Below are 56,120 nucleotides of genomic sequence, written 5' to 3'. Positions count from 1 at the left end.
TCACGGCATAACGGTTGGCGGTGCAGTTGCGCAGCATCTGCGCCATCCACAGGTATTGGTCGATATCGGCGGTGGCCTTGATCGCCAGCGGGGCGTGGCGTTGCAACAGCCATTTGATGGCCTTGAGCGGCACGCCCGGCGCAGCCCATGGGGACGCGTAGCCTGGGGACACCTGGCCGGCGTTGGCGAAACTGGTTTCCATGGCAGCGGCGGGCTGACGGTCGACGACCACCACTTCAAAGCCGGCCCGCGCCAAATAGTAGGCACTGGTCACACCAATGACGCCGCTACCCAAGACCAGAACGCGCATTTTTATATCCTCATCGCGGGCATGGCCGCTGACGTGTGTTATTCGAGCAATGATGAGCGCAGTTTAAAAAACAATTGCCAGTGCATTTCACTATATAACTGCCTATATTTGGCGACAATTCTCGGCAAAAACCCTTTTCACAGAGGCGTATCCCCTATGCGTACCAACACCCAGACCAAGCGGGAGCTGGACAAGATCGACCGCAACATCCTGCGCATCCTGCAAACCGATGGGCGTATTTCGTTCACGGAGCTGGGGGAAAAAGTCGGGCTGTCGACCACGCCCTGTACCGAACGTGTGCGCCGGCTGGAGCGCGAAGGGATCATCATGGGTTACAACGCGCGGCTCAACCCGCAGCATTTGAAGGGCAGTTTGCTGGTATTTGTCGAGATCAGCCTCGATTACAAGTCCGGCGACACCTTTGAGGAGTTTCGCCGCGCGGTGCTGAAACTGCCCCATGTGCTGGAGTGCCACCTGGTATCAGGTGACTTCGATTACCTGGTAAAGGCACGGATTTCCGAGATGGCGTCGTACCGCAAACTGCTGGGCGATATCCTGCTCAAACTGCCCCATGTACGGGAGTCCAAGAGCTATATCGTGATGGAAGAGGTGAAGGAGAGCCTTAACCTGCCGATTCCGGACTGAAGAGCGGGCTAAACCAAAACCTGCCGCGTGCTCGCCATGTACTCATGGATCTGCTTCTCCACCCGCGGATGAATCAGCTCCACCGGACGCCGCCCATTCGGGCACGGCAAGGCCTTGGTGGTGCCAAACAGCCGGCAGATCAACGGTCGCTCGTCGTACACCGTGCAGCCGTTGGGGCCCAGGTGCACACAGTTCAGTTCATCCATGGCCGCATCTTGCTCGGCGGCGGTCTTGCGCGGCAGGCGCGACATTTCCTCGGGTGACGTGGTCACCGGCCCACAGCAGTCGTGGCAACCGGGGACGCACTCGAACGAAGGAATCTGCCGACGCAGCGCGCTGATTTTCTGACTGTTGCAACTCATCGAAACACATACCGAACGGCGAATAGGCGTGGATTCTGCCGCAAAACGCCCTGCGCAGACAGCTTCATCCGACCACTGTATCCTGCGTCAAATTTTCCAAACAGGGATGCTCCCCATGACTGCCAGCGCCCGGCACACCCCGTCCTATTACGCCGCCAGCAGCGTGCCGCAACCCGATTACCCAGTGCTGACCGGCGAAGTAACGGCCGATGTATGCGTGGTGGGCGGCGGTTTTTCCGGGCTGAACACGGCGCTTGAGCTGGCCGAGCGGGGTTTCAGCGTGGTGTTGCTGGAGGCGCGCAAGATCGCCTGGGGCGCCAGCGGACGCAACGGCGGCCAGTTGATCCGTGGCGTCGGCCATGGCCTGGACCAGTTCGCCAATGTGATCGGCACCGATGGCGTGCGCCAGATGAAGCTGATGGGCCTGGAAGCCGTGGAGACCGTGCGTGAGCGCGTCGAACGCTTTCAGATTCCCTGCGACCTGACCTGGGGCTACTGCGACCTCGCCAACAAGCCTCGCGACCTGCAAGGCCTGGCCGCAGACGCCGAAGAGCTGCGTGGCCTGGGTTATCGCCACGAAGTACGCCTGTTGCAAGCCAACGAGATGAGCAGCGTAATCGGTTCGGACCGCTACGTGGGTGGCATGATCGACATGGGTTCCGGTCACCTGCACCCGCTGAACCTGGCCCTTGGCGAAGCCGCCGCCGCGCAGCAACTAGGCGTGAAGCTGTTCGAGCAGTCTGAAGTCACCCGTATCGACTACGGCCCCGAAGTCAACGTGCACACCGCCCAGGGCAACGTGCGCGCCAAGACCCTGGTGCTGGCGTGCAATGCTTACCTCAATGGCCTCAACCCACACCTGAGCGGCAAAGTGTTGCCCGCCGGCAGCTACATCATCGCCACCGAGCCGTTGAGCGAAGTGCAGGCTGCCCACCTGCTGCCGCAGAACATGGCGGTGTGCGACCAGCGTGTCACCGTGGATTACTTCCGACTGTCCGCCGACCGTCGCCTGCTGTTCGGCGGCGCTTGTCACTACTCCGGTCGCGATCCGAAGGACATCGGCGCCTACATGCGTCCGAAAATGCTCCAGGTTTTCCCGCAATTGGCTGACGTTAAAATCGATTATCAATGGGGCGGCATGATCGGCATCGGCGCCAACCGTTTACCTCAGATTGGCCGCCTGGCCGACCAACCCAACGTTTATTACGCCCAGGCCTACGCCGGCCATGGCCTCAACGCCACCCACCTGGCGGGCAAGTTGCTGGCCGAAGCCATCAGTGGCCAGCAACAGGGGCGCTTCGACCTGTTCGCCCAGGTGCCGCACATCACCTTCCCCGGCGGCAAGCACCTGCGCTCGCCGCTGTTGGCACTGGGGATGCTCTGGCATCGCCTCAAAGAGCTGGTGTGATTCAGTCGCACCAGAAGGGCTTGAGACCTTCCTGGCGCGCCTGTTCGGCGGTCAACCCGACATCGCGCAGTTGTTCGTGGGTCAGATGCAGCAACGCCTTGCGCGTGTGACGACGGTGCCAGAACAGACCCCAGCGGCTGATATCGCGCGGCGCCGTCGCCCGCTCTTGCCCTGCCTGCAGTTCCTGACCGTGTAGCGCCAGCCGCACATCGCTCATGCCGTTCATTTTGCCGCCCCTCATTTGCCTTGTTGCCTTGAGTGACAAGGATGGGCGCAGGGCATAAACCATTACAGATTCAACCCGACTTTATTAAATCCATACAGATACTGCCTATCGGCGGCTGAATCCTGTATTTTCGGGCGATCTGTAATGGTTTCTCGGGAGCGACCGCCATGACCCTGTACATGAACCTCGCCGAATTACTGGGCACTCGCATCGAACAGGGCTTCTATCGCCCTGGAGACAGGCTGCCTTCTGTACGGGCTTTAAGCGTGGAACACGGGGTCAGCCTGAGCACCGTGCAGCAGGCCTATCGCTTGCTGGAAGACAACGGCCTGGCAATGCCGAAGCCGAAATCCGGCTACTTCGTGCCAGTCGGCCGCGAGTTGCCGGCCCTGCCCGAAGTTGGCCGTCCGGCACAGCGGCCTGTGGAGATATCCCAGTGGGACCAGGTACTGGAGCTGGTTCGCGCAGTCCCGCGCAAAGATGTCATACAGATGGGGCGCGGCATGCCGGATGTATTGTCGCCCACCATGAAGCCGCTACTGCGTAGCCTGGCTCGCGTGAGCCGCCGCCAGGATCTGCCGGGCCTGTATTACGACAATATCCTCGGCTGTATGGAGTTACGCGAGCAGATCGCTCGACTGTCACTGGACTCCGGCTGCCAACTGACGGCCGAGGACATCGTAATAACCACCGGCTGCCATGAGGCGCTGTCCGCCAGCATCCATGCGATCTGCGAGCCTGGCGACATCGTTGCGGTGGACTCGCCGAGTTTCCACGGCGCTATGCAGACCCTCAAGGGCCTGGGCATGAAAGCCCTGGAAATCCCCACCGACCCGATCACCGGCATCAGCCTTGAAGCCCTGGAATTGGCGCTGGAACAGTGGCCGATCAAAGTCATCCAGCTGACCCCCAACTGTAACAACCCCCTGGGCTACATCATGCCCGAGGCGCGCAAAAAGGCGCTGCTGACCCTGGCCCAACGCTTTGACGTGGCGATCATCGAAGATGATGTTTATGGCGAACTGGCCTACAGCTACCCACGCCCGCGCACTATCAAATCCTTCGATGAGGACGGCCGTGTAGTGCTGTGCAGCTCATTCTCGAAAACCCTGGCGCCGGGCTTGCGCATCGGCTGGGTCGCGCCGGGTCGCTACCTGGAGCGGGTGCTGCACATGAAATACATCAGCACCGGCTCCACCGCAACACAACCGCAGATTGCCATCGCCGAGTTCCTCAAAGGTGGCCACTTCGAACCGCATTTGCGGCGGATGCGCACCCAATACCAGCGCAATCGTGACTTGATGCTCGACTGGGTCAGCCGCTACTTCCCGGCAGGCACTCGCGCCAGCCGGCCTCAAGGCAGCTTCATGCTCTGGATCGAGCTGCCGGAAGGCTTCGACACGCTCAAGCTCAACCGCGTGTTGGTGGAGCAAGGCGTACAGGTGGCCGTCGGCAGCATCTTTTCGGCGTCGGGCAAATACCGGAACTGCCTGCGCATGAACTACGCTGCCAAACCAACCCCGCAGATTGAAGAAGCCGTGCGCAAGGTGGGCACTGCCGCAATCAAGATGCTGGCCGAGGCCGCCGACTGACCTTTCGCGGGAAATTGCCGTCATATGCCGACAACCGTCCTGATCTGGAAGCAACTCCCTTGATGATTCAACGGCTATTACCGTTTTTCCTGTTGGGAGCCCTGGCTCTGGGCGGCTGCGCGACGGTGAGCACGCCGCGCATCCCCAGCGACGCCTTGCCCGCCGCGCAATCGTCGTTCGGCCGCTCGATCCAGGCCCAGGCGGCGCCGTATCAGGGCCGCTCCGGCTTTCGCCTGCTGCCCAACAGCAGCGAGGCGTTCATGGCCCGCGCCGAGCTGATCCGCAACGCCCAGACCAGCCTCGACCTGCAGTACTACATCGTGCACGACGGCATCAGCACCCGCATGCTGGTGGACGAACTACTCAAGGCTGCTGACCGCGGCGTGCGCGTGCGCATCCTGCTGGACGACACTACCAGCGACGGCCTCGACCAGATCATCGCTACCCTCGCCGCCCATCCCAGGATCGAGATCCGCCTGTTCAACCCCTTGCACCTGGGGCGCAGCACAGGCGTTACGCGAGCCATGGGCCGGTTGTTCAACCTGTCGCTGCAACATCGGCGCATGCACAACAAGTTGTGGCTGGCGGACAACAGTGTGGCCATCGTCGGCGGGCGCAACCTGGGGGATGAGTATTTCGACGCTGAGCCCAACCTGAACTTCACCGACATCGACATGCTCAGCGTGGGCCCGGTGGCCGAACAGCTGGGTCACAGTTTCGACCAGTATTGGAACAGCGCGCTGAGCAAGCCGATTGACGACTTCGTCTCCAATACGCCCTCCAAAGGCGACCTGGCCGCCGCGCGCGTGCGCCTGGAAGCGTCCCTGGCCGAGTCGCGCCAACAGAACCACGCGCTGTACAACCGCTTGCGCACCTATCAGACCCAACCGCGCATGGACACCTGGCGCCGCGAGCTGATCTGGGCCTGGAACCAGGCGCTGTGGGACGCGCCAAGCAAGGTGCTGGCCAAGGCCGATCCGGACCCTCGGTTGTTGCTCACCACGCAACTGGCGCCGGAGCTGGAAGGCGTCAACCATGAGCTGATGATGATCTCGGCGTACTTCGTGCCAGGGCAACCGGGGCTGGTGTACCTGACCGGGCGCGCCGATGCCGGTGTGTCGGTGAGCCTGCTGACCAATTCCCTGGAAGCTACCGACGTGCCTGCCGTGCACGGCGGTTATGCGCCCTATCGCAAGGCGCTGCTGGAGCACGGCGTGAAACTCTACGAGCTGCGCCGCCAACCGGGCGACCCCAGTGGCGGCAGTGGCCCACACCTGTTTCGTCGCGGCACCTTCCGGGGCTCGGATTCGAGCCTGCACAGCAAGGCGATGATCTTTGATCGGGAGAAGTCGTTTATCGGTTCATTCAACTTCGACCCGCGCTCGGTGCTGTGGAATACCGAAGTGGGTGTACTGGTCGACAGCCCGGAGCTGGCAGAGCACGTGCGCAACCTGGCACTGCAAGGCATGGCGCCACCCTTGAGCTACGAGGCGAAGCTGCAGGACGGTCAAGTAGTGTGGGTGACCGAAGACAACGGCCAACTGCACACCCTGACCCGTGAGCCGGGCAGTTGGTGGCGACGGTTCAATGCCTGGTTCGCCACCTCAGTAGGCTTGGAACGCATGCTGTAGGAGCCGGCTTGCCGGCGATTGCGACGTGTCAGTTGATCAACTTGCTGGCTGACACACCGCAATCGCTGGCAAGCCAGCTCCTACAGGGCCGGCTGTGTTGCACCGAATGCGCCTTGGCGCAGCAACAGCAGCACCAGGCCCAGCGCCCCCGCGGCCATCAGCAACGGCAATGCATGCCCGCTGATCCACTGGCTGCCGGCGCCCGCCACCAGTGGGCCGATCAGGCAACCGATCCCCCACAACTGCGCCACATGCGCATTGGCACGCACCAGCGCATCGTCGCGGTAACGCTCGCCGATCAGGATCAGCGACAGCGTGAACAAGCCACCCGCACTCGCACCGAACACGACCCACACCGGCCAGATCAGCGGCGTATGCATCAACAACGGAATGGCCAGGCTCGACGCCAGCAACAGCACTGCAAACGCCAGGAACAACGTGCGCCGTGGCAGGTAATCGGCCAGTGCGCCGATGGGCAGCTGCAGCAGCGCGTCGCCCACCACTACGGTGCTGACCATCGCCAAGGCAATCTCAGCAGTGAAGCCTTGTTGCAGGCAATACACCGGCAACAACGTCAGAATCATCGCCTCGAAGGCGGCGAATAACGCCACTGCCCAGGCAATCGCCGGCAGGCTCAGGCAGAAGCGCCACAGTTGCGCGAAGGTCACGCTGAAGGACTCGGCGCTTGGCGCGCCGGAGCGGCCCAGCAACAGGAATGGCGCCACCACCAACAAGCCCACGCCCACCCAGAAGCCGTAATCATGGTCGGTGCCGATCAAGCCCAGCAGCAACGGGCCTGACAGTTGGCTCAAGGCATAACTGCAGCCATACAGCGCCACCAACCGGCCGCGCCACTGCTCCACCACCAACTGGTTGATCCAGCTTTCGCCAAGGATAAACACGATGGTCAGAATCACGCCGATCATCAGGCGCAGCACCAACCAGACCGGGTAGCTCGGCAGGATCGCCAGCAAGCCGATGGACACCGCACCCGCCCACAGGCACAGGCGCATGAGATTGGCGGTGCCGAGCCATGAGGCCATGCGGCTGGAGATTTTCGCGCCGAGCAGTACGCCAAAGGCCGGCATGGCTGCCATCACGCCGATGGCGAAACTGCCGTAGCCCCAGCTTTCGAGGCGCAGGGACACCAGCGGCATACTGACGCCCAGGGCCAAACCGACGCTGAGCACCGAAGCCAGGACGGCGAAATAAGTCGCCCAACGCATTTCCACGCTCCTGTGGATAATTTTCAGGGAGTGCAAAACGAACTGTAGGAGCGAGCTTGCTCGCGAAAAACGTTAACGATGACGCGCCTATCCTGGATAAACGCGGCGCCTTCTAGTTCTTCGCGAGCAAGCTCGCTCCTACAGGAATCAGCGTGTTGCTTAGAGCTTGATCCAGGTCGCCTTCAGCTCGGTGTACTTGTCGAACGCATGCAGCGACTTGTCGCGACCGTTGCCCGACTGCTTGAAGCCACCAAACGGCGCGGTCATGTCGCCGCCGTCGTACTGGTTGACCCATACGCTACCGGCGCGCAGGGCCTTGGCAGTCAGGTGGGCCTTGGAGATATCCGCCGTCCACACCGCTGCGGCCAGGCCGTAGATGGTGTCGTTGGCAATGGCGACCGCTTCTTCGGCGCTGTCGAAGGTAATCACCGACAGGACCGGGCCAAAGATCTCTTCCTTGGCGATTTTCATGGCGTTGGTCACGCCGTCGAAAATCGTCGGCTCGACGTAAGTACCACCCGTTTCTTCCAGCGTGCGCTTGCCACCGGCGATCAACTTGGCGCCATCGGCATGACCGGCTTCGATATAGGACAGCACGGTGTTCATTTGCTGGGTGTCCACCAGTGCGCCGACGTTGGTGGCCGGGTCCAGTGGGTTGCCGGGCTTCCAGCCCTTGAGGGCTTCGATCACCAGCGGCAGGAATGTGTCCTTGATGGATCGCTCGACCAGCAGACGCGAACCGGCGGTGCAGACCTCGCCCTGGTTGAACGCGATAGCGCCAGCGGCGGATTCGGCAGCAGCTTGCAGGTCCGGTGCATCGGCAAACACGATGTTCGGGCTCTTGCCGCCCGCTTCCAGCCACACGCGCTTCATGTTCGATTCGCCGGAGCGGATCAACAGCTGCTTGGCGATCTTGGTGGAGCCGGTGAACACCAGGGTGTCGACGTCCATGTGCAGCGCTAGCGCGTTGCCGACCGTGTGGCCATAACCTGGCAGCACGTTGAACACACCTTTTGGAATACCGGCTTCAACGGCCAGGGCCGCGATGCGAATGGCAGTCAGCGGGGATTTTTCGGACGGCTTGAGGATCACCGAGTTACCGGTGGACAGCGCCGGGCCGAGCTTCCAGCAGGCCATCATCAGCGGGAAGTTCCACGGCACGATGGCGCCAACCACGCCAACCGGCTCGCGGGTCACCAGGCCCAACTGGTCATGCGGGGTGGCGGCAACTTCGTCGTAGATCTTGTCGATGGCCTCGCCGCTCCAGCTCAGGGCATTCGCCGCGCCGGGTACGTCGATGTTCAGGGAGTCGCTGATTGGCTTGCCCATGTCCAGGGTTTCGAGCAGCGCCAGCTCTTCGGCATTGGCCTTGAGCAAGGCTGCGAAACGCAGCATGGCGGATTTGCGTTTGGCCGGCGCCAGGCGCGACCACACACCGGAATTGAAGGTGGCGCGGGCGTTTTCAACGGCGCGCTGGGCGTCGGCCACGTCACAGCTGGCAACAGTGGCCAGCAGGCGGCCGTCGACCGGGCTGATGCATTCGAAGGTGTCACCGGAAGCGGCGGCGGTGTACTCGCCATTGATGTAGGCGCGGCCTTCGATCTTCAGATCCTTGGCGCGTTGTTCCCAATCGGCACGGGTCAGGGTGGTCATGCGAGTGTCCTCCTCTTATTGAATACAAGGGCCAGGGGATGTCCCACGGCAGCCTCAAAGAATTCTTGCCCGCCAGCCAATGGTTCGGCGCAAGGCAGCTGCCACCCTAAACCAGCGGCTGGGGATGTTTCAATATATTTGACATAACGCCAGTAAACGCCCTTGCGATGTTCATTTTAATAAACATAGACTTTGGGCTCTCCAACCGCAGGCCAGACGGGACACGCACATGAGCATCCAGGACATCGTCGACTTCAGCCAAGCCAAGACCGCCGCCGAGCGCTACCGCCCTGCCGCCGAAAAAATCCTCAAGGGCGATCCCGAACAGACGATCTACAACCACTACAACAGCCCCTGCGGCCAGATGAGCGCGGGCGTGTGGGAAGGTGAAGTCGGGCACTGGAAGGTTAGCTACACCGAACACGAATACTGCGAGATTGTGCAGGGCGTGTCGGTGCTACGAGATGCCGATGGCAACGCCAAGACCCTGCGCGCCGGCGACCGTTTCGTGATCCCGGCCGGGTTCAGCGGCACCTGGGAAGTGCTGGAGCCGTGCCGTAAGATCTACGTGGTGTTCGAACAGAAAGCCTGACCGGTAAATCGCAGGCAAAAAAAAGCCCGAATCGTGAGATACGGGCTTTTTTTCACAAGGAGGAAAATCAATTACTTGATTTTGCCTTCTTTGTAGATCACGTGCTTACGAACGCGCGGGTCGAACATTTTCTTTTCGAGCTTGTCCGGGGTAGTACGCTTGTTCTTGTCGGTAGTGTAGAAGTGACCAGTACCGGCGCTAGAGATCATTCGAATCAATTCACGCATGATATAGCTCCTTAGATTGTGCCAGCGCGGCGCAATTCAGCCAGCACGACAGTGATGCCACGCTTGTCGATGATGCGCATGCCTTTAGCAGATACGCGCAGACGGACGAAACGTTTCTCTTCTTCAACCCAGAAGCGGTGATGCTGCAGGTTCGGCAGGAAACGACGACGGGTTTTGTTATTTGCGTGGGAAATGTTATTCCCAGTCACCGGACCCTTACCGGTAACTTGACAGACTCTCGACATGCCTCAGCCCTCTAAAACCACATGCCCAACCCGGCATGGGTTGGCCGCTTAATCTCTCAGTCATTTGGCGCCAGGCGCCGCGTTTCTTTAGGGTCTTACCGGCTACACCTACAAGCGAAGGAACCGGGCCCCTAGAAAAGAGCGCTGCTTTATACCAGAAAGACCCAGGTGCAACAACAGCCCGAGTGTTTTTACTGGCGTAAATCTTGGCGGCAGACGCCTGAACCGTTGCCAGGAGGGGCCGCTGTCGCAGCCGACCGCTCGTCGCACAGAATGATTTACAGCGCCCGCGCGCACCATTAAGTGCTCGGCAAAATGCGCTGAGGTGCCATCAAAACAGCATTTGGGGCAAAAGCACAGGCAAAAATGGGCTAGTCATTTACCAATCAGACCACTACGGTAGGACTTTTCCAGACTGCACTCGCAGATGGGCCTTCGATCTGCAAAGGAAACCGAACATGCGCCTCGCTGCCCTACCGCTATTGCTCGCCCCTCTCTTTATCGCGCCGCTGGCCTCTGCCGCCAGCAACTTGAGCGTCTGCACCGAGGCCAGCCCCGAAGGGTTCGATGTGGTGCAATACAACTCGTTGACCACCACCAACGCCTCGGCCGATGTGCTGATGAACCGCCTGGTGGACTACGACGCGGCCAGCGGCAAACTGGTGCCCAGCCTGGCGGACAGCTGGGAAGTCTCGCCGGATGGCCTGACCTATACCTTCAAGCTGCACCCGGATGTGAAATTCCACCGCACCGAATACTTCACCCCTAGCCGTACCCTGACCGCCGAAGACGTGCGCTTCAGCTTCGAGCGCATGCTCGACCCGGCCAACCCCTGGCACAAGATCGCCCAGAGTGGCTTCCCCCATGCGCAATCGTTGCAACTGCCGACGCTGGTCAAGAAAATCGACGCCCTTGATCCGCTGACCGTGCGTTTCACCCTGGATCACGCCGACTCTACCTTCCTCGCCGCCCTGAGCATGGGTTTTGCCTCGATCTACCCAGCGGAATATGCCGACAAGCTGCTCAAGGCCGGTACGCCGGAGAAGCTCAACAGCCAGCCAATCGGCACCGGGCCGTTCATCTTCAGCCGATTCCAGAAAGATGCCGTGGTGCGCTACAAGGCCAACCCGGACTACTTCGCCGGCAAACCGTCTGTGGATAACTTGATCTTCGCCATCACCCCGGACGCCAACGTGCGCCTGCAAAAATTGCATCGCGACGAATGCCAGATCGCCCTGTCCCCCAAACCGCTGGATGTGGGCGAAGCCGAAAAGGACCCGGCACTCAAGGTGGAAAAAACCGCCGCATTCATGACCGCCTTCGTGGCCATCAACAGCCAGCACCCGCCTCTGGACAAGCCCGAAGTGCGCCAGGCAATCAACTTGGCGTTCGACAAAGGCAGCTACCTCAAGGCCGTGTTTGAAGGTACCGCCGAAGCCGCCAACGGACCTTTCCCGCCCAACACGTGGAGTTACGCCAAGGAGCTGCCGGGTTATCCACAGGACCTCACCAAGGCCAAGGCACTGCTGGATCGCGCCGGGCTCAAGGATGGTTTCAAGACCACTATCTGGACACGCCCCACCGGCAGCCTGCTGAACCCTAACCCGAACCTTGGTGCACAGCTGTTACAGGCTGACCTGGCCAAGGTCGGCATCCAGGCCGAGATCCGCGTGATCGAATGGGGCGAGCTGATCCGCCGCGCCAAGGCCGGCGAACACGACCTGCTGTTCATGGGCTGGGCCGGCGACAACGGCGACCCGGATAACTTCCTGACCCCGCAGTTCTCCTGCGCAGCGGTGAAATCCGGCACCAACTTCGCCCGCTATTGCGACCCCGCGCTGGACAAGCTGATCAGCGCTGGCAAGACCACCAGCGAGCAAGGCGTACGCACCAAGCTCTACCAGCAGGCCCAGGCGCAGATCCAGCAACAGGCGCTGTGGTTGCCGCTCGCGCACCCGACCGCGTTTGCCCTGGCCCGCAAGAACGTCGAGGGCTACCAGGTGAGCCCATTCGGGCGCCAGGACTTCTCCAAAGTCAGCGTCAATTAACCCTTGTAGGAGCTGGTTTGCCAGCGATGGCGTCAGCGAAGTCCATCGCGATCTTGCGGACCTGATCGCCGGCAAGTCGGCTCCTACATCCACCCATACTCCGCCATCGACAACGGGTCGCCATCCCCCACGATGATGTGATCCAGCACCCGCACATCCACCACTTCCAAGGCTTTTTGCAGCAACTTGGTCAATTTTCGATCAGCCGCACTCGGCTCAAGGCTGCCGGAAGGATGGTTGTGGCACAGGATCAACGCCGCCGCGTTGTACGCCAGGGCGCGCTTGACCACTTGCCGGGGATAGACCATCGCCGCATCGATGGTGCCCTGGGACAACGCCTCGAAACCCAGTACCCGGTGTTTTGAGTCGAGAAACAGGCAACCGAAGGTCTCATGAGGCTCGTGCCGCAACAACGCCTTGAGGTAATCCCGCACGGCCACAGGGCTTTCCAGCACCGAGTCCTGGCGCAAGCGTTCGGCCATGTGGCGCCGGGCCATTTCCAGCACCGCCTGCAACTGGGCAAACTTCGCCGGTCCCAGCCCCAATTGCTGGCTGAACAGCGCCTGGCTGGCCTCCAGCAAGGGGCGCAAGCCGCCAAATTGCGCCAACAGATGGCGCGCCAGGTCCACCGCGCTCCGACCGGAAACCCCGGTACGCAGGAAGATCGCCAGCAACTCCGCATCCGACAGGCTCGCCGCGCCCCCTTCCAAAAGCTTTTCCCGGGGCCGCTCCGCCACCGGCCAATCACGAATACTCATCTCACCTCCCTCTCCATACGCGCCGTGGCATGTGCGCCGCTGTTGCCTAGCGGACGCTGTGTTATCGTAGGCCCTCTTTTTTGCAGGCGATTTCCCCTGGGGAGGGGGCATCGCAGGCGTCACTGAACTGGCATCACTGAACTGGAAAGGCAAACCAATGCAGCGTCTGTATCGGAAACGCATCGTTCTCGGCGTTGGCGGCGGCATTGCCGCCTACAAGAGCGCAGAACTGGTTCGCAGGCTCCTGGACCAAGGCGCCGAAGTGCGCGTGGTCATGACCCGCGGTGGCAGTGAGTTCATCACCCCACTGACCATGCAAGCGCTGTCCGGCCACCCGGTTCACCTGGACCTGCTGGACCCGGCAGCCGAAGCCGCCATGGGCCATATCGAGCTGGCCAAATGGGCCGACCTGGTGCTGATCGCCCCGGCCACCGCCGACCTGATCGCCCGCCTGGCCCAAGGCATCGCCGATGACCTGCTGACCACCCTCGTACTGGCCACAGACGCCACCGTCGCCATCGCCCCGGCCATGAACCAAGCCATGTGGCGCGACCCAGCCACCCAGGCCAACACCCAACTCCTGCAAAGCCGTGGCCTCAAGGTGTTCGGCCCGGCGTCCGGCAGCCAGGCCTGCGGCGACGTCGGCATGGGCCGCATGCTCGAAGCCACCGACCTGGCGCTGTGTGCGGCCGAGTGCTTCCAGCACCTGGCCCTGACCGGCAAGCATGTGCTGATCACCGCTGGCCCGACCCAGGAAAACATCGACCCGGTGCGCTACATCACCAACCATAGCTCAGGAAAAATGGGCTTCGCTTTGGCTGAAGCGGCGGTCGAGGCAGGCGCGCGCGTCACCCTGATCACCGGCCCGGTGCATTTGCCGACCCCGGATCGGGTCACACGAATCGACGTAGTCAGCGCCCGCGACATGCTGGCGGCCTGTGAGGCGGCCATTCCGTGCGACCTGTTCATCGCCTCGGCAGCAGTTGCAGACTACCGCCCGGAAGTGGTCGCCCCGCAAAAGCTCAAGAAAGACCCTACAAGCGGCGACGGCCTGCTCCTGCAAATGGTGCGCAACCCAGACATCCTGGCCACCATTGCCACCCGCGCAGACCGTCCGTTCAGTGTCGGCTTTGCCGCCGAGACCGAGCACCTGCTGGACTACGCCGCACGCAAATTGAAAGACAAAAACCTCGACCTGATCGTTGCTAATGATGTCGCCAACCCGAGCATCGGCTTCAACAGCGAGGAAAATGCCTGCAGCGTGATCGACCGCGACCTGCATGCCACCCTTTTCGCCCAGACCAGCAAGGGCAAGATTGCCCGCCAACTGATCTCTTTTATCGCCCAACGGCTGAACCAGGTTTAATTTCCATGCACGCTTTGCAAGCCAAGATCCTCGACCCACGCATCGGCAACGAATTCCCACTGCCGGCCTACGCCACCCCAGGCTCCGCCGGCCTCGACCTGCGCGCCATGCTCAAGGAAGACACTGTCCTTGAGCCGGGCCAGACCATTCTGATTCCGACCGGCTTGTCGATCTACGTAGGCGATCCTGGCCTGGCAGCGCTGATCCTGCCGCGCTCTGGCCTGGGCCATAAACACGGCATCGTGTTGGGCAACCTGGTCGGCCTGATCGATTCGGACTACCAGGGCGAACTGATGGTGTCATGCTGGAACCGTGGCCAGACCGCGTTCAACATCGCTGTCGGCGAACGCATTGCCCAGTTGGTACTGGTGCCGGTGGTGCAGGCGCACTTCGAACTGGTACAGGAGTTTGATGAAACCCAACGCGGCGCAGGCGGTTTTGGGCATTCCGGCAGTCACTGACTAAGCTAATTCTGGCCGGGCGCTGTTGCCCGGCCCGACGCCACCGCAAGGCTTTTCAGGACGAAGAATGCGCGGATTTTATCAGCGAGATTTCCCCATAGAAATCAAAGCATTACGCAGACATAAACACGGAGCCAGCGCTCCGATGGCATTTTTGCACCACGAACTCTCTGCCAAAAACACCGTCATACCCTTCAGTTTGAGCCTGCCGGCCAGCCACATTAAGGCCAGCCTTGCCCCCTTCAGATGGAGTTTCCCCCCGCGATGAGTACCGCAGCCCGCGTAGCCCCAGCATTCCCCGACAGTATCTTTCGCGCCTATGACATCCGTGGCGTAGTGCCCAAGACCCTGACGGCCGAAACCGCCTACTGGATTGGCCGCGCCATCGGCTCCCAGAGCCTGGCCCAGGATGAACCCAACGTTTCGGTCGGCCGTGACGGTCGCCTGTCAGGCCCGGAGCTGGTGGAACAACTGATCCAGGGCCTGGCCGACAGTGGTTGCCATGTCAGCGACGTGGGCCTGGTGCCAACGCCCGCGCTGTACTACGCCGCCAACGTACTGGCCGGCAAGTCCGGGGTGATGCTCACCGGTAGCCACAACCCGTCGGACTACAACGGTTTCAAGATCGTCATCGCTGGCGACACCCTGGCCAACGAACAGATCCAGGCCCTGCACGACCGCCTGAAAAACAACGATCTGACCAGCGGCAAGGGCACCATCACCAAAGTCGACATCCTGCAACGCTACTCTGATGAAATCACCCGTGACGTCAAACTCGCACGCCGCCTCAAAGTGGTGGTGGACTGCGGTAACGGCGCGGCCGGCGTGATCGCCCCGCAGTTGCTCGAAGCCTTGAACTGCGAAGTGATTCCGTTGTTCTGCGAGGTCGACGGCAACTTCCCCAACCACCATCCGGACCCGGGCAAGCCTGAAAACCTGGTGGACCTGATCGCCAAGGTCAAGGAAACCGGGGCGGATGTGGGCCTGGCCTTCGACGGCGACGGCGACCGCGTGGGTGTGGTGACCGAGACCGGAGAAATCGTGTTCCCGGATCGCCTGTTGATGCTGTTTGCCCGTGACGTGGTGGCGCGCAATGCCAACGCCGAGATCATCTTCGACGTGAAGTGCACCCGCCGCCTCACCCCGCTGATCAAGGAATATGGCGGTCGCCCGCTAATGTGGAAGACCGGCCACTCGTTGATCAAAAAGAAAATGAAGGAAACCGGCGCGCTGTTGGCCGGCGAAATGAGCGGCCACGTGTTCTTCAAGGAGCGCTGGTTCGGCTTTGACGACGGTATTTACAGCGCTGCGCGCCTGCTGGAGATCCTCAGCAAGGAAAAATCCACCGCCGAAGAGCTATTCCAGACCTTCCCGAACGATATTTCTACGCCAGAGATCAATATCCATGTGACCGAGGAGAGCAAATTCAGCATCATTGACGCACTGCACGATGCGCAATGGGGCGAAGGTGCCAACCTGACCACCATTGATGGTGTGCGAGTCGATTACGCCAAAGGCTGGGGCCTGGTTCGCGCGTCCAACACCACGCCGGTGCTGGTCCTGCGTTTCGAGGCGGATACCGAGGCTGAGTTGCAGCGCATCAAGGACGTGTTCCACGCCCAGTTGAAACGTGTTGCCCCTGATCTCCAATTACCGTTCTGATTTTTTACCGGAGCCCTGAATGACCCTCGAACGCGAAGCCGCTGCCAACACTGCCAAGGTCCTGTCCGAAGCGTTGCCTTACATTCGACGCTATGTCGGCAAGACGCTGGTGATCAAGTACGGCGGCAATGCCATGGAAAGCGAAGAGCTGAAAACCGGCTTTGCCCGCGACATCGTGTTGATGAAAGCCGTGGGGATCAACCCGGTGGTAGTGCACGGCGGCGGCCCGCAAATCGGCGACCTGCTCAAGCGCTTGTCGATCGAGAGTCACTTCATCGATGGCATGCGTGTCACTGACGCGCAGACCATGGACGTGGTGGAGATGGTCCTCGGCGGCCAGGTCAACAAAGACATCGTCAACCTGATCAACCGTCACGGCGGCAGCGCCATTGGCCTGACTGGCAAGGACGCGGAGCTGATCCGCGCGAAAAAACTGACCGTGACCCGTCAGACGCCGGAAATGACCCAGCCGGAAATCATCGACATCGGCCAGGTGGGTGAAGTGATCGGCATCAACACCGACCTGCTGAACCTGCTGGTCAAAGGTGACTTCATCCCGGTGATCGCGCCCATCGGCGTGGGTGCCAACGGTGAGTCCTACAACATCAACGCCGACCTGGTGGCCGGCAAGGTGGCCGAAGCATTGAAGGCTGAAAAGCTGATGCTGTTGACCAACATCGCCGGCTTGATGGACAAGGAAGGCAAAGTGCTGACTGGCTTGACCACGCAACAAGTGGACGAGTTGATCGCTGACGGCACCATCTACGGTGGCATGCTGCCGAAGATCCGTTGCGCGCTGGAAGCGGTGCAAGGCGGCGTGGGCAGCTCACTGATCCTGGATGGTCGCGTGCCGAACGCGATCCTGCTGGAAATCTTCACCGATACCGGTGTGGGTACGCTGATCAGCAACCGCAAGCGTCCATGATGTAAAAGTCTTGAATAGACCGTAGTTTTCGACGGTTCTTTCGGCGACACGTACCTATGTACGAAACCTCCGAAAGAATCGACGAAATTTGCGGTCTTTTTTATGCGAGAGGGAAATGCCCTACCGCAATGATCGAAGCATCCGACATCTTGCCGGCATACATCTGCTTAGGATCTTCCTTAAATCCACAGGAGATCTTCCCCATGCAAAAAACCTACACCCCCTACGGCAGCGACGTATCGGCAGGCACCTATGAGTGTGCCGACTGCGGACGCCACTATAGCAATCAGTCGAAGACTTCCCTTCCACCCTGCCCAAATTTCAAAGCAAGCCCGCACCTCCTGAAAGGCTGGAATATCCTCACCGGCCAGGGTGACGCTGTCGAAGATCCGTACCCGAACCAGCCTTCCCAATAACGGTGGGAGCCGGTCAAAAAAACCCTAAAAATTTCCGACAGCGAAATTGCAAGCGCGCTATAACGCATCGCCAAAGCACTGTTATGCCAGACGCTGGGCCTGAATGCCGTTGGGTGACATCGTCGCGGTCAGCGGCCTGCTGCTGACCCTGACCACCTTCATGTTCAACTGGGCGTGGCCCAAGGTACATGATGCATTAGCGATGGATGAGAACCAATCAGGCGCGCAGGCCAGGAAACGTAGCAGGACGAAAGTCATCAATATTTTGCTTGCCTGCGCACTGCCCATGACCAGTACTTTCATGGCGCTGTTTTACGTAAACCTGCCCACTGCGGTCCGTGTCATGAACAGCAGCACACTGGACCTATGGAACTTCGACGTGGATCGCACGCTGTACGTGCTAGTGGCCCTGGCATTGCTGGTGTTTGCGCTGTTCAATGCCTGGCTCGTCGTGCGACTGATCGATAAATGGCGGAAATTGGGTTAACCGCCAGTCGGGCTGCCGTGTTTCAACGCTCATGAGGGCCATAGCAACCCTGACCCTTATTCCAAAAAAAAGGCCCTGTTTTCACAGGGCCTTTTACTTAGACGCCGAACTGCTCGCGATACGCCCGCACGGCGGGTAGATGCTGTTTAAGCTGCGGGTCGTCTTCCAGGAACTGCAACACTTGGTTCAACGACACAATGCTCACCACCGGAATGCCGAAATCGCGCTCCACTTCCTGGATGGCCGACAATTCACCGTTGCCACGTTCCTGGCGGTTCAGCGCGATCAGCACGCCGGCAGCCTTGGCGCCATCCTGGGAGGCGATGATCTGCATGACTTCGCGGATCGCAGTACCGGCGGTGATCACGTCGTCGATGATCAGCACGTCGCCCTTGAGTGGAGCCCCGACCAGGCTACCGCCTTCGCCGTGGGCCTTGGCCTCTTTGCGGTTGAAACACCATGGCAGGTCCTGCCCGTGATGCTCAGCCAAAGCCACGGCCGTTGCCGCCGCCAGGGGGATACCCTTGTAGGCTGGGCCGAACAGCACGTCGAAGGAAATACCGCTTTCAACGATGGCTGCCGCGTAGAAACGACCCAGCTGGGCCAGGGCCGAACCCGAGTTGAACAAGCCTGCATTGAAGAAGTACGGGCTGGTGCGCCCGGACTTCAAAGTGAACTCACCGAAGCGCAAAACGCCGCGATCGATGGCAAAACGAATGAAATCGCGTTGATACGCCTGCATGAAAAAAGCCTCAGATACCACGGATTTAGCTAATTAGGTGGACGGCGTGTATCATACACGCACGCGATTTTTGGGGCCATTTATGCGGATCATCAGTGTGAACGTTAATGGTATTCAGGCTGCAGTCGAGCGTGGTTTGCTCAGTTGGCTGCAAGCCCAGAATGCCGACGTCATCTGCCTGCAGGATACCCGCGCCTCCGCCTTTGAACTGGACGACCCAGCCTTCCAACTGGATGGCTACTTCCTTTATGCCTGCGATGCCGAAGTGCCCACCCAAGGTGGCGTGGCTTTGTATTCGCGGTTGCAACCCAAGGCGGTCATCAGCGGCCTCGGCTTCGAGACAGCCGACCGCTACGGGCGCTACCTGCAAGCCGATTTCGATAAGGTCAGCATCGCGACCTTGCTGCTCCCTTCGGGGCAGAACGGCGATGAAGACTTGAACCAGAAGTTCAAGCTAATGGACGATTTCGCCCGTTACCTGGATAAACAGCGACGCAAACGTCGCGAGTACATTTATTGTGGCTCGCTGTACGTGGCGCAACAGAAGCTGGATATCAAGAACTGGCGCGACAGCCAGCAATCCCCGGGTTTCCTGGCGCCGGAACGTGCCTGGATGGACGAGATTGTCGGCAACATGGGCTATGTGGATGCCCTGCGCGAAGTCAGCCGCGAAGGCGACCAGTACAGCTGGTGGCCGGACAACGAACAGGCTGAGATGCTTAACCTGGGCTGGCGTTTCGACTACCAGTTGCTCACCCCAGGTCTGCGCCGGTTCGTGCGCAGCGCCCGCCTGCCGCGCCAGCCACGCTTCTCGCAGCACGCGCCGCTGATCGTGGACTACGACTGGACACTGACCATCTAAGGTCTTTTTCCAGGCACAAAAAAACCGACATCGCTGTCGGTTTTTTTGTGGGCGTTCATTATTTGATCAGGCGCCAGGTCAAGGGGTAGCGATACACAATCCCCTTGTTGGCCTTGATGCTGCCAATGATAGTCAGCACCACCGTGGCGATCGCCAGGGCAACCATCAGGAAAAAGCCAATCACTGCAAAAGCCAGCACGATGCAAGCTATCCAGGCGATGGCCACGGTGATCTGGAAGTTCAGCGCTTCCTTGCCCTGATCATCAATGAACGGGTCCACTTCTTTCTTCATCTGCCACAGGATCAGCGGCCCCACGACGCTACCGAAGGGGAACACGAAGCCCAGAAACGCCGCGAGATGGCACAACATTGCCCCCTGGCGCACTTCGTAGGAAGGCGTAGGCACCGGCATTTGGTTGTTGTCATTCATGGCGTTTCTCCTTGAAACGGGCTCAGTCAGCCAGGGCGGCGTTCTGCAGTTCGAAGATTTCGGTCATGCCTTTCTGGGCCAGGGCCAGCATGGCGTTCAGCTCGGCCGGCTGGAAGGGCGCGCCTTCGGCGGTGCCCTGCACTTCGATGAAACCACCGGTGCTGGTCATGACCACGTTCAGGTCGGTCTCGGCAGCCGAGTCTTCCAGGTAGTCCAGGTCCAGCACTGGCTCGCCCTGGTACATGCCTACCGATACCGCAGCAATCATCTGCTTGAGCGGGTCACCGCCTTTCAGGCCGCCACGTTTCTTGATCACTTTCAGCGCGTCAACCAGGGCCACCATGGCGCCGGTGATGGACGCAGTGCGGGTGCCGCCGTCGGCCTGGATCACGTCGCAGTCGACATACAGGGTCACGTCGCCCAGCTTGGACATGTCCAGGGCTGCGCGCAGGGAGCGGCCGATAAGACGCTGGATTTCCAGTGTACGGCCGCCCTGCTTGCCACGGCTGGCTTCACGCTGGTTACGCTCACCGGTGGCGCGCGGCAGCATGCCGTACTCTGCGGTCAACCAACCCTGGCCCTGGCCTTTGAGGAAACGCGGCACGCCGTTTTCGACGCTGACGGTGCAGATGACCTTGGTATCGCCAAACTCGACCAGTACAGAACCCTCGGCGTGTTTGGTGTAGTTGCGGGTGATGCGGATCGAGCGGAGCTGATCGGCAGCGCGACCACTTGGACGTTTCATAGGGAGACACCTGTACTGAGGACGAAAAACTGCCGAGCATTATAGAGCCGCGAGCCGTTTCGGGGCACTGCTAAAAAATTCGGTTACGAATGCTCGGGTTTGGGCGTGTCCGCCCCACTGCGCTACAATCCTGCGCCTTCTTAATCATCAGCCCGTGTTTGCGGGCTGCAACGCGAGGTACCTCCATGGTGCACAGCATGACCGCCTTCGCCCGCGTCGAAAAAGCCGGCGTCCAAGGCACCCTGAGCTGGGAACTGCGCTCGGTCAACAGCCGTTACCTGGAGCCGCACCTGCGCCTGCCGGAGTCGTTCCGCGATCTCGAAGGCGCCGTGCGTGAAGCACTGCGCCAGGGTATTTCCCGCGGCAAGCTGGAATGCACCCTACGTTTTACCGAAGAAACCACCGGCAAGGCCTTGCAGATTGACCGCGACCGCGCCGCGCAACTGGTCGCCGCAGCCGAAACCATCGCCGGCCTGATCAAGCAGCCGGCCGCGCTCAACCCGCTGGAAGTGCTGGCCTGGCCCGGTGTACTGGTGGCCGACGCCACCGACCCGCAAGCCCTTAACGCCGAAGCGCTCGCCCTGTTCAACCAAGGCCTCAAGGAGCTGAAAGCCGGCCGCGAGCGCGAAGGCGCCGAGCTGGCGCGCTTGATCAGCGAGCGCCTGACCGCCATTGAAGCAGACGTTGTCACCCTGCGTGAACTGGTGCCGCAGATGCTCGCCAGCCAGCGCCAGAAGGTGCTCGACCGCTTCACCGACATGAAGGCCGACCTCGACCCCACGCGCCTGGAGCAGGAAATGGTCCTGTTGGCGCAGAAGAGCGACGTTGCCGAAGAGCTCGATCGCCTGAGCACCCACATCCGCGAAGTGCGCCGCGTGCTCAAGTCCGGCGGTGCCGCCGGTCGGCGCCTGGACTTCCTGATGCAGGAACTCAACCGCGAAGCCAATACACTGGGCTCCAAGGCGTTCGACCCGCGCAGCACCACGGCGGCGGTCAACCTCAAAGTGTTGATCGAGCAGATGCGCGAACAAGTACAGAATATTGAGTAAGGCAACCTCCATGACCCACAGCACCGGCACCCTGTACATCATTTCCGCCCCTTCGGGCGCGGGCAAGAGCAGTCTGGTCAAGGCCCTGACCGACGCTGACGAGCAGATCCGCATTTCGGTTTCCCACACCACCCGCGCCATGCGTCCGGGTGAGGTAAACGGCGTGCACTATCACTTCGTCGAGCGCACCGAGTTCGTCAAGATGATCGAACACGGCGACTTCCTGGAGCGTGCCGAAGTGTTCGGCAACCTCTACGGCACCTCGCAAAGCCACCTGCAGCAGACTCTGGATGAAGGCCACGACCTGATCCTGGAAATCGACTGGCAGGGCGCCGAGCAAGTGCGCAAGCTGATGCCCCAGGCGCGCTCGATCTTCATCCTGCCGCCTTCGCTGGAAGCCTTGCACCAACGCCTGACCAACCGTGGCCAGGACAGTGACGAGATCATCGAAGGTCGTATGCGTGAAGCCGTCAGCGAAATGAGCCACTACGTCGACTACGACTACCTGATCATCAACGACGATTTTGCCCACGCACTGGACGATTTGAAGGCGATTTTCCGCACCAATCAGCTCCAGCAAAAGCGCCAGCAACAGCGTTTCGGCAAATTACTGGCCGAACTGCTCGGTTGATTGGCTCTTCCCAAAACCGCTGCAAGGGCTTTACATTGGCACTTGTAGCGGTTTTGCGAGGGCCTGCGAAAAATCAGCGCTTCCCTAAACGCTGGTGATTTTTTAAACTGTTTAGTCCGCTCGCCCAACCGGGCAGCGCGCATCTTGCATTCGCTCCGAGGAATACCATGGCCCGCGTAACCGTTGAAGACTGCCTAGAACACGTGGATAACCGCTTTGAGCTGGTCATGCTCTCTACCAAGCGTGCCCGTCAACTGGCCACTGGCGGCAAAGAGCCCCTGGTCCAGTGGGAAAACGACAAGCCTACCGTTGTAGCCCTGCGTGAAATCGCTGAAGGCCTGATGAGCTACGAGTTCATCGCCAACGCTGAAATCGTTGAAGACGAACCGCTGTTTGCAGCGTTCGAGGACGAGTCCAACGAGGCCGTCTAAGCCTATGCCTGGTCGACGTAGCACGGCGCGGGGTCACAGCCAACGGCAGGAGTTCACACTTTGCCGAGCATAGACGCCCTCGCCGATCGCTTATCGGCCTACCTCGGCCCAGACCAGGTCAACCTGGTCCGCCGAGCGTATTTCTACGCCGAACAAGCCCACGACGGCCAACGCCGCCGTAGCGGCGAGGCGTATGTCACCCATCCTCTTGCGGTGGCAAACATTCTTGCCGACATGCACATGGACCATCAGAGCCTGATGGCCGCGATGCTGCATGACGTGATCGAAGACACCGGCATCGCCAAGGAAGCGCTCAGCGCACAATTTGGCGAAACCGTGGCCGAACTGGTCGACGGGGTCAGCAAACTGACCCAGATGAACTTCGAGACCAAGGCCGAAGCCCAGGCGGAAAACTTCCAGAAGATGGCCATGGCCATGGCCCGCGATATCCGGGTGATTCTGGTCAAGCTGGCCGACCGGCTGCACAACATGCGCACGCTGGAAGTGCTGTCCGGCGAAAAACGCCGGCGCATCGCCAAGGAAACCCTGGAAATCTACGCGCCCATCGCCAACCGGCTGGGCATGCACGCCATTCGTATCGAATTCGAAGACCTCGGTTTCAAAGCCATGCACCCGATGCGTTCGGCGCGCATCTACCAGGCGGTCAAGCGCGCCCGGGGCAACCGCAAGGAAATCGTCAACAAGATCGAAGAGTCCCTGAGCCATTGCCTGGCGATCGACGAGATCGAAGGCGAGGTCAGCGGCCGGCAGAAACACATCTACGGCATCTACAAGAAGATGCGCGGCAAGCGTCGGGCCTTCAACGAGATCATGGACGTGTATGCGTTCCGGATCATCGTCGACAAGGTCGACACCTGCTACCGCGTGCTGGGCGCTGTACATAATTTGTACAAACCGCTGCCGGGGCGCTTCAAGGATTACATCGCGATTCCCAAGGCGAACGGCTACCAGTCGCTGCATACCACGCTGTTTGGTATGCACGGGGTGCCGATCGAGATCCAGATCCGCACCCGCGAAATGGAAGAGATGGCCAATAACGGCATCGCCGCCCATTGGCTGTACAAATCCAGCGGCGACGAGCAGCCAAAAGGCACCCATGCCCGCGCCCGCCAATGGGTCAAGGGCGTGCTGGAAATGCAGCAACGTGCCGGCAACTCCCTCGAATTTATCGAAAGCGTGAAGATCGACCTGTTTCCGGACGAGGTCTATGTGTTCACGCCCAAAGGCCGGATCATGGAGCTGCCCAAAGGCTCCACGGCGGTCGACTTCGCCTACGCCGTGCACACCGATGTGGGCAACAGCTGCATCGCCTGTCGGATCAATCGTCGTCTCGCACCGCTGTCAGAGCCGCTGCAAAGTGGTTCCACGGTCGAGATCGTCAGCGCACCGGGCGCACGCCCGAATCCGGCATGGCTCAACTTTGTGGTCACCGGCAAGGCGCGCACGCACATCCGTCACGCCTTGAAACTGCAGCGCCGCTCCGAGTCCATCAGCCTGGGCGAACGCCTGCTGAACAAGGTACTCAACGGTTTCGACAGCGCCCTGGACAAGATTCCTACAGAGCGCGTGCAAGCGATGCTCCACGAGTATCGCCAGGAAACCATCGAAGACCTGCTGGAAGATATCGGCCTGGGCAACCGCATGGCCTACGTGGTCGCCCGCCGCCTGCTCGGCGAAGGCGAACAATTGCCAAGCCCCGAAGGTCCGCTGGCGATTCGTGGCACTGAGGGCCTGGTACTCAGCTATGCCAAGTGCTGCACGCCGATCCCGGGCGACCCGATTGTCGGCCATTTGTCGGCGGGCAAAGGCATGGTGGTGCACCTGGACAACTGCCGCAACATCACCGAAATCCGCCACAACCCGGAAAAATGCATCCAGCTCTCGTGGGCCAAGGATGTCACCGGCGAATTCAACGTCGAGCTGCGGGTGGAGCTGGAACACCAGCGCGGCCTGATCGCCCTGCTCGCCAGCAGCGTCAACGCAGCGGACGGCAATATCGAGAAGATCAGCATGGACGAACGCGATGGTCGCATCAGCGTGGTCCAGTTGGTGGTCAGCGTTCACGACCGCGTGCACCTGGCCCGCGTGATCAAGAAACTGCGTGCCTTGACGGGTGTGATCCGCATCACTCGCATGCGCGCCTAAGCCACATTACAAGGAGTCATTCATGACCAAGACTGTTATCACCAGCGATAAAGCCCCGGCCGCCATCGGCACTTACTCCCAGGCGATCAAGGCAGGCAACACCGTCTACATGTCCGGCCAGATTCCACTGGACCCAAAGACCATGGAACTGGTTGAAGGCTTCGAAGCACAGACCGTGCAGGTCTTCGAAAACCTCAAGTCGGTGGCCGAGGCTGCCGGCGGTTCGTTCAAAGACATCGTCAAGCTGAACATCTTCCTCACCGACCTGAGCCACTTCGCCAAGGTCAACGAGATCATGGGCAAGTACTTCGAACAGCCTTACCCAGCCCGCGCCGCCATCGGCGTTGCCGCCCTGCCAAAGGGTGCACAGGTTGAGATGGACGCGATTCTGGTCATCGAGTAAAACACCCGGCGCAGCCCCCATAGGCTGCGCCGACTTCGTTTTAAAAGGATTTCATGATGCGCAAAGCGCTTGTAGCCTCATCACTGCTCGCCCTGTTGCTCGGCGGCTGCGCCAGCAACCCTGCCGACCGGGATGTGAGCGGCACCTGGATCAACCAGGTCGCCATCGATGCGGCAGCCAAAGGCGGCCCTTTGCGTGAAGCCCTGCAGAGCTTTGGCCCGAACCTCGAATGGGAGGTCAATACCAAGGCCTCGCAGGCACGCTACTACAACGGTTTTGAAGTAGCGGAAGGCAAATTGCTGGGTGAAAAGTCCGGCGCGTGGAGTGTGGATTTCTACGGCAGCTCCGCCACCGAACTCAAGCGCAAAGGCAAACAGCTGCTGCAAGTGGCCAACGACAACGAGCCTGAACAGCTGTTCGCCCGCCCCAAAGAGCCCGCACCGGAAGGCGCGCCACTGGGCGCAAACTTCGAGCGTGCGCTGTACGCCGCTTATATGGGGGGTGACTGGAAGATCCTCGACGGCTTCGGAAGCGGCGCCATCGTGCAATTCCAGGCCAACGGCAAGGTCGCCGGCCTGCCGAATGTCGATCAGTACTCGCTGTGCCTGGCGGGCGATTGCGCGTCCATGAGCGGTGGCTACGACAGTATCTGGCTGCAGTTGAACGGCCAGGGCAACCCGTGGATCTTTGTGCGCAAAGGCAAGCAGCTGGAGATCTTCCAGGCGATCAATACCGCACAGGCGGATGAGGTGCCTTCGTTTACGCCAGGGCCTCGCCAGTGGTTGCTGGAAAAACAATGATAAAAAAGGAGCCCTTGGGCTCCTTTTTCATTTAACGCTGGCCTTCGAGGATCGCCGCGTAGCCCTCGCGGTAAGTCGGGTACGTCGGCACCCAACCCAACGCCTTGGCTCGGGCATTGCTGCATTGCTTGCTGCCAGCACGCCGCACACTCGCGTCATCAGCCCATTCGGTCACACCCAGATACTCACGCAACCAATCCACCACCTCGGCCAGCGGCGCAGGCGCATCGTCGACGCCGATGTAGACCTTCTCCAGCGAGCCGCCTTTTTCCACATGATGCAACAAAAACGCCAGCAAACCCGCTGCGTCATCTGCGTGAATGCGGTTGCCATATAAAGGTGGGTCGATTGCCACGCGGTAGCCTTGGCGAACCTGAGTCAACAGCCATTCGCGGCCCGGTCCATAGATACCAGTCAGACGCACAATGCTGGCGGGGATGCCACTGTCGAGCGCAACTTGCTCAGCCTCCAACATTACTTGCCCGGAATATCCCTTCGCCTGAGTCTCCGACGTTTCGTCGACCCACTCGCCATTCTGCTGCCCGTAAACGCTGCTGCTGGATACAAACAGCAGGTGCTTAGGCTCCTGCCCGTAGTCGCCCAGCCACTCCAGCACATGTTTCAACCCTTCAACATAAGCAGCGCGATAGCCAGCCTCGTCGTGGTCCGTCGCAGCAGCGCAGTACACCAAGTAATCCACCCCGCCGATCGGCCAGGTGTCAGGGCAATCCTTGTTGAACAGGTTACCGGCAATACCGACCACCCCGTCGGGCAGCCGCGAAATATCGCGGCGCAGGCCATGAACCTCCCATTCCGAGGCGAGCAACTGGCTGGCCAGCCGGCTCCCTACATCGCCACAGCCGGCAATCACAACAGAAGGCGCAGACATCACAAAACTCCGTACTGAAAGGTCTAGGTTAGCCCTCGCGAGTGACCGACGGCCAGAAAAAGGGCAAATAAAGTAACTGTATTACTTCTGTTAACAAGAATTACTTGCAATAATAACCGCCCATTTGTCCTCGACCCCTTGGGTCTGGAAGGACGATCACTCATTTTTTCTCTCAGGTCCGGCCAGCATGACACGTAATACAACCCCCGCTTCGCCAACCAAGCTTCACAGCCCATCCCGCGCCTGGCGCGCGATTGCTGCGCTGCTGTTCAGCGTACTGCTGGCACCGACCGCCGCCTTCGCTGACGCCACCGCACCCACCACCCCGGCTGCCGCCGAGCAAAATGCCGCGGCACCGGCAGCTCCAGTGGCTGCGCCGGCCGCCACCGACCCGGCCCTGGCGGCTGACCCAGCCTCCGCCGAAGACACCGGTGTGGTGTTGGAAGAAGACAACACCCTGGGCATGGCCCATGACCTGTCGCCGTGGGGCATGTACCAGAACGCTGACGTGGTGGTGAAAACCGTGATGATCGGCCTGGCCATCGCCTCGATCATCACCTGGACCATCTGGATCGCCAAAGGCTTCGAGCTGCTGGGCGCCAAACGTCGTCTGCGCACTGAAATCGTCCACCTGAAAAAGGCTACCACCCTCAAGGAAGCCAGCGAAAGCGCGACCAAGAAGGGCACCCTTGCCAACACTCTGGTGCACGACGCGCTGGAAGAAATGCGCCTGTCGGCCAACACCCGCGAAAAAGAAGGCATCAAGGAACGTGTGGCCTTCCGCCTGGAGCGCCTGGTGGCAGCCTGCGGTCGTAACATGAGCAGCGGCACCGGCGTGCTGGCGACCATCGGTTCCACCGCGCCGTTCGTCGGCTTGTTCGGTACCGTGTGGGGCATCATGAACAGCTTCATCGGCATCGCCAAAACCCAGACCACCAACCTTGCCGTCGTTGCCCCTGGCATCGCCGAAGCCCTGCTGGCGACCGCCCTGGGCCTGGTTGCCGCGATTCCTGCGGTGGTGATCTACAACGTCTTCGCCCGTTCGATTGCCGGCTACAAGGCCCAGGTATCGGACGCGTCGGCAGAAGTCCTGCTGCTGGTCAGCCGCGACCTCGATCACCTGCCTACCGAGCGCAGCTCGCAACCGCACATGGTGAAAGTGGGGTAATCGGCCATGGGCCTGCATTTGAATCAAGGCGACGACGAACTCGTCGAGAACCACGAAATCAACGTCACGCCGTTTATCGACGTGATGCTAGTGCTGCTAATCATCTTCATGGTGGCGGCACCGTTGGCGACCGTGGACATCAAGGTCGACCTACCCGCGTCCAGCGCCAAACCTGCGCCACGGCCAGAGAAACCGATCTTCCTCAGCGTCAAGGCGGACCAACGCCTGTTCCTGGGCGAAGAAGAAGTCAAAGCTGAAACCCTGGGCCCCGTGCTCGACGCCAAGACCCAAGGCAAGAAAGACACGACGATCTTCTTCCAGGCTGACAAGGGCGTGGACTACGGCGACCTGATGAGCGTGATGGATGCCCTGCGGGCAGCCGGCTACCTCAAGGTCGGCCTGGTCGGACTTGAGACGGCAGCCAAGAAATGATCACGACGCGCCACAAACTGACGCGTTATGGCACCAGCCTCGCCGTCGTACTGGGCGTGCATGCCGTCGCGATCGCTATCGCGCTTCATTGGTCCGCGCCGCGCACGGTGCAGTTGCCGCCGGCTGCCATGGTCATCGACCTGGCACCGATGCCAGCCCCGCCGCCGCCAGCGCCGCCCAAGGTGGTAACGCCGCCGCAACCGCCTGCACCGGTGGAAGAGCTGCCCCTGCCGAAACTGGCCGAGGCACCCAAGCCAACGATCCAGGTGCCCAAGCCGGTCAAGCCCAAGCCTAAACCGCAGCCGCCGAAGCCTGTGGAGAAGAAGATCGAGCCGCCCAAGGAGAAACCCTCCGAGGATCCGCCGAGCGACGCTCCGCCGACCCAGGCACCGGCTGAGAAATCGGCGCAACCTGTACCAGGCCCTTCTCCGCAGCAAATCGCAGCGAAGGCTTCCTGGGAAGGCACACTGCTGGCTCACTTGCAGAAGTACAAAAAGTACCCGCCAGGCGCGCAGGCCCGTGGCAAGGAAGGCCTGAACCGCCTGAAGTTCGTGGTGGATGCCGAAGGCAACGTGCTGTCCTACGAGTTGGTGGGCCGCTCCGGCAACGCCGACCTGGACCGCGCCACGCTGGACATGATCCGTCGCGCCCAGCCGCTGCCCAAGCCACCGGCAGACATGCTCAAAGGTGGCAGCATCGAGATCGTTGCACCGTTCGTGTACAACATCGAGAAGCGTCGTCGCTGAAAATGAAGGTGGTGAGGGGCAACCCTTACCACCTTCAGCAAAATCTGCGTAACTCCCCGCTCAATCCCCAGCAAAGTTCTGATAACGTGCGTCTATCGATTGCAGCCGGTATGCTTGGCCCGCAACCTCATGGACGCCCGCTATGACTCTTACAGAATTGCGCTACATCGTTACCCTCGCCCAAGAGCAGCACTTCGGCCACGCGGCCGAGCGTTGCCATGTCAGCCAGCCGACGCTGTCGGTGGGCGTGAAAAAGCTTGAAGACGAACTCGGTGTGCTGATTTTCGAGCGCAGCAAGAGCGCCGTGCGCCTAACGCCTGTGGGCGAAGGCATTGTGGCCCAGGCCCAGAAGGTGCTGGAGCAGGCGCAGAGCATTCGCGAACTGGCCCAGGCCGGCAAGAACCAGCTGACCGCACCGCTGAAAGTCGGCGCCATCTACACCGTCGGCCCGTACCTGTTCCCGCACCTGATCCCGCAACTGCACCGCGTCGCGCCGCAGATGCCGTTGTATATCGAAGAAAACTTCACCCACGTGCTGCGCGACAAACTGCGCAACGGCGAGCTGGACGCGATCATCATCGCCCTGCCGTTCAACGAAGCCGACGTGCTGACCCTGCCGCTCTACGACGAACCGTTCTACGTACTGATGCCCGCTTCCCACCCGTGGACGCAAAAGGACACCATCGACGCCGGCCTGCTCAACGACAAGAGCCTGCTGCTGCTGGGCGAAGGCCACTGCTTCCGTGACCAGGTATTGGAAGCCTGCCCGACCCTGACCAAGGGCAACGACGGCGCCAAGCACACCACCGTGGAATCCAGTTCCCTGGAAACCATCCGGCACATGGTCGCCTCCGGCCTGGGCATTTCGATCCTGCCGCTGTCGGCGGTGGACAGCCACCACTACGCCCCCGGCGTGATCGAAGTGCGCCCGCTGACGCCGCCGGTGCCGTTCCGTACCGTGGCGATCGCCTGGCGCGCCAGCTTCCCACGACCGAAAGCGATTGAGATCCTCGCCGACTCGATCCGCCTGTGCTCGGTTGCCAAGCCGACGGCTGCGAGCTAAGCAACGGTATGACTGAGCTGTCGCAGGTGTCGGTGACGGCACTCAAGGGTGTCGGTGAAGCCATGGCCGAGAAGTTGGCCAAGGTCGGCCTGGAAAACCTCCAGGACGTGTTGTTCCACCTGCCCCTGCGCTATCAGGACCGCACCCGCGTGGTGCCCATCGGCCAGTTGCGCCCTGGGCAGGACGCGGTGGTAGAAGGCACGGTCAGCGGCGCCGACGTGGTGATGGGCAAGCGTCGCAGCCTGGTGGTGCGTCTGCAGGACGGCACCGGTGGCCTGAGCCTGCGCTTCTACCATTTCAGCAACGCACAGAAAGAAGGCCTAAAACGCGGCACCCGCGTACGCTGCTACGGCGAAGCGCGGCCTGGTGCATCGGGCCTGGAGATCTATCACCCGGAATACCGCGCCATTACCGGCGATGAACCGCCGCCAGTCGACACCACGCTCACACCGATCTACCCGCTCACCGAAGGCCTGACCCAGCAACGCCTGCGCCAGCTGTGCATGCAGACGCTGACGATGCTCGGCCCGAAAAGCCTGCCCGACTGGCTGCCGCTGGAGCTGGCCCGCGACTATCAACTGGCGTCGCTGGACGATGCGATTCGCTACTTGCATCACCCGCCTGCCGATGCCGATGTCGACGAGCTGGCGCTGGGTCATCACTGGGCCCAGCACCGCCTGGCGTTTGAAGAACTGCTGACCCACCAACTGTCCCAGCAGCGCCTGCGCGAAAGCATGCGTTCCCTGCGTGCGCCGGCGATGCCCAAGGCCACGCGTTTGCCCGCGCAATACCTGGCCAACCTGGGCTTTGCGCCGACCGGCGCCCAACAACGCGTCGGTAATGAAATCGCCTACGACTTAAGCCAGCAGGAACCCATGCTGCGCCTGATCCAGGGCGATGTGGGCGCGGGCAAGACCGTGGTCGCCGCTCTCGCCGCCTTGCAAGCGCTGGAAGCCGGTTACCAAGTGGCGTTGATGGCACCCACCGAAATTCTTGCCGAGCAGCACTTCATCACCTTCAAGCGCTGGCTCGAGCCTCTGGGCCTGGAAGTGGCGTGGCTGGCCGGCAAGCTCAAGGGCAAGGTACGCGCAGCGGCACTGGAGCAGATTGCCGGTGGAGCACCCATGGTGGTGGGCACCCACGCGCTGTTTCAGGATGAAGTGCAATTCAAGAATCTGGCGCTGGTGATCATCGACGAACAACATCGATTCGGCGTGCAACAACGCCTGGCCCTGCGCCAGAAAGGCGTGGGCGGGCGCATGAACCCGCACCAGTTGATCATGACCGCTACGCCGATCCCGCGCACCCTGGCGATGAGCGCCTATGCCGACCTCGACACCTCGATCCTCGACGAACTGCCGCCCGGCCGGACGCCGGTCAACACCGTGTTGGTCACCGACACCCGACGTGTCGAAGTGATCGAGCGCGTGCGCGGCGCCTGTGCCGAAGGGCGCCAGGCGTACTGGGTGTGCACGCTGATCGAAGAGTCCGAAGAGCTAACCTGCCAGGCTGCCGAGACCACCTTTGAGGACCTTACCAGCGCCTTGGGCGAGCTCAAGGTCGGCTTGATCCATGGCCGCATGAAGCCCGCAGAAAAAGCCGCCGTGATGGCCGAATTCAAGGCCGGTAACCTGCAACTGTTGGTGGCTACCACGGTGATCGAGGTCGGTGTGGACGTACCCAACGCCAGCTTGATGATTATCGAGAACCCCGAGCGCCTTGGCCTGGCGCAACTGCACCAGTTGCGCGGCCGGGTCGGCCGGGGCAGCGCCGCCAGCCATTGCGTGCTGCTCTACCACCCGCCGCTGTCACAGATTGGTCGCCAGCGCCTGGGCATCATGCGTGAAACCAACGACGGTTTTATCATTGCCGAAAAAGACCTCGAACTGCGCGGCCCCGGTGAAATGCTCGGCACCCGCCAGACCGGCCTGCTGCAATTCAAGGTCGCCGACCTGATGCGCGACGCTGACCTGCTGCCGGCCGTGCGCGATGCGGCGCAAGCGCTGCTCGAACGTTGGCCGGATCATGTCAGCCCATTGCTGGACCGCTGGCTACGCCATGGGCAGCAATACGGCCAAGTGTGACGCCTGACTCACTTAGTCGACCAACACTTGTATCAAGCTGGTTATACTTCGTGGACTGTAAGAAATTGGATCAGGCCATGTCAGAAGTTGCCCTCGCCACAGCCCCACTGACCGCCCCGCCGGTCATTCGGGCTCTGCTCGCAAAACTCGCCATCCCCTATACGGAAGTCACCGACCTACCGGGCCTGAATCCTGCGCGAAAGGTCCAGGCCGTGTTGCTGGAAGACGCGGTGGGCGCACTGATGGTGCTGTTCCCGCAGAACCAATTGCTCGACCTCAACCGCCTCGCCGAACTCACCGGTCGCCGCCTCACGGCAGTGTCGCCGGATCGCGTCGAACGCATGCTGGGCAAGCACGAACTGAGCCTGTTGCCAGGCCTGCCGCCGCTCACCAGTTCGCCGTGCCTGTACGAAGGCAGCCTGCTCAACGAGCCGAGCCTGCTGGTGCATTCGGGCGAAGCCGGGCTGCTACTGGAAATACCGACCGACACGTTCAAGACGATGCTGACCAAGGCCAGCGCCGGCCACTTCGGCGAGCCGCTGAGCAACATCCGCCCCAACCTTGACCGCCCGAATGATGACCGCGAGGAAATTACCCAGGCGATGCAGGCATTCACCGCCCGCCGCATCCAGCAACGCCTGGAAGCGACCATCGAGATTCCACCGCTGGCCGACACGGCGCAGAAGATCATCAAGCTGCGTGTCGACCCGAATGCCACCATTGATGACATCACCGGCGTGGTCGAAACCGACCCCGCTTTGGCCGCGCAAGTCGTGAGCTGGGCCGCGTCGCCCTACTACGCGTCGCCGGGCAAGATCCGCTCCGTGGAAGACGCCATCGTGCGCGTGCTGGGTTTTGACCTGGTGATCAACCTGGCGCTGGGCCTGGCATTGGGCAAGACCCTGAGCCTGCCCAAGGATCACCCGCACCAGTCCACACCCTACTGGCACCAGTCAATCTACACCGCCGCCGTGATCGAAGGCCTGACCCGCGCTATGCCCCGTGCCCAGCGCCCGGAAGCCGGCCTGACCTACCTCGCGGGCCTGCTGCACAACTTCGGTTACCTGCTGCTGGCTCACGTGTTCCCGCCGCACTTTTCGCTGATCTGCCGTCACCTGGAGGTCAACCCGCACCTGTGCCACAGCTATGTCGAGCAACACCTGCTGGGCATCAGCCGCGAGCAAATCGGTGCGTGGCTGATGCGCTACTGGGACATGCCGGATGAACTGTCCACTGCCCTGCGCTTCCAGCACGATCCGACCTACGATGGTCAGTACGCTGAATACCCGAACCTGGTGTGTCTGGCGGTACGCTTGTTGCGCAGCCGTGGGATTGGCTCCGGGCCGGATGAGGCGATTCCAGATGCGCTGCTGGAGCGGTTGGGGTTGAGCCGTGACAAGGCTGAAGAAGTGGTCGGCAAAGTGTTGGATGCCGAGGTGTTGTTGCGGGAGCTGGCGTCCCAGTTCAGCCAGGGATAAATCCGTCACCTGTCAGACCGCTATCGCAGGCAAGCCAGCTCCCACAGAGACTGCATTCCAAGGTTGGAACCCGGTCAACTGTGGGAGCTGGCTTGCCTGCGATGAATTCACCTCGGTCTGACTGAAAATCTACTTCTTTTTCTTCGGCTTCAAATACTTGGTCAACCCCTGGAACCAGATCACCAGCGCCGGGTTTCCCTTGATCTGGATCGACTTGTCCTGAATCCCCGTCATGAACGCCAATTGCTTGTTCTTCGCCTGCATCGTGGCGAAGCCGTAGGCCGCATCTTTAAAGGCGATGGCGAACGCCGGCGACGGGTGAACACCCGAACGGCTGGTGATGCGCTGGTCTTTGACGATGAAGTGACGGGCAACCTTGCCGTCGAGGGTCTGCAACTGGAATGCCAGGTCTTTATCGCCCAACTGTTGCTGGAAGGCAGGATTGGTGCGGCTGGCTTTGCCCATCATCAGGCCCAGCACCCACAGGAGAAGACGAAATTTCATGCACACGGCCTCGGTGTAATTATTGAGTGGCCGCAGCAGTTTAACGATTTGCAAAAAGAACGCCACCGATCTTGCGCATTAGCGGAAGATCGGCTGGCGTTTGACGCTTATAGCAGCATGTTACTTAAACGTTAGGGCAAGGTACCGGTGCCCAGTCGGCCAGGTTCGGATCGCGGCAGCTGCCTTCGAGCTGGGCCTTGCCGGCGCTGGCGACCTGCTTGCTTTCAGCTTGCTTGGCCTGCACGGTCTGGATGCTCTTCTCGGTGGTGACTGCTTCTTTAGGCACGACTGGCAAGTCTTTCTTCTTCGCGACTTTCGGCGGATTCTTGCCTTTCTTGGCCGGTACAACTGGCGGCGCTACTTCGGCTTGGGCCACGGTCACTACGTCGTTACGCTGCACACCCACTTGTTGCAGGTCTTTTTCGTAGGCCTGGGTGTAGTTGTTCAGGTCTTCGCTGGCTTTGCCGTTGACCGCGACGATCAGGTCATTGGATTCCTTCAGGCCCGCCACGATTTCCGCCAGGCGCTTGCGGCCTTCGGTGTCGTTGACGGTCTTGGCCTTGCGGTCGGCCACCAGCTTGGTGAACGCGCTCTGGTAGCACTGTTGCGACGCTTTGGCGTAGGCGGTGCTGCGGTCGATGTCGGAGGCGCTTTTGTTGAAGTCGGTGGAGTAGGACGCAATGCGCTGGTTGTCATCGCTGATCTGCTTCTGGCGCTCGGTGTAGTAACCCGCCGCGCCGCCGGCCAGGGCGCCGCCCGCTGCACCGATGGCGGCGTTACGGCCACGCTTGTCGGAGTCGCCGGTCAGGGCGCCCAGCAGTGCACCGCCGGCCGCGCCGATGGCTGCGCCGGTGACGACCGACTTGGTCATGTCCGAGTCAGTCGCACGCAGGTGCTGCACCGGCTCATAGCAGTTCGGGTAGTACTCGACCTTGGTGCTCGACGCGACCTTAGAGGCCGGCGACGTGGCACAACCGGTCAACACAGTGCTGAAACCAGCCGCGATCAGCAGCAAGTGACGCTTGGAAACCGCCTTACGGGAAAAAAGCATAGGTGTGTTCTCGTTTAAGTTTGACTTGCCCAGCACGGCCCACCGCCGCCTGAGTCCCTTCCAAGCTCGCCATACAGCCAGCGCTCATCGCTGACCGCTCGCTGCGAGCAATTCCTTCAAGATCGTTGCCGGGTCGGCCCGCTGTTGCTTGCGGTAGTTGCCGACATGGCGAACGAACAGTGTTGCGCGCGTCACCAGGCTCTTACCGAGCACCGGCTTGCGATCCAACTCTTCCTTGATCCGTTGAAACTGCGCCTGAATCACCGCATCGGTGTAACGCGTGCCAGTGGCCAGGTTGTCGATATAGATCGCCACGGCGCCATCGAGCGCGCTACGGCCATTGGCAATCGCCATGTCGAACAGCTGCGCGCTGGCCGCGTCCTTGTTGTCCAGGGACTGTTGGCGGCTCTTCTGCAGGTTGGCCAGGCGGATGTTGTAGTTGGCGATGGTTTCGGCAACCAACGCGGCCGACTGGATCAGGTTGCCCGCCGCCTCCTCGCGTTGCTGGGCGATCAGCGAGACGTTGCGCTTGAGTTCTTCGTTGACCAGCCCCAGCTCGGCTTGCAGCTTGGGGTCGGCGCTGGCGGCGATGATGCTGTCCAGGCGCTTGGTCGGGTCCTGGGCATCGTCGATGGCGTCGGTCAGTGAGGCCAGGCGGCCCTCTTTCTGCCACTGCGCGAACAGCTCCTTGTAGCGTGAACGCGGCGCCGACAAGGCGCCAATCGCCACGCGGAACCCGGTGGTCTCGTTGCTTTGCTCGGTGCCGTCGGCGGCGAACAGCGGGTACTCGCGGCGCATGCCGGTGAACAGCGTGCCCTCGCCTTCCAGGTAGTTGCCACCCTTGACCACAAAGCCGCCGTAGGTGCCCTGACGACGCCCGGCGTGCACCAGTTGGAAGGATTCCTGGACCATTTCCGCCGCGTTGCCGATCACATCGAACAGACCGATCGGGTTGGGCAATTTGGTGCCGATAGGCATCAGGCGCGCGGCCTGGCCGGTACCGCCGGCGACCTGGTTGAACACGGCGTAATCGCCGAGCGGGCCGTCGCTGTCACTGCCTTCAGTACGGCGCGGGAACAGCCGCCCTTCCAGGTCCTGGCGGCTGACGGCATGACCGCCACGCGCGGCGAATTCCCACTCCACTTCGGTGGGCAGGCGCACAAAACCCAAGCCGCCGTCGTCCGCCGAAGAGCCGCGTCCGCTGACCGGCAGCAACTCACGGTGGTATTTCATCAACCAGGCGCTGTACACCGCCGAAAAACGCTCGGCCTCAAAGCGCGACAGCTTCACCTTGGGCAAGCGCCCGGCCATGCCGGTGGGTGCGTCGCACGCAGGCGCGGGTTCACCACTGGCCAACGACTGCGCCTGGGACATCACCTGGGCGTACTGGCGTGCAGTCACTTCGTACTTGCCGATGAAGTACAGCATCGGCTTGAGCGGAGTCTTGGCGTCGGTTTTCGGCATCAACGGCGCGATGATTTTGTTCCAGTCTTTGGGCAGGTCCTTGAGGGTGAACTGGCCATTGATGAAGTCGCGGCGGTAGCCGGAAATGAATGACTGCTGATAGCCCGCCTCGCCTTCGGCAAAGGGGTAGCCGAGGCTGATCTCGCGGTCATCCAGGGTGCCTTGGGCCAACACGTAGGCGTAACGAAACACCATGTTGCCTTCGCACGGCAGCGGTAGGCTGACGTCGCCCTCCAGCGGCTTGGGGTTATCGAGTTTGTCACTCGCCTCATCGGCCCAGGCCATAGAGGCCAGGGTCAGCGCCACACAGGCGCCCAGTAACTTATACATCTCTGATTCCTTCAGAAGCCTGGATCCGCGCCACTCGCCAGCCACCACAGGCCGCCGCCACGGCGCTCACGCCCATGACTGCAGCCAGGGCCAGGCCGTAATGACGCGCCAACAGGTGGCTGGCGTGCTCGCCCGGCGCCTGCACAAATAACGTGTTCAAAGCCGCCTCGGCCAAGCCATACAAGCCGGCACTGAGCACGGCGGCGAAACCTGCGCTGTACAGCGCCTGCACCACCACAAACAACAACAGCCCACCGGTGGAAAACCCCAACAGGCGCAACACCGACAATTCCCGACGCTTACGCACCACGGCGGCCAACGCTCCAGCAAAGATCGCCGCAAACGCCCCCGTCAACGCCAACCCGCAGATCACCCAGAAAACGATCGACAGGTTGCGGCTCAACGACTGCACCTGCGCGATGGTCTGCGCCTGGGTCGACACCAGCAGGTTCTGCCCGACGAAAAACACCCGCAGCGGTTCCACATCGGTGAGGTTGCGCGCATACAGGCGGAATGCCGGGTACACGCGCTGTTCACTCAAACCGACCGCTTCACCCTCCCAGCCCAAGGCCGGCACCGCACGACCATCGCGGTAATCTTCTGCTGCTTCCAGCAATTTCAAATCGGCAAACAGCCCATCACGGGCGAAGGCTTCCAGCGGCAATACCGCCAGCACCTGCAAACGCGTGCGCTGGGCCTCGAAGCGCCCTGCCACTTGCCGTGCAAAGCTGGTCTCCAGCCAATCCCCCGGCCGCGCTGCCAGCTTCTCGGCGGCGGTGTGACTCAGCACGATCTGGTCCAGGCCCCTCGGCACCGGAAGACCCGCCAGCAAGGGATCACCCGATGCGGTCGGCAGCATTTCCAGGGCCAAGGCGCCCACCTGCGCGGTCGCCGCAATTTGTCGCGTGCGCGGGAGTGCAAACGCCACATCGCTGCGCTGGCCGAGTTGCTCGATAAAGGCGCTGCTGAATCGACCACCGCCCAACGGAATAATTTCACGGGTGGCGGGGTCGGTCTGCAAACGTTCGGTCAAACTGCTAACCAGTCCAAATTTCAGGCCGAATAACACCAGCAACGGTGCAATGACGGCGACCAGCGCCAGTACCGAACAAACCGACAGCCAGGCATCGTTGCGATAGTCCTGCCAGGCCAGCGACGCCACCAGACCGAGGCGCATCAGCACACCTCCCCGAGGGTCGCGGTGACGCCGCCGTCGATGTCGCGACGGCAACTGATACGCCGCACCTGCAAGCCACTGGCGCGGGCCAGGGGTTCGTCATGGGTGGCAATCACACAGGCGGCACGGTGTTCGCGCGCCTGGGCCAGCAACGCCTGCATCACGCGCTCGGCATTCAAGGGGTCGAGGGACGCCGTCGGTTCATCCGCCAACACCAATTGCGGCGCATGAGCCAGGGCGCGGGCACAGCTGACGCGCTGGCGCTGGCCCACCGAGAGCGCCGCCGGTTTCTTGGCCAACTGGTCGCTGATTTCCAACTGCTTGGCCAGGCGCGCCACGCTGCCGTCGTCCTTCAAGCCCAACAGTTGCCGTGACAAGGCGATATTGCCGCGCACATCGAGAAACCCCAGCAAACCACCGGTTTGCAGCACATAGCCCAGATGCTGGCTACGCAGCGCGGCCAGCGTGGATTGCTGATCACCGCGCCACAATCCGGCAATGTCCTGCTGATGAAATTCAAACTGCCCGACCTGATCCGGCGCCAATACCAACGCCAGCAAATCCAGCAAGGTGCTTTTGCCACATCCGCTGGGCCCGACAATCGCCAATTGCTCACCCGCACGCAGCGTCAGCGCCGGAATCACCAGGCTGTAGCGCTGGCTGCCGACGCCCCGGCTCTTGTGCACCGCGTTCAGGTTCAGCATCACGGCAACGTCGACAACGGCACGCGGTACAACGCGTCACCCGGCTCGGCATCGCCGAAACGGACCCAGTTGGCCACATCATTGTGGAAGGTTTCGTAGAGGCGGATCTTCGAATCCAGCTCGTCGATAAAGTCTTCCTGCTCGGCCACGCTCAACGACAACCACAGGTCCTGGGTCATGTTCAGCGACTTGCTGCGGTACGGCAGGCCTTCCAGGTATTCACCCAAGATGCCGCCGTCGGCCAGGTTGCCGCCCTTGCGCAGGGCCTGTGGGTCGCGGCTCATATAGGCGGAGGCGCTGGCGATTTCCTGGAAGAAGTCCTTGGGTGAAGTCTGGGTCTTGCGTGCCGCGTCGACGATCAATTTCAGCGACTGCTGCAGGTCATTGAGCTGCAACTTAGTCAGCATCACACACACCTGGAACGCCGGCAGTGCCGGGTTGGTCAGGTCGCGGTCGGCAGTCCAGGCGCTGACCAGTTGCGGTGCCTGACTCGCGGCTTTACGGCCGAGGAAATCCATGTGCATGGCATAACCGACGGCGGCGGACTTATCCGCCAGACTCGGCGCGCTGTTCAACAACGGCACCGGCTGTGGCGTGTTGCTGCGCACTTGATGCACAAGATTGGAGAACACCGTACCGATCTCATCCACACGCTCTCCGAGCTTGCGCACATCACCACCGGGCACCGCCGTGTAGAGGTCGCCGATCTGCGGGTTGGCGTCGGCGGTGAGGATGCGGTACTGGCTCTCGGCGCCGGCATGGGTTTTCTTGCCGGCGTCGGTACGCAGGTGCAGGGCGTAGATCTTGATCTGTTTGCCCAGCGCGGCCTGGCGTACCTCGGCTTCGTTCATCTGGGTGGCAGCGAACGGATCGTTCTTGCGCAGCGCACCGGCATCGGTGACCAGCAGGATGATGCGTCCGCCATAGCCGGACCAATCCATGCCATCCACTGCCTGCATCACGCCGGCGAACGCATCTTCGTTGAACGAATGGCTGGACACAGTGGACGCCTTGACCTGGCGCGCCATGTCGAGGAAACGTTGCGGGTCGCGGCCCTGATCGAGGGTGATCAAGGTCTTGGCGACGTATTCCAGGCCAGGGGTTTTCTTGATGCTGCTGCGAAAGCCGACCATGCCGAAGCTCACGCTGTCCAACTCGCCGCGTTCGCCGATGCGCGTTTGCAGTTCGTGCACCACGTCGCGGATCTGGTCGATATAGGGCTGCATCGACACGGTGGTGTCCACCACCAGCACCACGGCCGTGCGGAAGGCGTCAGCATTGGCGTTGATCACCGGCGTGGCCGGTTTAGCGGCGCTGGTGCCTGGGTCGATGGAGGCCACATTGAGCAACTGCACCGGCTGGCCGTTTTCGTCGAAGCTCTCTTTGGCGTCGAAGATCGGCAGCAGGTAGAACTGGTTTTGCGGCACAGCGCTGGCGGTTGGTTCCAGGGCCAGGATTTGGCTGTTGTCCTCACTGTTTTTCTGCGCCTTGGCCAGTACGCCTTTGGCGGCGGCCGGGTCAGCCAGCAACCTTTCCACTTCAGCGGATTGGCGCAGGAACATTACCGGCGCGCGGCCTGAACGCTCGGTGAACTTGAGCACCAGGCTCTGCTTCCAGTCGCTGACCTGGGACGCAGGCAACCAGCCGTCGCTGCGGCCATCGGTGGCGGCGCCGACGCGTACCCATGGGTTGCCGTCAACGTCCTTACGTTGGTAGACGTAAAGCACGGAAAACGCCGGCAAGGCCTTGCCCGACGCACTGCCGGCGTCCGTTGAAAGCTTGGCGCCAGGTTTGCTGAGGACGCGTTGGAACAGGGTTTTCTTACCCGCCATCAGCAACGGACGCTGGCCGCCATCCACTTCTGCCACAGGCGCCGCCACAGGGGGCACAACCACCGCAGCCGGGGGCTTGGCCACGGGCTCATCGCTGCCGCTCAACCACCAATAACTCGCACCACCAATGGCCAACGCAACCGCCACTGCAACAGCGGCGAGTGCCAACACCGGCCCACGGCGCTGCTCGCTGTGCTGGGTCGGCGGCACCACCGGTTGGCGCACCGGCTGGGGTTTCTCGGTGGGGATCTCGACGGATTCCGGAGTGATACCCGCCAGATCAAAATTCATCGGGATCGGCAACGGCCGCACCAACGTAGCCTCTGGCGATTCCGACGGCAGGTTATCCAACGCCCGCAACAACGCCGCCGCATCCGCGAAGCGCTCCGCCGGATCCTTGGCCAACAGCTTGCGCAGCACCTCCTGATAACGACCGTGGTGCACCGGCAATTCGGGCAGCGGTTCAGTCAGGTGCGCGAGCGCCGTGGAGAGTGCATCAGTGCCGGTGTACGGCAGCTTGCCGACGAGAATCTCGTACAGCACCACACCCAACGCGTACAGGTCGGCGCGACCATCAATCTCCTGGCCCCGCGCCTGCTCTGGGCTCATATAGCTCGGCGTACCCACGGCAAAACCGGCCTGGGTAAATTGAGTGCGATCATCCAGCGACTTGGCGATACCGAAGTCCGACAGCACCGCCGTACCATCGGCGCGGAACAGAATGTTCGCCGGTTTCACATCGCGGTGCACCAGGCCCTGGGCATGGGCATAGCCCAGCGCCGAGGCGATCTGGCGGATCAGCGTGACGCCCTGCTCCGGCGTCATGCCGGCCGCGATGCGCTCCTTGAGCGTACCGTTGGGCAGGTATTCCATGGCCATGTAATACAGCTCACCGACATTGCCGATGTCATGGATGGTCACCGTGTGCGGGTGCGACAAGCGCGCCAGGGTCTTGCCCTCACGCAGGAAGCGTTCGCAGAAGCTCGGGTCAGCCGCCAATGCCGCCGCCATCACCTTCAACGCCACCTTGCGCTCCAGGGAACGCTGGGTCGCCAGGTACACGCTGGCCATGGCGCCTTCGCCGATCTCGCCTTCGATGTCATAACCCGGAATCAGGATGTTCATGCCGATACCTTCACAACGATGGCGGTAATGTTGTCCGGCGCACCCCGGTTGAGCCCCAGGTGCACCAGGCTGCGCACGATTTCATCCGGCGTGTCGTGGCCGAGGACTTCGCGGATCTCATGGTCTTCGACGGTCTTGTTCAGACCATCGCTGCACAGCAAATAGCTGTCACCGGGAGCGATCAGCAGGTCGACCACCGCCAGTTCCAGGTGCGCTTCCACGCCAATCGCACGGGTGACGATATTGGCGCGTGGATGCGTGCGGGCGTCGGCTTCGCTGAGCAGGCCACTGTCTTGCAGGTCTTGCACGTAGCTGTGGTCGCGGGAGATGCCTTCCAGCACGCCGTCGCGCAGGCGGTACAAGCGGCTGTCGCCAGCCCACAGGCAAACGCCGCGCAGGCCACGGGCGGCCAACAACACCACGGTGCTGCCCATCATGGTCACGCCACGATGGGCGGTTTCTTCGCGCACGGCGGCGTTGATGCGCAGCAGGTCGTTGCGCAGCGCCGCCGTGTATTCATCCAGCGAGCGCCCCACCGGCACGCTGCGCAGGCTGTCGACGATCAGGCTGCTCACGTAGTCCCCCGCCGCGTGCCCGCCCATGCCGTCGGCCACCACCCACAGGCGGTTTTCCGGCAGGTCCAGGCAGGCGTCTTCGTTGACCTGGCGGACCATGCCCACATGGCTTTTGCTCGCGGATTTGTACGTCGACCCCATCTACACCACACCTTCTTGTCCGAGCAAAAACTGCGCAAAATCGTCGGCGGCAGGCAGGCCCTGACACCGCAACAAACCAGGGGAAATCGTCTGCGAGCCACGGCCCCACCACAGGCTCGCGCCTTCGCAGGCCTGTTCGGCCAGGGCGGTCAGACGCCCCTGAGGCACGGTGGTAGCCACCCGTTGCAGGCCGGCGAAACGGCTGCCCACGGTACGCGGTTCGCTCGCTGGGAAACCCAGGCCATCGAGGCCTTCATTGAAGCGTTCGAAGGTGGCACCGGCATCCAGGGTGCTGAGCAGCAACGCTTCGGCCTGCTCGAACCAGGTGTCCGGCCCGCCGACCAGGGACGCGGGATTGGTGTCGTGATCGAGCAAGGTCACCACCGCCAGTGGGAAGTAACGCCCGACCCGGTCGATGCTCGGCATCACCACACCCGCCGCCGCGTCCGGTCCGCATACACCCGGCGCCAGCACAAAGCGCCACAACGGGCTGACCAGGTAGGTGTTGAGCCAGTCGCCGCCCAGGCTGCTCTGGCTGGCGAGCAGACCCGCCGCCAACCAGCTGTCCCACGGGCCGATAAAACTCTGGGGTAGTGCGCGGCTGACAAAGTCACCACGACTGGCCAACTTGCCGTAGAAACCCAGCGTCGTCATAGCCGCTCCGGCAGGCTGAAGCCACTGAGCACGCGGCTCTTGAACGGGTTGAAGGCGCTGTTGGCGCGCAGTTCGTAGGCAATGCTCGCACCGTCGACACGCAGGCGCAGGTTGAAGCGGTCCGGGGAATTACCAGCCGTAAGGTCCGATTGCTCCAGCAGGCGGAACCAGGCCCACGGTCCGTCCAGGGTCACGCCGGAACGGCCATTGGCCGACGGCGGCATGATGGAGATACGCACCACGCCAATGCTGCCGGGGTTTGGCCATTGCATCGCCACTGGGCGGCTTGGGCCGTGGTCGTAGCTCAGTTGCTGACCGTCCAGGTCCAGCAGGAACTGGGTGATGGTCGGGTCCATCGACACCGGCTTGAGTTCGAAACGCACGATGGGCTGGGTGCCACCCGAGCGGAAGAACGCATCGCGGATCGTCGCCGCGCGCTGGAAGGTTTGCAGCACGCCCGGAGCAATGCCGAGCTTCTGCGCCGCGCCCGGCTGCCAGCGCCAGGTCTGCGCGGAGGTGTCTACGTAAGGCTGCAGGTATTTGCGGAAGTAGTTGTCCATCACTCCGCCCACGCCGAAGAACTGGCCGAAGTCATCCAGGGTGGCGTCCCGTGCGCTGCCCGGCGACATCGGGTAGCGGCCGGCCAGGGACTGGCGATACACGTTGACCACTTCGCTGACCCAGGCCGCGTTCAGTTGATTGCGCACCCCGCCCATCATGCTGTTGGTGGTGGAATTGACCACCGACTTGACCATGCCCTGCACCAACGGTGGCTGGCGTTCGGCATTCAGGCTGACCCGCGTGGCCGCGGCGGACGCCTGGTTCTTCGCCTCACCGAGCAAGGCATCACCGCTGGCGCCGACCATGGCGCTGACCTGCACATACAGCGCATTCATGTCGGTGAGCAGGCCATCGATGGCCGCTGGCTCGCCTTCATTCTTGCTGACGATGCTGTTGAGTTCGGCAAAGTGTGCGGTCACCGGATCATCCGCAGCAGCAGGTGCATTGGCGGTCGGTTGTTCCTGGCCAAGCAGGCTGCCCAGGCGCTCCTTGAGCTTGTCGACGCCCCCTTCCACCGGTACGCCTTTGGCGGCCAGTTGGCGCTCTTCGGCTTGCAGATCGGTTTCCTTGGCCACCGCCACCAGCAGTTTTTTCAACGGAGAAGTAGGACCGGAAATCACCCGCAATACGTCGGCTGCCTGGGCCACGCTGGTGATCGGCACAAAGTCGATGTCCGCCAGCAAGGCGTCCCACTGACGCTGGTAATCCTGGAAATACAGGCGGCGTACGTCGGCGGCGAGGCTCACCACGTTCTGCTGGTCGGCCTGTTCGTGCCCCAACACCCACTGCTCTTCAGCCAGGGTGCCGGTCTGGTTCAGGCTGCTCAGCAAAAACGCCTGGCGATAGCCCTTGGCGGTGAAGAACCCACTCAACGGCTCGCCCAGCGGTTTGCCACTTTTGCGGCTGAACACCAGCGCCGCATCACGGCCAGCAGCTTCGTTGATGCGAAAGTCAGGGATGCCTTCGGGCAGTTTCTGGCGTTTGACCCGGTCATACACACGCTGGGCCACCGGCAGTTGCTGCAACTGGCGACGCAGGTCGTCGATCAGCCGGGGATCCAGGCGCGCATTCGGCGGATGGCGTTCGAACAGCGACTGCAAGTGCCCGGCCAATGCCTGGCGCTGATCGGCCGGCAAGTCGCGCGGCAGGTTGCGGTCCCAGTCGAGGGCGATCCAGGCCTTGATGAAGTCCGGATCGTAATGCTCGGAATCGGCGAGCATCAGGTAGGCCTTGAGGCCTTCGTAAAGGAAGTCGGAATTGCCGCCGCCGTGCAGTTGTTCTTCGATGCGCGTCACCAGGCGTGGCGCGAACACGGCGATCAACAGCTTGCGGTAGACACTGGCGGACTCGGCTTCAAGCATGTCGCCCTGGTACAGCCCCAGGCCTTCGGACCAGCTCGGCGAGTCGCCGGCCAGGTTCTTCACGGCGTTGAGCAATGGCAGCACCGCGAGGATGTCACGCTGCGCCGGGCTCAGGTTCTGCACGGACTGGCCCAGCGGTGCGACCTTCTGGTCGACCTGGGCGATATACGCCTGATTGGCGCGGTAACTCACCCACCACAAACCGCTGACCACCACGACAGTCGCCACGGTGGCGGCCAGCACGCCGCGTGCAATCCACTTGCGTCGGCGCTCGACCTTGGGGTTCACCCCGACCAGTCCACGCTCGGCAAACGCCACGGCGGTGAAGAGTTTTTCGATGAAGTAACTGCGCCCTGTGCCGCTCTGGCGCGCCAGGTGCTGGCGGTCCAGGTTCATGCTCTGGGCCATCGCACCGATCAGGCGGTCGATCGGGCTGCCTTCCTGGGTGCCGCTGGTGAAATACACACCGCGCAGCAACACGCGCTCTTCAAAGGCATTGGGCTTGAACACGCCTTCGAGGAAGCTTTGCAGGCAATCCTTCAACGCACCGAACTGCTGCGGGAAGCCGTAGATCAGGTCGCGCCGCGCCGGGTCACGCTCCTGTTGCAGGCGTTCGACCAGACGTTCGTTGAGGCGCTGTTCCAGGCCGGCGAACTCGCTTTGCAGATGCGCCAGCGGGCTGTCGCTGTTCTTGCCGTCGTCCAGGGCAAAGGTCATGCCCCACACCTGGGCGCGCTCTTCCTTGCTCAGGTTGTCGAAGAACTCCATGAAGCCCGGCACCAGGTCGAGCTTGGTCAGCATCAGGTAGATCGGGAAGCGCACGCCCAATTGGGTGTACAGCTCCTGGATACGCAAGCGTATGGCGGCGGCATGGGCGGCGCGCTCGGCGTCGGTGCCGAGCAACAGGTCCGACAGGCTGATGGCGATGAAGGCACCGTCGATAGGCCGGCGCGAGCGCTGCTTTTTCAGCAGGTCGAGGAAGCCCAGCCACGCGGCTTTATCCACCGTGGAGTTGCTGTCCTGGGTGGTGTAGCGGCCGGCAGTGTCGAGCAACACAGCCTGATCGGTAAACCACCAATCGCAGTTGCGCGTGCCGCCAACACCACGCACGGCACCGGCGCCCAACTGCGCAGCCAGCGGGAAGTGCAGGCCGGAGTTGACCAGCGCCGTGGTCTTGCCCGAACCCGGCGGGCCGATGATCACGTACCACGGCAACTCGTAGAGGTTGCGGCGTTCATCGCCACCCAGCTTGGCCTTCTTCAGCAGCGCCAGGGCCTCGTCCATGCGCTGGCGCAGGGTGCTGAGTTCTTCGGCGGTGGCGACGCTATTGGGGTCTGCCGGGGTTTCGGCGGCCAGGCTGCGCATCACTTCGGCGGCCTGACGCCGCGCCTGGATGATGCGGAATACGCGGTAGGCAATCCACACCGCGAACACCAGGATGATCAGCGCCCAGCGGCGCCCTTCCGGCACCAGCACGTCGAGCAACGGCCCGACAAACCAGATGATCAGGCTCAGGGCGATCAGGCCCAGCACGGGAATCACCCAGCGAATCATGAAACTGAAAAACGCCTTCACTCGACGCCCTCCGCCAATACGGTGATTTCAACCCGACGATTGCGGGCGCGGCCTTCTGCGGTGGCGTTGGTCGCCACCGGCTCGGTGTCGCTTCGGCCCTCGGCGCTGAAGCGCTCCGCCTGGCCAGTCTTGGCCGCGAGGATTTCCAGCACAGACTTGGCCCGCGCTTCCGACAGCGCCCAGTTGGACGGGAAGCGCAGCGTGGCAATCGGGCGGTTGTCGCTGTGCCCGGTCACGCGTACCTGGCCTTTCACTTTGCGGATGGCATCGGCGATGCGCAGCATCAGCGGTTGGTAGTCATCGACGATGCTGGAGCTGGCGGACGCAAACAGCTCGTCGCCACGGATGGTCACCACTGAACGGTCGACCGCATCTTCCACGGCAACGCGCCCGGCCTTGATGTCTTCCACCAGAAAACCGGCCAGGCGTGGGCGCTCGATCACTTTGGGTTGTGCCACCGGGCGGTCGATGGCCTGCACCGGGATTTCGCCCAACGCGTGAATATTCTTGAACACCGGCTCGGCATCCGACGCCAGCTTCATGCGCAAACCAAACAGCAGCGCCAGCAACAGCGCCACGCCGATAGCCACGGCGATCCACGGCGGCATGAATTGCGCCAGGCGATCCCGCGCCACGGTCACGCCGCGCCAGTGTGGCGACAGTTCACGTTCGTGTTCGCCACGGGCGCTGCGAATGGCGGCGGCCGTGCGCTCGCGCAGGGTTTCCAACTGACTGCGGCCGTCGTTCATTACGCGATAACGGCCTTCAAAACCCAGGCACATGCACAGGTACAGCAGCTCCAGCAGGTACAGGCGTTCCCGTGGACTTTGCAGGCAATGGTCGAGCAACTGAAAGACTTTCTCACCGCCCCAAGCTTCGTTATGCACCGTGATCAGCAGGCTCTGTTTGCCCCAGTCACTGGTGCTGCCCCAAGGCGTACTCAACACCGCTTCATCCAGCGCGGTGCACAGCGCATAACGCGCCAGCAGTACTTCGTTGCGGGCGATACCGGCCGCTTCGGCGCGTTCTTCGAACTGGCGCAGATACGCCAGCAACTGCGCGCGCAGGCTGGCCGGCGCCGGGTGGGCGATGGTGTTGCGCAGGCGCGTCAGCAGGGCCAACAACGGGCCGGCGGCGCTTTCCAGCGGGTTGAGGCCCTGGCTCTTGCCGGTGAGCATCGGCGCGGCCGGCATGGCCAGCGGCGACGGTTCGGCACGCGCAGGTTCCGGCGCCCGGCCACCCGGACGCGGCATGAACTGGGTGCGGTCATCATCATTGGGATGCATCGCGGATTATCCTCGGATCGCCCAGAAGGCCAGGTTCAAGCCCGGGAACTGCCCGGCGATGTGGAAGGCAAAGCCGCCGGAATTGCCCAGCTGTTGCCAGGCCTCGCTGCCGCGATCCAGCTCGTAGTAGGTGGAACCTGCGTGGTACGGCAATTGGCGCGGCGCCACGGGCAGAGGCAACAGGGTGATGCCCGGCAGTTGCAGGTTCACCAAGTCGCGGATGTGCTCCACCGAGCCGACTTTGCTCTGCTGGCCGAAGCGCGCGCGCAGGGTTTCGCCGGGGACATCGGCACGTACCACCAGGATGAAGCTGGCGTTGTCGAGCAGGGTTTTGTCGGCCAGCATCGCCACGTGGACGCCGTAGGCTTTCTCGACAATCGGGATCGGCGTGGCCTTGCTGTCGATCAGCATCGACAGCGCTTCACGCAGCGCGGCCATCACCGGGGCAAAGCTCAGGGCCAGGTCGTCGTGCTGGTATTGCGGGTATTCCTGGGGACGGCGGCCCGAGGTCGAGAAGGTCGAGAACTCACCGGCCAAGCTCACCAATTCACTGAAGAAGCGCTCCGGGTGCAGCGGGCTCAACTGGCTCAGATGCTGGATCAGCGGTTGGGCACGGTTGACCAGTTGCAGCAGCATGAAATCGGCAATCTCCGACGCGCCACCGGCGCCCGAAGCGACCACGCGCCCCGCCAGGGCTTCGCCACGCTGGTGCAGCAGGCCGAGCAATTCACTGCGGAACGCGGTCAGCGGCTTGCTCGCGGCGACGTCCAGGACCGGCGGGATGTAGGTGTCGTCGAGTACCAGCGCGCGGTCGGCGCGTTTTTCCTTGATGCGCACCAGGCCGATGGCGGCGTAATCGCTGATGCCATCCTGGGCGGTCAGCAGGCGCAGGGCGCGGGAGCCCACGGCCACCGGAGCGCGGTTTTCGAAGGGTGCGTTGTCGTCACGCACTTCGCGGACCTGGCTCACGTAACGCGCCGCCTCCAAGGCTTCGCCTTCCTCCACGGTATCGCGGGCACCGGCACGCTTGAGCGGCAGCGCCAGGTACACCAGGCCATCGCGCAGGTTGTCGTCGATGTTCAGCGGGCTCGGCGCCAGATCGTCCTGGGGAATGTTGAACGGCGTGCCGTCGGGCAACAGGCCACGCGCCGAGACGATCGCCAGCTTGCCCTGGGCCAGCAGGCCCTGGTCGATCAGCAACTCGGAAAAACCCCAGGCCCCGGCCGACAAAGGGCGGCTGCGGGCGTCGATCAGGTTTTCCAGGTAACGGTCATGCTGCTGGAAGTGCTGCGTTCCGATGAACATGCCTTCCGACCAGACCACGCGATTGTTCCAGGACATGGGGGCTCCGATTGCTTCTTATTGGGCAGGGCTGGATGGGGTGACCACGACGTCGGCGCGCACGGCACGCACATCGAGGCTGATCTGGTATTCGGTGTATTGGCGCGCGGGCACGTTGATCACCGTGCGCCATTGCGCGCGGTCCAACTCGCGATAGCCCACCAGCAAACCGATCTGGCGCGTGGACGGGTCGAGGTCGCGCTGGATGCTCAGTTGCTCGCCGGGCTGCACCATCACTTCGTCCTGGCCCAGCAGGTCCAGGCCCAGGGTCGATTGCGCCCGGTCAGCCAGGGCGAAGTAATCGGAGCGGGCAAAGGTGGCGGCGTTTTTCAGTTCGAAGATGCGCACCCGCACCGGCGCAGCCTGGCCGTTGGCGCCGGGGTTGAGCCCGTTGATCGCATGAAAGTGCAGCTCGACGGCGGCCGTCTCCGCTTCGGCCTCGGCGGCTGTTTCGGGTTTGGCGGCGTCTTTGGCACACGCCGTCAGCAGAAGCAGTGTGGCGACTGCGAGTAAAAACCTGGGAATCATCCTGCGTCCTCAATGACGTATTTAGCTATCCGTTGATCCATGTGTTGCGGCGCGGTTTTACCGACGCTGTCGTGCGCTGTGTTCTTCGTAGGCCCGGCTGAATTCGCGGCCGAACAGGTCCTGGAAATCTTCCTGGGCCTCGCGGGAAATATTGCTGTAGAGCTCGGTGAATTGCTGCCAGTACTGGGCCTGGCGTGAGCCGTTGAAAATACTTGAGAGCCCGCCGGGCTTGCCCATGCGCTCTTCCAGTTGCGCCGGTTCAAAGCGCGTGAGCAGGTGTTTGATCGCCGCTTCCACGCCGGCCATCACCGCCAGTTGGTGGGCACGCAGGTCGTTGAAACTGTCGCGTACGGCGAGGTCCGGTGCCATAAACGCCTGGTTGCCGTGGCGAAGCAAAAGCAGTAACGCTTCGTCAGCATTCGGGGCGAATTTCAACGGATTGTTTTCAGCGGGCTGGATCATGGTCTGCTGCATGCGGAACTCGCCCTTGAGGCTGGCGCGGGCACGCAACACGTCGATCAGGCCTTCGACCATCAGGCGGTAGCTGCGGCCGATGTTTTCCATCTGGGCCTCGGCCTGGGCTTTGTCCAGGCGCAGTTGATCGAGGCTAGCGCCGCGCAGAAAGGCTTGCAGGAGGTCGGGTTGCTGAGTGTTTGCCACAGGCTCGACCGCAGGTGGCGGCTGAATGACCGGTGCGGGCGGTGGCGCAACGGGCGCAGGTGCATCGCCAAACAGGTCCCAATCTTCGGGAATCACCGAGCCCGAAACCACGGGTTTCTCGAGCGCAACGGGCGTCGGCGGACGGAAGTCATGCTGCTCGGACGGCACATGGTCCGGCACGGTCGGCGGCGGCACGGCGGTGGGGCTGAGGAAGTCGAACAGGTCCGGCAGCGTGTCCATCGACGAAGCACCCTGGAATTGCGGCGCGATCACCGGCACTGGCGTGGGCTGGCTCGCCACGGCACCCATCAGCGCTTCAAAGCTGTTCGGCGAATCGCCGGCAAACGGCTGGCTGTCGACGGCCTGCACGTTGAAGTCGATGCGCGCCTGGATCTCGTAATCACCGATGCGGATCAACTCACCGTCTTGCAACGGTTCGCTGTTACCCCGACGCATACGGATACCGGCTTTAACCAACTCCACACCATTAGTGCTGTTATCGGTTAAATAATAGCGACCCTCTTTGTATTGAATAACGCAATGTTGCGAGGAGACCAAGCGCTCTGGATCAGGCAGTACCCAGTCATTATCGGAACTGCGGCCAATAGCCATCGAGCCCTGATTCATGGACTTTTCGGAGCACTGCCCAGGGGTAATCTTGTGATAACTAGTGATAGTCAAACACAGCGACATCTTGCCTCCTTGCTGATACTTCGCGCGCGGTCGACTCCCAGGACAGCGCCTCCCGGGATATCGCCATCAGGTCGAGCGATCGACCGTCTAAAACCTGCCAATGCCAGCATGATCGCTGATCTTAACTGGGCTCTATGACAAAAATCCTGTCCCGGTGCGTCGTTCGACCCACCAGTCGCGCAGGTTGTTAAGCACCGCACATCTGTCACAGAGGGCGAATAGCTTACCTTGACAAGCCCTAAGTACTACACCAAAAATGCACAACTTCTTGAATACCAGTGATGGCACATTAGTGGCATCTTGCTTATATGACCAAGAAAACATGCAAAGTTCCTCGCGCAACTAATGCATGAATTGCCCGCCGTCTAACGGGCTGATAGGGAGATCAAATTCAGTGGATGTGCCGTTGCTGCTCACCGCCGTTTCCGCGACTTCGCCCTGTGGCGAAGACATGGAATATGACGCGCAATTTCTGCAATTGGAGCGTGATGCCAAGGGCCAACCCGAGCGCAGCATGGGCGACTCCATCCTGCCCGCTGAACCGCCGGAATGGCGCAGCATCCAGCAGCAAAGCCTCGACTTGCTCGGGCGCAGCAAAGACCTGCGCATCACCCATTTCCTGCTGCAAAGCGCCCTCGCCCTCCAGGGTGTGGCGGGCCTTGCAGAAGCACTGACGCTGATCGACTCGTTGCTGCGCGATTACTGGGCCGACCTGCACCCGCGCCTGGACGCCGACGACGATAACGACCCCACGGTGCGCATCAACGCCCTCACCGGCCTGACCTGCGACACCAATATTCGCTTGCTGCGCGAAAGCATCCTGACACGCTCGCGCACTTTCGGGCCCGTGAGCCTGCGCGCGGCGCTCAACGCCAGTGGCCTGTTGAGCTTCCCCGACGAGCAACTCGGCGCCCAGCAGCTCAACGCCGCGTTCCTCGACAGCGACCCCGAGCACCTGCAAGCCACCCGTAACGCGCTGATTGCGGCGCGTGCGGCGTGCGAAGCCATCGAACGGCAGGTCAACGATCAGGTCGGTTCCGCCCAGGGCGTGGACCTCAGTGCCTTGAAGCAACCCCTCAAGCAGGCGTTGCAGATCCTTAATCAAGCGGTGCCCGGCACCGACAGCAGCAGCGAACCCGAGGCCGTCAGTGACGACAATGCCCCCTCGGCCGACTTCGCCGCTGCGCCCGCAGCACCGCGCCCAGTTGGCGACATCGCCAGCCGCGACGATGTGCTGCGCAGCCTCGACAAGATCCTTGCGTATTACACCCGGTACGAGCCTTCGAGCCCGCTGCCGGTGCTGTTGAACCGGGCGAAGCATCTGGTGCACGCCGACTTCGCGGCCATCGTGCGCAATCTGATTCCCGACGGCATGTCCCAATTTGAAAACCTGCGTGGCCCGGACAGCGAGTAAGCCGCCCGACTGCGCAGTAACAACACCGTCGCTCAAGCGACCAGGAGCAGCAACGTGGCGAAGCAAAGTTCTCAGAAATTCATCGCGCGCAACCGCGCGCCTCGAGTGCAGATCGAGTACGACGTCGAGCTTTACGGCGCCGAGAAAAAGGTCCAGCTGCCCTTCGTGATGGGTGTGATGGCCGACCTCGCCGGCAAGCCCGCCGAGCCTCTGGCGCCGGTGGCAGACCGCAAGTTCCTTGAAGTGGACGTCGACAATTTCGACTCACGCCTCAAGGCCATGCAGCCGCGCGTGGCGTTCCACGTACCGAACGAGCTGACCGGCGAAGGCAACCTGAGCCTGGACATCACCTTCGAAAGCATGGACGACTTCAGCCCGGCCGCCGTGGCCCGCAAGGTCGACTCGCTGAACCAACTGCTCGAAGCCCGCACCCAACTGGCCAACCTGCTGACCTACATGGACGGCAAGACCGGCGCTGAAGAAATCATCATGAAGGCGATCAAGGACCCGGCATTGCTCCAGGCACTTGCCAGCGCGCCGAAGCCTGCAGGGGACCAGTAATCATGACTGACAATACCGCCCGCGAAGGCACCCAGATCCTGGGTACCCAGACCGAAGAAGCCAGCGAGTTCGCGAACCTGCTGCTGCAGGAATTCAAGCCCAAGACCGAGCGTGCCCGCGAAGCCGTGGAAACCGCTGTGCGCACCTTGGCCGAACAGGCTCTGGCGCAAACCTATCTGGTGTCCAATGACGCGATCAAGTCGATCGAATCGATCATCGCCGCCATCGACGCCAAGCTGACCGCACAGGTCAACCAGATCATCCATCACCAGGATTTCCAGCAGCTGGAAAGCGCCTGGCGTGGCCTGCACTACTTGGTCAACAACACCGAGAGCGATGAGCAGCTGAAGATCCGCGTGCTCAACATCTCCAAGCCGGACCTGCACAAGACCCTGAAGAAATTCAAGGGCACTGCGTGGGACCAGAGCCCGATCTTCAAGAAGATGTACGAAGAAGAATACGGCCAGTTCGGCGGCGAGCCGTACGGCTGCCTGGTAGGCGACTACTACTTCGACCAGTCACCACCCGATGTCGAACTGCTGGGCGAGCTGTCGAAAGTCTGCGCAGCGATGCACTCGCCGTTCATCGCTGCGGCGTCGCCGACCGTGATGGGCATGGGCTCGTGGCAAGAGCTGTCGAACCCGCGCGACCTGACCAAGATCTTCACCACGCCGGAATACGCCGGCTGGCGCTCGCTGCGTGAATCGGAAGACTCGCGCTACATCGGCCTGACCATGCCGCGTTTCCTGGCACGCCTGCCGTACGGCGCCAAGACCGACCCGGTGGAAGCCTTTGCCTTCGAAGAAAACACCGACGGTGCCGACAGCTCCAAATACACCTGGGCCAACGCCGCGTACGCGATGGCGGTGAACATCAACCGTTCGTTCAAGCACTACGGCTGGTGCTCGCGCATCCGTGGCATCGAGTCCGGCGGTGAAGTGGAAAACCTGCCGGCGCACACGTTCCCTACCGATGACGGTGGCGTGGACATGAAATGCCCGACCGAAATCGCCATCAGCGACCGCCGTGAAGCGGAGCTGGCGAAGAATGGTTTCATGCCGCTGCTGCACAAGAAAAACACCGACTTCGCCGCGTTCATTGGCGCCCAGTCGTTGCAGAAACCGACCGAATACGATGACCCGGACGCCACCGCCAACGCCAACCTGGCCGCGCGCCTGCCGTACCTGTTCGCCACCTGCCGTTTCGCCCACTACTTGAAGTGCATCGTGCGCGACAAGATCGGTTCCTTCAAAGAGAAGGACGAAATGCAGCGCTGGTTGCAGGACTGGATCCTCAACTACGTGGACGGTGACCCTGCGCACTCCACCGAAACCACCAAGGCCCAGCACCCATTGGCTGCCGCCGAAGTGATCGTGGAAGAAGTGGAAGGCAACCCGGGTTACTACAACTCCAAGTTCTACCTGCGCCCGCACTACCAGCTCGAAGGGCTGACCGTGTCGCTGCGCCTGGTATCGAAGCTGCCTTCGGCGAAAAGCGCATAACCACGAATGAGCCGGCTCTTCTGTGGGAGCCGGGCTTGCCCGCGATGCACACGACGCGGTCTGCCAGTCAGACCGCGGCGACGCAATCGCAGGCAAGCCAGCTCCCACAGAACAGCATTGCCCATTGGGCTTAAACAAATATCGTGGCTGAGTCCACACAGGGAGAAAACATGGCTGTTGATATTTTCATCAAGATCGGCGACATCAAGGGCGAGTCCATGGACAAGGCCCACAAGGACGAAATCGACGTGCTGAACTGGAGCTGGGGCATGGCCCAGTCCGGCAACATGCACGTGGGCGGTGGCGGCGGCGCGGGCAAGGTGAATATCCAGGACCTGTCGCTGACCAAGTACGTCGACAAGGCCTCGCCGAACCTGATGATGCACTGCGCCAGCGGCAAGCACATCGACAAGGTCAAGCTGACCGTGCGCAAGGCCGGTGGCGAAAGCCAGGTCGAGTACATGGTGATCAACCTGGAAGAAGTGCTGGTCACCTCGCTGAGCACCGGCGGTTCGGGCACCGATGACCGCCTGACCGAGAACGTCACCCTGAACTTCGCCCAAGTGATGGTCGACTACCAGCCACAGAAAGCCGACGGCACCAAAGATGGCGGCGCGATCAAGTTTGGCTGGAACATCCGTTCCAACACCAAGCGCTGATAGCCCTTGGGGGGGGGGGGGGGGGGGCCCCCCCCCCCCCCCCCCCCGCGCCCCCCCCCCCCC

General features: G+C 61.9%; 53 protein-coding genes and 1 pseudogene (1 of these 54 running past the window's edge). 29 read left to right on the top strand and 25 right to left on the bottom strand.

The genetic code is table 11. The annotated features are described in order from the left end of the window. A protein-coding gene (gene dadA / locus WH299_RS10930; RefSeq protein WP_016975912.1) for a D-amino acid dehydrogenase crosses the window boundary here: on the bottom strand, nucleotides 1-310 show its start. 992 nt of this gene lie to the left of the window's left edge; 310 of the gene's 1,302 nt are visible here — the first part of the coding sequence; its start codon is at nucleotides 308-310; its stop codon lies beyond the left edge, outside the window. Nucleotides 311-466: 156 nt separating this feature from the next. Between dadA and WH299_RS10925 the strand changes: the two genes are divergently transcribed. Next, nucleotides 467-955, top strand: coding sequence for an Lrp/AsnC ligand binding domain-containing protein (locus tag WH299_RS10925; protein ID WP_003176896.1), 489 nt, complete (start codon nucleotides 467-469; stop codon nucleotides 953-955). An 8-nt stretch (nucleotides 956-963) separates the two neighbouring features. On the opposite strand, the gene WH299_RS10920 is transcribed toward WH299_RS10925, so the two are convergent. Beyond that, nucleotides 964-1,317 (bottom strand): YkgJ family cysteine cluster protein, encoded by a 354-nt coding sequence (locus tag WH299_RS10920; protein ID WP_028618464.1) that lies wholly within the window; start codon nucleotides 1,315-1,317, stop codon nucleotides 964-966. Between the two features lie 115 nt (nucleotides 1,318-1,432). Between WH299_RS10920 and WH299_RS10915 the strand changes: the two genes are divergently transcribed. After that, complete coding sequence (locus WH299_RS10915) at nucleotides 1,433-2,725, top strand: NAD(P)/FAD-dependent oxidoreductase (protein ID WP_323622924.1); 1,293 nt, start codon at nucleotides 1,433-1,435, stop codon at nucleotides 2,723-2,725. Nucleotide 2,726: 1 nt separating this feature from the next. Here WH299_RS10915 and WH299_RS10910 read toward each other — a convergent pair whose 3' ends face one another. After that, nucleotides 2,727-2,951 (bottom strand): DUF1127 domain-containing protein, encoded by a 225-nt coding sequence (locus WH299_RS10910; protein ID WP_339550260.1) that lies wholly within the window; start codon nucleotides 2,949-2,951, stop codon nucleotides 2,727-2,729. A 167-nt stretch (nucleotides 2,952-3,118) separates the two neighbouring features. Between WH299_RS10910 and WH299_RS10905 the strand changes: the two genes are divergently transcribed. Next, nucleotides 3,119-4,543, top strand: coding sequence for an aminotransferase-like domain-containing protein (locus WH299_RS10905; protein WP_123474777.1), 1,425 nt, complete (start codon nucleotides 3,119-3,121; stop codon nucleotides 4,541-4,543). Between the two features lie 62 nt (nucleotides 4,544-4,605). Then, on the top strand, nucleotides 4,606-6,174 hold the full coding sequence (locus tag WH299_RS10900; protein WP_042942897.1) for a phospholipase D family protein: 1,569 nt from the start codon (nucleotides 4,606-4,608) through the stop codon (nucleotides 6,172-6,174). Between the two features lie 80 nt (nucleotides 6,175-6,254). Here the strand turns inward: WH299_RS10900 and WH299_RS10895 are convergent, their stop codons facing one another. Further along, nucleotides 6,255-7,400, bottom strand: coding sequence for an MFS transporter (locus WH299_RS10895; protein WP_339550259.1), 1,146 nt, complete (start codon nucleotides 7,398-7,400; stop codon nucleotides 6,255-6,257). A 159-nt stretch (nucleotides 7,401-7,559) separates the two neighbouring features. Continuing rightward, the gene (locus WH299_RS10890; RefSeq protein ID WP_339550257.1) at nucleotides 7,560-9,053 is read right to left on the bottom strand and encodes an aldehyde dehydrogenase; all 1,494 of its coding nucleotides are present in this window, start codon (nucleotides 9,051-9,053) and stop codon (nucleotides 7,560-7,562) included. A gap of 229 nt (nucleotides 9,054-9,282) precedes the next feature. On the opposite strand from WH299_RS10890, the gene WH299_RS10885 reads away from it, so the two are divergent. Then, nucleotides 9,283-9,645 (top strand): cupin domain-containing protein, encoded by a 363-nt coding sequence (locus tag WH299_RS10885; protein WP_028618470.1) that lies wholly within the window; start codon nucleotides 9,283-9,285, stop codon nucleotides 9,643-9,645. A 71-nt stretch (nucleotides 9,646-9,716) separates the two neighbouring features. On the opposite strand, the gene rpmG is transcribed toward WH299_RS10885, so the two are convergent. Together rpmG and rpmB are read right to left on the bottom strand one after the other, a co-directional pair. Next, nucleotides 9,717-9,872, bottom strand: coding sequence for a 50S ribosomal protein L33 (rpmG, locus tag WH299_RS10880; RefSeq protein WP_003176906.1), 156 nt, complete (start codon nucleotides 9,870-9,872; stop codon nucleotides 9,717-9,719). Nucleotides 9,873-9,883: 11 nt separating this feature from the next. Then, the gene (gene rpmB, locus WH299_RS10875; protein WP_010207494.1) at nucleotides 9,884-10,117 is read right to left on the bottom strand and encodes a 50S ribosomal protein L28; all 234 of its coding nucleotides are present in this window, start codon (nucleotides 10,115-10,117) and stop codon (nucleotides 9,884-9,886) included. 458 nt (nucleotides 10,118-10,575) lie between these two features. Here rpmB and WH299_RS10870 point away from each other — a divergent pair, with 458 nt between their 5' ends. After that, nucleotides 10,576-12,165, top strand: coding sequence for an ABC transporter substrate-binding protein (locus WH299_RS10870; RefSeq protein ID WP_339550256.1), 1,590 nt, complete (start codon nucleotides 10,576-10,578; stop codon nucleotides 12,163-12,165). Nucleotides 12,166-12,248: 83 nt separating this feature from the next. Here the strand turns inward: WH299_RS10870 and radC are convergent, their stop codons facing one another. Continuing rightward, nucleotides 12,249-12,923 carry a RadC family protein gene (gene radC / locus WH299_RS10865; RefSeq protein WP_122729870.1) on the bottom strand — a complete coding sequence of 225 codons (675 nt, stop codon included), beginning with the start codon at nucleotides 12,921-12,923 and terminating at the stop codon, nucleotides 12,249-12,251. Between the two features lie 157 nt (nucleotides 12,924-13,080). On the opposite strand from radC, the gene coaBC reads away from it, so the two are divergent. The 6 genes and pseudogenes from coaBC to WH299_RS10835 all read left to right on the top strand — a co-directional run bounded on the left by coaBC (nucleotide 13,081) and on the right by WH299_RS10835 (nucleotide 18,240). Continuing rightward, nucleotides 13,081-14,289 carry a bifunctional phosphopantothenoylcysteine decarboxylase/phosphopantothenate--cysteine ligase CoaBC gene (gene coaBC / locus WH299_RS10860; RefSeq protein ID WP_028618473.1) on the top strand — a complete coding sequence of 403 codons (1,209 nt, stop codon included), beginning with the start codon at nucleotides 13,081-13,083 and terminating at the stop codon, nucleotides 14,287-14,289. A gap of 5 nt (nucleotides 14,290-14,294) precedes the next feature. Continuing rightward, complete coding sequence (gene dut, locus WH299_RS10855; protein WP_016975923.1) at nucleotides 14,295-14,750, top strand: dUTP diphosphatase; 456 nt, start codon at nucleotides 14,295-14,297, stop codon at nucleotides 14,748-14,750. A 240-nt stretch (nucleotides 14,751-14,990) separates the two neighbouring features. Continuing rightward, nucleotides 14,991-16,412: pseudogene (locus tag WH299_RS10850) on the top strand (phosphomannomutase/phosphoglucomutase); the annotation flags it as partial. A 19-nt stretch (nucleotides 16,413-16,431) separates the two neighbouring features. Then, nucleotides 16,432-17,337, top strand: a complete 906-nt coding sequence (gene argB / locus WH299_RS10845; protein WP_017735763.1) for an acetylglutamate kinase — start codon at nucleotides 16,432-16,434, stop codon at nucleotides 17,335-17,337. Nucleotides 17,338-17,540: 203 nt separating this feature from the next. Further along, entirely contained in the window at nucleotides 17,541-17,753 is a 213-nt protein-coding gene (locus WH299_RS10840; protein ID WP_028618475.1) for a hypothetical protein, read from the top strand. Nucleotides 17,754-17,856: 103 nt separating this feature from the next. Next, entirely contained in the window at nucleotides 17,857-18,240 is a 384-nt protein-coding gene (locus WH299_RS10835; RefSeq protein ID WP_339550255.1) for a hypothetical protein, read from the top strand. A 97-nt stretch (nucleotides 18,241-18,337) separates the two neighbouring features. On the opposite strand, the gene pyrE is transcribed toward WH299_RS10835, so the two are convergent. Beyond that, complete coding sequence (gene pyrE, locus WH299_RS10830; RefSeq protein ID WP_028618476.1) at nucleotides 18,338-18,982, bottom strand: orotate phosphoribosyltransferase; 645 nt, start codon at nucleotides 18,980-18,982, stop codon at nucleotides 18,338-18,340. A gap of 82 nt (nucleotides 18,983-19,064) precedes the next feature. Between pyrE and WH299_RS10825 the strand changes: the two genes are divergently transcribed. After that, nucleotides 19,065-19,844 carry an exodeoxyribonuclease III gene (locus WH299_RS10825; RefSeq protein WP_003195493.1) on the top strand — a complete coding sequence of 260 codons (780 nt, stop codon included), beginning with the start codon at nucleotides 19,065-19,067 and terminating at the stop codon, nucleotides 19,842-19,844. Nucleotides 19,845-19,902: 58 nt separating this feature from the next. Here the strand turns inward: WH299_RS10825 and WH299_RS10820 are convergent, their stop codons facing one another. Further along, entirely contained in the window at nucleotides 19,903-20,274 is a 372-nt protein-coding gene (locus WH299_RS10820) for a DUF4870 domain-containing protein (protein ID WP_122729875.1), read from the bottom strand. Nucleotides 20,275-20,296: 22 nt separating this feature from the next. Continuing rightward, nucleotides 20,297-21,019 carry a ribonuclease PH gene (gene rph / locus WH299_RS10815; RefSeq protein ID WP_016975928.1) on the bottom strand — a complete coding sequence of 241 codons (723 nt, stop codon included), beginning with the start codon at nucleotides 21,017-21,019 and terminating at the stop codon, nucleotides 20,297-20,299. Between the two features lie 185 nt (nucleotides 21,020-21,204). Here rph and WH299_RS10810 point away from each other — a divergent pair, with 185 nt between their 5' ends. From WH299_RS10810 to WH299_RS10785, 6 genes are all read left to right on the top strand, one after another. Further along, entirely contained in the window at nucleotides 21,205-22,068 is an 864-nt protein-coding gene (locus WH299_RS10810) for a YicC/YloC family endoribonuclease (RefSeq protein ID WP_339550254.1), read from the top strand. Between the two features lie 10 nt (nucleotides 22,069-22,078). Next, the gene (gmk, locus tag WH299_RS10805) at nucleotides 22,079-22,699 is read left to right on the top strand and encodes a guanylate kinase (protein ID WP_016975930.1); all 621 of its coding nucleotides are present in this window, start codon (nucleotides 22,079-22,081) and stop codon (nucleotides 22,697-22,699) included. Nucleotides 22,700-22,866: 167 nt separating this feature from the next. After that, complete coding sequence (gene rpoZ / locus WH299_RS10800) at nucleotides 22,867-23,130, top strand: DNA-directed RNA polymerase subunit omega (RefSeq protein ID WP_003176920.1); 264 nt, start codon at nucleotides 22,867-22,869, stop codon at nucleotides 23,128-23,130. 60 nt (nucleotides 23,131-23,190) lie between these two features. Beyond that, entirely contained in the window at nucleotides 23,191-25,296 is a 2,106-nt protein-coding gene (gene spoT / locus WH299_RS10795) for a bifunctional GTP diphosphokinase/guanosine-3',5'-bis pyrophosphate 3'-pyrophosphohydrolase (RefSeq protein WP_016975931.1), read from the top strand. Nucleotides 25,297-25,318: 22 nt separating this feature from the next. Then, a complete protein-coding gene (locus WH299_RS10790; protein WP_003176922.1) occupies nucleotides 25,319-25,699 on the top strand; it encodes a RidA family protein in 381 nt (126 codons plus the stop codon). A 56-nt stretch (nucleotides 25,700-25,755) separates the two neighbouring features. Continuing rightward, on the top strand, nucleotides 25,756-26,499 hold the full coding sequence (locus WH299_RS10785) for a hypothetical protein (protein ID WP_016975932.1): 744 nt from the start codon (nucleotides 25,756-25,758) through the stop codon (nucleotides 26,497-26,499). A 31-nt stretch (nucleotides 26,500-26,530) separates the two neighbouring features. Here the strand turns inward: WH299_RS10785 and WH299_RS10780 are convergent, their stop codons facing one another. After that, nucleotides 26,531-27,388, bottom strand: a complete 858-nt coding sequence (locus tag WH299_RS10780) for an SDR family oxidoreductase (protein WP_339550253.1) — start codon at nucleotides 27,386-27,388, stop codon at nucleotides 26,531-26,533. 187 nt (nucleotides 27,389-27,575) lie between these two features. On the opposite strand from WH299_RS10780, the gene exbB reads away from it, so the two are divergent. From exbB to WH299_RS10750, 6 genes are all read left to right on the top strand, one after another. After that, entirely contained in the window at nucleotides 27,576-28,556 is a 981-nt protein-coding gene (exbB, locus tag WH299_RS10775; RefSeq protein ID WP_339550252.1) for a tonB-system energizer ExbB, read from the top strand. Nucleotides 28,557-28,562: 6 nt separating this feature from the next. Further along, nucleotides 28,563-28,988, top strand: coding sequence for a TonB system transport protein ExbD (exbD, locus tag WH299_RS10770; RefSeq protein ID WP_003195519.1), 426 nt, complete (start codon nucleotides 28,563-28,565; stop codon nucleotides 28,986-28,988). Then, entirely contained in the window at nucleotides 28,985-29,734 is a 750-nt protein-coding gene (locus WH299_RS10765; protein WP_016975935.1) for a TonB family protein, read from the top strand. Before exbD ends, WH299_RS10765 begins: the two co-directional genes overlap by 4 nt. A gap of 142 nt (nucleotides 29,735-29,876) precedes the next feature. Beyond that, nucleotides 29,877-30,797 carry a hydrogen peroxide-inducible genes activator gene (locus WH299_RS10760; RefSeq protein WP_016975936.1) on the top strand — a complete coding sequence of 307 codons (921 nt, stop codon included), beginning with the start codon at nucleotides 29,877-29,879 and terminating at the stop codon, nucleotides 30,795-30,797. Between the two features lie 8 nt (nucleotides 30,798-30,805). Then, the gene (recG, locus tag WH299_RS10755) at nucleotides 30,806-32,881 is read left to right on the top strand and encodes an ATP-dependent DNA helicase RecG (protein WP_025999713.1); all 2,076 of its coding nucleotides are present in this window, start codon (nucleotides 30,806-30,808) and stop codon (nucleotides 32,879-32,881) included. A 77-nt stretch (nucleotides 32,882-32,958) separates the two neighbouring features. Further along, entirely contained in the window at nucleotides 32,959-34,359 is a 1,401-nt protein-coding gene (locus WH299_RS10750; RefSeq protein ID WP_122729884.1) for an aminoacyl-tRNA deacylase and HDOD domain-containing protein, read from the top strand. A 129-nt stretch (nucleotides 34,360-34,488) separates the two neighbouring features. On the opposite strand, the gene WH299_RS10745 is transcribed toward WH299_RS10750, so the two are convergent. The 13 genes from WH299_RS10745 to tagH form a co-directional block, all read right to left on the bottom strand. After that, complete coding sequence (locus WH299_RS10745; protein ID WP_010207528.1) at nucleotides 34,489-34,863, bottom strand: hypothetical protein; 375 nt, start codon at nucleotides 34,861-34,863, stop codon at nucleotides 34,489-34,491. Between the two features lie 124 nt (nucleotides 34,864-34,987). Then, complete coding sequence (gene tagQ / locus WH299_RS10740) at nucleotides 34,988-35,914, bottom strand: type VI secretion system-associated lipoprotein TagQ (RefSeq protein WP_123474767.1); 927 nt, start codon at nucleotides 35,912-35,914, stop codon at nucleotides 34,988-34,990. Between the two features lie 84 nt (nucleotides 35,915-35,998). Beyond that, on the bottom strand, nucleotides 35,999-37,708 hold the full coding sequence (locus WH299_RS10735; RefSeq protein WP_323622933.1) for a formylglycine-generating enzyme family protein: 1,710 nt from the start codon (nucleotides 37,706-37,708) through the stop codon (nucleotides 35,999-36,001). Continuing rightward, a complete protein-coding gene (locus WH299_RS10730) occupies nucleotides 37,701-38,885 on the bottom strand; it encodes an ABC transporter permease (RefSeq protein WP_339550251.1) in 1,185 nt (394 codons plus the stop codon). The genes WH299_RS10735 and WH299_RS10730 overlap by 8 nt, the downstream gene beginning before the upstream one ends. Then, nucleotides 38,885-39,589, bottom strand: coding sequence for an ABC transporter ATP-binding protein (locus WH299_RS10725; protein ID WP_323622935.1), 705 nt, complete (start codon nucleotides 39,587-39,589; stop codon nucleotides 38,885-38,887). The genes WH299_RS10730 and WH299_RS10725 overlap by 1 nt, the downstream gene beginning before the upstream one ends. Beyond that, complete coding sequence (locus WH299_RS10720) at nucleotides 39,589-42,546, bottom strand: serine/threonine-protein kinase (protein ID WP_339550250.1); 2,958 nt, start codon at nucleotides 42,544-42,546, stop codon at nucleotides 39,589-39,591. The genes WH299_RS10725 and WH299_RS10720 overlap by 1 nt, the downstream gene beginning before the upstream one ends. Beyond that, nucleotides 42,543-43,262, bottom strand: coding sequence for a PP2C family protein-serine/threonine phosphatase (locus tag WH299_RS10715; protein ID WP_028618488.1), 720 nt, complete (start codon nucleotides 43,260-43,262; stop codon nucleotides 42,543-42,545). The genes WH299_RS10720 and WH299_RS10715 overlap by 4 nt, the downstream gene beginning before the upstream one ends. Further along, a complete protein-coding gene (gene tagF / locus WH299_RS10710) occupies nucleotides 43,263-43,916 on the bottom strand; it encodes a type VI secretion system-associated protein TagF (protein WP_122729895.1) in 654 nt (217 codons plus the stop codon). Next, entirely contained in the window at nucleotides 43,913-47,413 is a 3,501-nt protein-coding gene (gene tssM, locus WH299_RS10705) for a type VI secretion system membrane subunit TssM (protein WP_339550249.1), read from the bottom strand. Before tssM ends, tagF begins: the two co-directional genes overlap by 4 nt. Continuing rightward, nucleotides 47,410-48,699: a DotU family type VI secretion system protein gene (locus WH299_RS10700; RefSeq protein ID WP_028618491.1), complete on the bottom strand. Its 1,290-nt coding sequence runs from the start codon at nucleotides 48,697-48,699 to the stop codon at nucleotides 47,410-47,412. Before WH299_RS10700 ends, tssM begins: the two co-directional genes overlap by 4 nt. Nucleotides 48,700-48,705: 6 nt before the next feature. Next, nucleotides 48,706-50,040, bottom strand: coding sequence for a type VI secretion system baseplate subunit TssK (gene tssK / locus WH299_RS10695; protein WP_078050752.1), 1,335 nt, complete (start codon nucleotides 50,038-50,040; stop codon nucleotides 48,706-48,708). Nucleotides 50,041-50,058: 18 nt separating this feature from the next. Continuing rightward, nucleotides 50,059-50,568, bottom strand: a complete 510-nt coding sequence (gene tssJ, locus WH299_RS10690; protein WP_339550247.1) for a type VI secretion system lipoprotein TssJ — start codon at nucleotides 50,566-50,568, stop codon at nucleotides 50,059-50,061. 57 nt (nucleotides 50,569-50,625) lie between these two features. Beyond that, entirely contained in the window at nucleotides 50,626-51,921 is a 1,296-nt protein-coding gene (tagH, locus tag WH299_RS10685) for a type VI secretion system-associated FHA domain protein TagH (protein ID WP_339550246.1), read from the bottom strand. 394 nt (nucleotides 51,922-52,315) lie between these two features. On the opposite strand from tagH, the gene tssA reads away from it, so the two are divergent. The 4 genes from tssA to WH299_RS10665 all read left to right on the top strand — a co-directional run bounded on the left by tssA (nucleotide 52,316) and on the right by WH299_RS10665 (nucleotide 56,057). Then, a complete protein-coding gene (tssA, locus tag WH299_RS10680; protein WP_339550244.1) occupies nucleotides 52,316-53,335 on the top strand; it encodes a type VI secretion system protein TssA in 1,020 nt (339 codons plus the stop codon). Nucleotides 53,336-53,389: 54 nt separating this feature from the next. Next, nucleotides 53,390-53,896, top strand: a complete 507-nt coding sequence (tssB, locus tag WH299_RS10675; protein ID WP_010207547.1) for a type VI secretion system contractile sheath small subunit — start codon at nucleotides 53,390-53,392, stop codon at nucleotides 53,894-53,896. Between the two features lie 2 nt (nucleotides 53,897-53,898). Next, on the top strand, nucleotides 53,899-55,398 hold the full coding sequence (gene tssC / locus WH299_RS10670) for a type VI secretion system contractile sheath large subunit (RefSeq protein WP_339550243.1): 1,500 nt from the start codon (nucleotides 53,899-53,901) through the stop codon (nucleotides 55,396-55,398). A gap of 170 nt (nucleotides 55,399-55,568) precedes the next feature. After that, the gene (locus tag WH299_RS10665) at nucleotides 55,569-56,057 is read left to right on the top strand and encodes an Hcp family type VI secretion system effector (protein ID WP_005792512.1); all 489 of its coding nucleotides are present in this window, start codon (nucleotides 55,569-55,571) and stop codon (nucleotides 56,055-56,057) included. Nucleotides 56,058-56,120 lie beyond the last annotated feature (63 nt).

It is taken from the genome of Pseudomonas sp. MYb541 (genome assembly GCF_037479595.1).
In the GTDB taxonomy this organism is placed as follows: Bacteria; Pseudomonadota; Gammaproteobacteria; order Pseudomonadales; family Pseudomonadaceae; genus Aquipseudomonas; species Aquipseudomonas canadensis.
The sequence above is the reverse complement of the archived record's forward strand: the minus strand, read 5'-3'. Positions and strand labels throughout refer to the sequence as shown.

Excerpts from the sequence above, each read along its gene's own strand:
- argB (WP_017735763.1), top strand. The coding sequence starts at position 16,432 with ATGACCCTCGAACGCGAAGCCGCTGCCAACACTGCCAAGGTCCTGTCC.
- tssC (WP_339550243.1), top strand. The coding sequence starts at position 53,899 with ATGACTGACAATACCGCCCGCGAAGGCACCCAGATCCTGGGTACCCAG.
- coaBC (WP_028618473.1), top strand. The coding sequence starts at position 13,081 with ATGCAGCGTCTGTATCGGAAACGCATCGTTCTCGGCGTTGGCGGCGGC.
- exbD (WP_003195519.1), top strand. The coding sequence starts at position 28,563 with ATGGGCCTGCATTTGAATCAAGGCGACGACGAACTCGTCGAGAACCAC.
- tagH (WP_339550246.1), bottom strand. The coding sequence starts at position 51,921 with ATGTCGCTGTGTTTGACTATCACTAGTTATCACAAGATTACCCCTGGG.
- tagQ (WP_123474767.1), bottom strand. The coding sequence starts at position 35,914 with ATGCTTTTTTCCCGTAAGGCGGTTTCCAAGCGTCACTTGCTGCTGATC.
- WH299_RS10905 (WP_123474777.1), top strand. The coding sequence starts at position 3,119 with ATGACCCTGTACATGAACCTCGCCGAATTACTGGGCACTCGCATCGAA.
- WH299_RS10900 (WP_042942897.1), top strand. The coding sequence starts at position 4,606 with ATGATTCAACGGCTATTACCGTTTTTCCTGTTGGGAGCCCTGGCTCTG.
- tssJ (WP_339550247.1), bottom strand. The coding sequence starts at position 50,568 with ATGATTCCCAGGTTTTTACTCGCAGTCGCCACACTGCTTCTGCTGACG.
- WH299_RS10760 (WP_016975936.1), top strand. The coding sequence starts at position 29,877 with ATGACTCTTACAGAATTGCGCTACATCGTTACCCTCGCCCAAGAGCAG.
- pyrE (WP_028618476.1), bottom strand. The coding sequence starts at position 18,982 with ATGCAGGCGTATCAACGCGATTTCATTCGTTTTGCCATCGATCGCGGC.
- WH299_RS10730 (WP_339550251.1), bottom strand. The coding sequence starts at position 38,885 with ATGCGCCTCGGTCTGGTGGCGTCGCTGGCCTGGCAGGACTATCGCAAC.
- WH299_RS10665 (WP_005792512.1), top strand. The coding sequence starts at position 55,569 with ATGGCTGTTGATATTTTCATCAAGATCGGCGACATCAAGGGCGAGTCC.
- rpoZ (WP_003176920.1), top strand. The coding sequence starts at position 22,867 with ATGGCCCGCGTAACCGTTGAAGACTGCCTAGAACACGTGGATAACCGC.
- WH299_RS10765 (WP_016975935.1), top strand. The coding sequence starts at position 28,985 with ATGATCACGACGCGCCACAAACTGACGCGTTATGGCACCAGCCTCGCC.
- WH299_RS10810 (WP_339550254.1), top strand. The coding sequence starts at position 21,205 with ATGGTGCACAGCATGACCGCCTTCGCCCGCGTCGAAAAAGCCGGCGTC.
- WH299_RS10825 (WP_003195493.1), top strand. The coding sequence starts at position 19,065 with ATGCGGATCATCAGTGTGAACGTTAATGGTATTCAGGCTGCAGTCGAG.
- WH299_RS10840 (WP_028618475.1), top strand. The coding sequence starts at position 17,541 with ATGCAAAAAACCTACACCCCCTACGGCAGCGACGTATCGGCAGGCACC.
- radC (WP_122729870.1), bottom strand. The coding sequence starts at position 12,923 with ATGAGTATTCGTGATTGGCCGGTGGCGGAGCGGCCCCGGGAAAAGCTT.
- tssK (WP_078050752.1), bottom strand. The coding sequence starts at position 50,040 with ATGTCCTGGAACAATCGCGTGGTCTGGTCGGAAGGCATGTTCATCGGA.
- WH299_RS10700 (WP_028618491.1), bottom strand. The coding sequence starts at position 48,699 with ATGCATCCCAATGATGATGACCGCACCCAGTTCATGCCGCGTCCGGGT.
- WH299_RS10745 (WP_010207528.1), bottom strand. The coding sequence starts at position 34,863 with ATGAAATTTCGTCTTCTCCTGTGGGTGCTGGGCCTGATGATGGGCAAA.
- rpmB (WP_010207494.1), bottom strand. The coding sequence starts at position 10,117 with ATGTCGAGAGTCTGTCAAGTTACCGGTAAGGGTCCGGTGACTGGGAAT.
- rph (WP_016975928.1), bottom strand. The coding sequence starts at position 21,019 with ATGAAACGTCCAAGTGGTCGCGCTGCCGATCAGCTCCGCTCGATCCGC.
- WH299_RS10820 (WP_122729875.1), bottom strand. The coding sequence starts at position 20,274 with ATGAATGACAACAACCAAATGCCGGTGCCTACGCCTTCCTACGAAGTG.
- WH299_RS10885 (WP_028618470.1), top strand. The coding sequence starts at position 9,283 with ATGAGCATCCAGGACATCGTCGACTTCAGCCAAGCCAAGACCGCCGCC.
- WH299_RS10915 (WP_323622924.1), top strand. The coding sequence starts at position 1,433 with ATGACTGCCAGCGCCCGGCACACCCCGTCCTATTACGCCGCCAGCAGC.
- WH299_RS10870 (WP_339550256.1), top strand. The coding sequence starts at position 10,576 with ATGCGCCTCGCTGCCCTACCGCTATTGCTCGCCCCTCTCTTTATCGCG.
- WH299_RS10785 (WP_016975932.1), top strand. The coding sequence starts at position 25,756 with ATGCGCAAAGCGCTTGTAGCCTCATCACTGCTCGCCCTGTTGCTCGGC.
- WH299_RS10725 (WP_323622935.1), bottom strand. The coding sequence starts at position 39,589 with ATGCTGAACCTGAACGCGGTGCACAAGAGCCGGGGCGTCGGCAGCCAG.
- tagF (WP_122729895.1), bottom strand. The coding sequence starts at position 43,916 with ATGACGACGCTGGGTTTCTACGGCAAGTTGGCCAGTCGTGGTGACTTT.
- WH299_RS10895 (WP_339550259.1), bottom strand. The coding sequence starts at position 7,400 with ATGCGTTGGGCGACTTATTTCGCCGTCCTGGCTTCGGTGCTCAGCGTC.
- gmk (WP_016975930.1), top strand. The coding sequence starts at position 22,079 with ATGACCCACAGCACCGGCACCCTGTACATCATTTCCGCCCCTTCGGGC.
- recG (WP_025999713.1), top strand. The coding sequence starts at position 30,806 with ATGACTGAGCTGTCGCAGGTGTCGGTGACGGCACTCAAGGGTGTCGGT.
- WH299_RS10920 (WP_028618464.1), bottom strand. The coding sequence starts at position 1,317 with ATGAGTTGCAACAGTCAGAAAATCAGCGCGCTGCGTCGGCAGATTCCT.
- WH299_RS10835 (WP_339550255.1), top strand. The coding sequence starts at position 17,857 with ATGCCGTTGGGTGACATCGTCGCGGTCAGCGGCCTGCTGCTGACCCTG.
- rpmG (WP_003176906.1), bottom strand. The coding sequence starts at position 9,872 with ATGCGTGAATTGATTCGAATGATCTCTAGCGCCGGTACTGGTCACTTC.
- exbB (WP_339550252.1), top strand. The coding sequence starts at position 27,576 with ATGACACGTAATACAACCCCCGCTTCGCCAACCAAGCTTCACAGCCCA.
- WH299_RS10780 (WP_339550253.1), bottom strand. The coding sequence starts at position 27,388 with ATGTCTGCGCCTTCTGTTGTGATTGCCGGCTGTGGCGATGTAGGGAGC.
- dut (WP_016975923.1), top strand. The coding sequence starts at position 14,295 with ATGCACGCTTTGCAAGCCAAGATCCTCGACCCACGCATCGGCAACGAA.
- WH299_RS10890 (WP_339550257.1), bottom strand. The coding sequence starts at position 9,053 with ATGACCACCCTGACCCGTGCCGATTGGGAACAACGCGCCAAGGATCTG.
- WH299_RS10720 (WP_339550250.1), bottom strand. The coding sequence starts at position 42,546 with ATGAACATCCTGATTCCGGGTTATGACATCGAAGGCGAGATCGGCGAA.
- WH299_RS10750 (WP_122729884.1), top strand. The coding sequence starts at position 32,959 with ATGTCAGAAGTTGCCCTCGCCACAGCCCCACTGACCGCCCCGCCGGTC.
- WH299_RS10735 (WP_323622933.1), bottom strand. The coding sequence starts at position 37,708 with ATGTATAAGTTACTGGGCGCCTGTGTGGCGCTGACCCTGGCCTCTATG.
- WH299_RS10715 (WP_028618488.1), bottom strand. The coding sequence starts at position 43,262 with ATGGGGTCGACGTACAAATCCGCGAGCAAAAGCCATGTGGGCATGGTC.
- WH299_RS10910 (WP_339550260.1), bottom strand. The coding sequence starts at position 2,951 with ATGAACGGCATGAGCGATGTGCGGCTGGCGCTACACGGTCAGGAACTG.
- WH299_RS10925 (WP_003176896.1), top strand. The coding sequence starts at position 467 with ATGCGTACCAACACCCAGACCAAGCGGGAGCTGGACAAGATCGACCGC.
- WH299_RS10790 (WP_003176922.1), top strand. The coding sequence starts at position 25,319 with ATGACCAAGACTGTTATCACCAGCGATAAAGCCCCGGCCGCCATCGGC.